The following is a 57671-nucleotide window of genomic DNA, read 5'->3' as shown; positions in this document are numbered from 1 at the left end:
CCGTCCTGGCGGAGCGGGCCGGGCTGCTGGGGCAGGTCCTCGGGTAGCCACCGGGGCTGGCAGGCCGCCTGCCGAGGTGGGTGGGGGCGGGTGAGCGGTCTCCCGGCCCGGCTGCCGGGAGCCGTCCGCGCCTCAGCCCTGTGAGGCCACCGTCCAGCGGATGCTGCGGTGGGCGTCGGACTCGGCCTCGTCCACCAGTGCCACGGCCATGTCCTCTGCGGAGACCCGGGGGCCGGCGGGGCTGTCTGTGGCCTGGGTGTAGGTCCCGGTGCGCCGCCCCGGCTCGATCGTCGGGGCCGGGGCCACGACGGACCAGGCAAAGGCGGTACCCGCGCCCCGGTAGAGCTCCAGGACCTGGGCGTAGGCGTTGGCCTCAGGGTAGATCTCCGCCGGGAAGCCGGGCGTGTCCTTGATGAGCCGGCCCGAGCCGGGCTCAGTCTCCAGCGCCCCCGCGCCGCCCACCACGACCAGCCGTCCCACCGGCTCGGCGGTCAGGGACTCCACCAGGGCCCGGTGCTCGTCGATCGTGGGCTGGACCGGCCCGCCAGTGCGGTCGGGTGAGGTCGTGATGATGACGACGTCGTTGTCAGCCAGCAGGCGGCGCACGACCTCAACGTCGGACAGCCGGGTGACGACGTTGGCCGCTGCGCCCTCGGCGGGCCTGCCCGAGCGGGTGGCGCTGGTGACCTCGTGGCCGCGAGAGGCCGCCTCGGCGACAGTGCGTGACCCGATCATGCCGGTTCCGCCGATGACTGCGATCTTCATGGTTCCCTCCTGAGGCCGTGGTGGCTGTCCTGCTCCCGCTCCTGCTGTGGGGCAGGTGCCGTGATGGTATGTTCCAGATACTAGATACCTCAAGGAAACTAAGGGAAGGTCCGAGGTTGTTGTGACTGATGTCGCGTATCCCACTGTCGCGGGTCGTCCAGATGACCTGCACGGCCCGCGCAGCCCGCTTGTTGACTATGACGTCATGTCGCCCCAGTGCCCCTCGCGGACGGTTCTGCGCCACGTCGTGGACCGCTGGTCGCCCCTGGTGGTCGTGGCCCTGCACGACGGCCCCCTGCGCTTCACTGACCTGCGCCGTCGTGTCGGTGGGGTGACCCCCAAGGTCCTCACCCAGACGCTGCGCTCCATGGAGCGCGACGGCCTGCTGGAACGCACCGCGACCGGTGGTGTGCCGCCACGCGTGGACTACGAGCTGACCCTTCTGGGGGCCACACTGTGCGGGCCGATGACGACACTGCGGACCTGGGCGCAGGACCACGCCGGCCAGGTCCTGGCCGCCCGGGAGGCCTACGACGCGGCGGGTGCGTCATGAGCGGGGCCACCGGGCAGCACGTCGGGGACTACGGGACGCTCCTGGCCCAGGCGCTGGCCTGGGCCGTTGACGACGCCAGGCGCTACCTCGCCCGCTCCGGGCTCAGACGGCTCACCCCCACCGGGCAGGTCGAGGCTGACCGTCGGCTGCTGGACGCACTGCTGACCCTGCGCGAGCCCGGTCCTGTGCCGCCGCAGGCCGCTGACGCCATCGATGCCCTCCTGGCGGCCGAGACCCGGGACAGGGGCGTGGTTGACGTCGCCACCCTGCCGCGCGTGGCCAGCAGCGGGCCACTGTCCGCAGTGGCCCTGTGGCAGGGTGACATCACGCGTCTGCGTGCGGGCGCCGTCGTCAACGCCGCCAACAGCGCCCTGCTGGGCTGCCGGGTCCCCGGTCACGCCTGCATCGACAACGCCATCCACGCCGCCGCCGGGCCGTGGCTGCGCAATGCCTGCGCCGAGCACGTAGGCGCCCAGGGGGCGCCTGAGCCCACCGGTACCGCCGTCCTCACCCCCGGCTTCAGCCTGCCCGCCCAGGCTGTTGTCCACACGGTTGGCCCGGTCGTCTCCGGCGGTGAGCCCACGGAGGAGGACGCCCGCCTGCTGGCCTCCTGCTACCGCTCCTGCCTGGAGGCAACCTGGAGTGCCGGGCTGGGCAGCATCGCCCTGTGCTCGGTGTCCACCGGGGCCTTCGGGTATCCGGTCGAGCTGGCCGCCAGGGTGGCGCTGCGTGAGATCCTCGACTGGCTGGGCGAGCACGAGGACGGCGGAGAAGCGGCGGAGGCCGGTGGTCACGCGGTGGGGGGCGGTCAAGGCATGCTCGTCGTCATCGACACCTTCTCCCAGCACGACACCCAGGTGTACCAGGTGCTCCTGGAGGAGCACCAGGGCCGGTAGCGGGGTGGTCCTGCAGGTTCTGACATCCGTCACCCCCTGATGCACATCTTCAGCCCGAAGTCGCTCCGTGCGTCCGTCGGGATGGGACCGGGCTACCCCGGACTCATGCGCCACAAGCGGGTGAGGCAAGATGGGTGCCGACAGGTGTTGAGTCCAAGATGTGCAACGTGGTTGTCGTTGCACATCTTGGACTTCAGCACAGGGTTGTGCCCTTGCGGACGCCGACCACGTCTTCTCGGGAGTCTAGCGGAACAGAGCGGGTGAAGGCGTGTCCGAGATGCCCCGGGCGGACAGGAGCACTGGGCCTACCAGGTGAAGATGTGCAGCAAAGGGGAGATGAGGTTCTGCCAGCCCGTCCCAACGGGGGCACGCCATTCAGGCCCCTCGGGCTGCGACCCTTGCCACCACCTTGCGCAGCTCGTCGGCCCACAGCACCAGGGAGGCCATGGCCACCACGACCGCCCAGTGGGTCAGGTCCAGGGGCCGGGTGGAGAAGGCTGCCTGGAGCAGGGGCACCTCCACCACGGCTACCTGGAGCGCCACGGCCAGGAGGACAGAGCCCCACAGCCACTTGTTGACGAACAGGTGGCTGAAGGCGCTCACCCGCTCCGAGCGGGAGTTCACGGTGTTGAACAGCTGGGCCAGCACGAGCGTGGTGAAGGCTGCCGTGCGGGCCGTGTCCAGGTCGTCGGTGGACAGGCTGGTCTCGATGAGGCCCCCGGGCAGGAAAAGGTCCAGGGTTGCCAGGGCGGCTACAGCCATGACCGCTCCCACCAGCAGCACCCCGCCCCACATGGCGCCGTCTACCACGCGGTCGTCAGGCCTGCGCGGCGGGCGCCCCATAACGTCCTCGACGCTGGGGTCCACTCCCATGGCCAGGGCCGGCCCCGAGTCGGTGACCAGGTTGATCCACAGGATCTGGGTGGCCAGCAGAGGCAGCACCACGTCAGTCCCCGCGCCCTCGGACAGTCCGATGGCCCCCGCCAGCACCACGCCACCGAAGACGGTGAGCACCTCCCCCATGTTGGAGGACAGCAGGAAGCGCAGAAACTTCTTGATGTTGTCGAAGATGCGCCGCCCCTCGCGCACTGCGTCCACGATGGTGGCGAAGTTGTCGTCGGCCAGCACCATGGCGGCGGCCTCCTTGGTTACCTGGGTGCCGGTGATCCCCATGGCCACACCGATGTCGGCGGCTCGCAGGGCGGGGGCGTCGTTGACGCCGTCACCGGTCATAGACACCGTGTGGCCCTGGGACCGCAGTGCGTGGACGATCCGCATCTTGTGCTCGGGTGCCACCCGGGCGTAGACATTGGCCTTGGCGACGGCGACGTCCAGCGCGCCCTCGTCCATCGTGCTCAGCTCGCGGCCGGTCACCACCCGTGCCCCACGCTCGGCGATGCCCAGGTCAGCGGCGATGCGCCCTGCGGTGGCCGGGTGGTCCCCGGTGATCATGAGGACGCGCACCCCGGCGCGGTGGGCCTCGGCGACGGCGGTGGCCGCCTCGGGACGGGGCGGGTCGATGATGCCAACGACGCCGGCCATGACCAGGTTGTGCTCCAGGTCGGAGAGGTCAGACGGTTCTGCCGGGACATCTGCCGGGACAGTGGCCTGTACGGAGAGGCCGTCCGTGGAGCCTGGGGTCTGTGGGGAGCCCGGGGTACCAGCCACAGCGGTGCCGCCTGCTCCCGCCCCGCCGGTGACATTGGCGACACGCGTCGCCTCCTCCTCGGTGAGCACCCGGTAGGCCACGCCCAGAGTGCGCAGGGCCCGGCCGGACATGTCCGTGACGTGCCCGGTGAGGCGACTGGCCTGCTTCTCGTCCAGGACGATGGCCTTCCCGTCCACGCGGACCTGTGCGCAGCGTTCCAGGAGTACGTCGGGCGCCCCCTTGGACACGATGATGGTGCCGTGCCTGGCGTCGGTGTACAGCACGGACATCATCTTGCGCTCGGAGGTGAAGGGGATCTCGCCCACGCGGGTAAAACGCTCCTGGCGGCTCCCGTCGGTGCCGAGCTTCCTCTCCGCCACGAGGAAGGCCCCCTCCGTGGGGTCGCCCACCACGGACCACACGTCCTCGGTCACGCTCAGCTGGGCGTCGGAGGCCATCGCCCCGCCGGAGAGCACCACCGTGACCTCGTCGGCCAGTGCCCCTGCCAGGGGCTCAGGGTCGGGGCGGCCGTCACGGTCGACGTCGGGGGCTACCTGGCCGGTGGGGGCGTAGCCGGTTCCGGTGACCACAGCGGTTCCCGAGGCGGTGACCACCTCCTGGACGGTCATCTGCGAGCGGGTGAGTGTGCCGGTCTTGTCCGAGCAGATGACGGAGGCTGACCCGAGGGTCTCCACGCTGGTGAGCTTCTTGACCACGGCGCGGTGCAGGGCCAGGCGCTGGACCCCCAGCGCCAGGACCACCGACAGGATCGCGGGCAGGCCCTCAGGCACTGCGGCCACCGCCAGGGACACGCCCAGCAGCAGGGCCTGGATGACGGTCTCGGCGCTGCGGTCACTGGCCAGAGCCAGGAGGGTGCCCACCACGACGACGGCGATGATGACGACGATGACCCCCAGCATCCTGGAGATCTGCTGGATCTCCTTCTGCAGCGGGGTTGGCTTCTCCTCCACGGACTCCAGCATCTGGGCGATGGCACCCATCTGTGTGTCTGCCCCGGTGGCCACGACGACGGCCCGGCCGGTGCCCTGGGCGACGGCGGTGCCTCGGTAGACCATGCAGGTGCGGTCGGCCAGACCCGTGTCGGGGCCGACGGGGTCTGGTGACTTGGTGACAGCCTCGGCCTCGCCGGTCAGGGAGGACTCCACCACGCGCAAGGTGGCTGTCTCCACCAGGCGGGCGTCGGCCCCTACCTGGTCCCCCTCGGCCAGGAGCAGGACGTCCCCGACAACGAGCTCGGAGGAGGGCACGACGAGGCGTGCCCCGTCGCGCAGGACGGTCGAGGTGGCCCGAGTCATCTCTGACAGGGCGGCGACGGCGTCAGCGGCCTTGCTCTCTTGGACGAGGCCGATCACGGCGTTGAGGGTGACCACGGCCAGGATGACCACTGAGTCGACGGGGACTCCGTGGGACCCCTCCAGCACCCAGGCGGCGGCGGAGATGACCACGGCTGCCAGCAGCAGGTGGATGAGCGGGTCGTTGAGCTGGGACAGGAGGCGTCTCCATGCGGGTACGGCAGGCTCGGACGGTAGGTCGTTGAGGCCGTTGGCGGCCAGGCGCCGGGATGCCTCGGCGGCGGTCAGCCCCGTGCTGGTCTCCGTGCCCAGGTCTGAGGCCACCGAGGAGGCGGGGCGGGTGAAGGGCGCGGGGTGCCCGGTGTCCTGGGAGGTCGTGGAGGTCATGGGTCAGCATCCCAGCAGGAGCAGTTTCTCCTGGCAAGCCTGACACCTGGAGAGGAGGTAAGAGAGGAGTCACAGGGGCTGCCGATGGTGGTGCAGAGTGCCTGGGAGCGTACCTGAGAGCGGGGTACGGCCAGAAGAGCGCCAGTGCGTTTGGGTTGTCGGTTCCCGTGGGCGACCATCGCACATGCCGTCCACGGGAACCGACGTCTCGGGCGCCCGCACAGAAGACTATCGTGGAGCAGATAGGTCTTTTGTCATGAGTCTTCTGGTCTGGGCAGGCCTTTTGTCATCAGTCGAGTCCTGGTCCTGTCGTCAGTCGCGGCCGACCTGTCGGTGTGTCCGAGTGCGTCCGTGCCCCGCACCGCTGCACCGGTGAGACCGGCAGGACCGCTCAGACTGCCGGTGTGTACTTGGTCGCGTAGAGACCGGGGCTGACGGGGGTGCTGGGTCCAGGCCCGCGCGGCCGGGTGCGGCCTCGGGCTGGCCTGGACGTGTGCGGCCGGTAGGGCTGGAGTGGCAGGCCCTGGCACGGCGGGACGGTCTGGTGCCGCCCCGGAGCCTGCCCCCTGGGCGCGTCTCCTCACCTTCTGGGAGCAGCCAGGCCCGTGTCGGACCGAGGCGGTGGGGCGGGGCAAACCTCACAGCGCGAGTAAGGGGCAAGGCTACTATCCTCGTGTGAACGGACTCCGTGCAGGAGGTCCGTCGCGCAGGCGTCGCCTGCCGTCTGCTGGTACCGGCAGGTGCTGAGGCGGTGCCAGTCGAGACCGACCGCAACGGTTGGTGTCAACCGATGTCATGGCCGTCAACCGAAGCGAGGAGCGCGTGGCAGACAACATGAACCCGGGTGGCTCTCGTCCTAGCGGCAAGAAACTTGCTCAGGTGGCGAGCGCTGAGCGCGAGGGGAGTGACTCCTCTGGGGCATCCACTCGCACGTTTCCCCGTCTTCCCTGGGCCCGCAGGTCCGCAGACCGGGCGCACCGGGGGTCAGACACGGCTGTGTCGGCTGCGGCGGACAGCGCCGGGGCTGCAGGGAGCGCAGGAGCCAAGGCACGACGTCGTTTCCTCAACTACCCGCGCGCCGGAAGGGGACCGGTACGGCGCTGGCTTCCGAGCTGGCGCTTTGTCCTGGGGAGCTTCCTCTTCATGGTCCTGGCCGTGGTCGGTACTTTTGCCTACGCCTATGCCACCATCAGGGTCCCTGAGCCCAACGAGTTCGCCCTGGCGCAGGCCACGACCGTCTACTACTCCGACGGGACCACCGCGATGGGCAAGTTTGCCGAGCACAACCGGAAGGTGGTGGACGCCGACTCCCTGCCGGACTACATGGGCAACGCCGTGGTGGCCTCTGAGGACCGCTCCTTCTACTCCAACAGCGGTGTGGACCCCCGAGGCATCGCCCGGGCACTGTGGAACAACCTCCGCGGGGGTGAGACCCAGGGTGCGTCCACGTTGACGCAGCAGTACGTCAAGAACTACTACGTCGACACCACCAGCTCCTACTTCGGCAAGTTCCAGCAAGCCATTATGGCCATCAAGATCGACCAGCAGCAGTCGAAGGAGGAGATCCTGGGCGCCTACCTCAACACCGTCTACTACGGGCGAGGCGCCTACGGCATTGAGACTGCGGCCCAGGCCTTCTTCGACAAGTCTGCGGTGGACCTGACCGTCTCGGAGTCGGCCCTGCTGGCCGGCGTCCTGCCCTCTCCCACCTCCTGGGACCCTGCGGTGAACCCGGACCAGGCTGAGGCGCGGTGGGAACGGGTCATGGACTACATGCTTGAGGACGGCTACATCACCCAGGAGGAGTATGACTCCGCAGCCTTCCCGGAGACGATCACGCCGAGCACGGAGCAGGTCTACGCCGGTACCAACGGCTACCTGCTGCAGATGGTACGTACCGAGCTCCAGGAGAAGGCTGGCCTGAGCGAGGAGGAGATCGACACCGGTGGCTTCCAGATTGTCACCACGATCGACAAGACCGACCAGGACGCGGCTGTCGCCTCTGCCCAGGGTCTGCCGGAGGGGCACTCGGAGAACCTGCACGTGGCCCTGGTCTCCGTCGACGCCTCGACCGGGGGGATCCTCTCCCTCTACGGAGGGGACGACTACCTGACCAACCAGGTCAATACCGCGACTGACGCCATGGCCCAGGCTGGGTCCACCTACAAGCCCTTTGCGCTGGTGGCGGCGCTGGAAAACGGGGCGACGCTGGCGAACGGGTACATGGGCGACTCGCCCATGACCATTGCGGGCCACCAGTTCCAGAACTACCAGAACGCCTCCTATGGCTGGTCAGACCTGGTGAAGTCCACTGCGCACTCGATCAACACCCCCTACCTCCAGCTCAACCAGGACGTGGGACCCGAGCTGACCAACGAGGCAGCCGTCCGTGCCGGCTACCCGGAGGACACCCAGGGGATGAACGACTACATCCAGAACGTGCTGGGCTCGGCCTCCCCGCACACGATCGACATCGCCGGGGCCTACTCCACCTTTGCCGCTCAGGGGGTCAAGCGCGACACCCACATCGTGGGCACTGTGAAGAACTCGGAGGGCGCAGTCGCCTACGCGGCCCCCACAGAGGGGTCCCAGGAGTTTGAGGAAGGGGTCATGGCGGACGCGGACTACGCCCTCCAGCAGGTGGTCAACGAGGGGAGCGCGACCAAGGCACTCGCTCTGGGGCGTCCTATCGCCGCCAAGACCGGCTCCTCCTCGGACAACAAGTCCGCCCAGTTCGTCGGCTTCACCCCACAAGTGGTGACGGCGGTGACTCTCTACCAGTCGGGTGAGGGCGGGACGGAGGAGTCGATCACTCCCTGGGGCGAGTACACCGAGATCACCGGCTCCACCTACCCGGCGGACATCTTTGTCGACTACATGTCGGTGGCGCTGGAGGACGTCCCTGTCGAGGCCTTCCCCGAGCGCACGGCTGGCTCTTACACCCGCGGCGCAATCCATGGAGAGGCGGGCGAGGTTGCCGAGGACTACCAGCCCTCCACCGACTCCGGGCCCCAGGAGCAGGCGCCTGCCACCGAGGCACCTGTTGAGGAGGCTCCTGTGCAGGAGCCGACGACCGAGGAGGCCCCTGCCACCGAGGAGGCCCCTGCCACCGAGGCACCTGCTCAGCCGACGGCTGAGCAGGAGGAGCCGGGCAACCCTGGTGGGGATGCTGACCAGGATGACCTTGGTGGTGACTCCCAGGGCCAGCAGAACAACCAGGGCCAGCAGAACAACCAGGGCCAGCAGAACAACCAGGGCCAGCAGAACAACCAGAACCAGCAGAACAACCAGAACCAGCAGAACAACCAGGGCCAGCAGAACAACCAGAACCAGAACCAGCAGAACAACCAGGGCCAGAACCAGCAGGGCGACCAGGGCGCGGAAGGCGGCTGAGCCCTGCCCCCTCCCTGAGGGAGATGCTCTCTCCCCTACCTGCACATCCTCACGGCCTGCACCGGCCTGCTCCTGCCGGGGCGTGTGTCCTGGTTGCGGGTCGCCGGGCCGGGCCGTGGCGACGTGTGACACGGCACGTCAGACCAGCCTGCCGGGTCTTCTTGGCCCCGCCTGGTCTCCGGTAGTCTGGACCACTGGCTGCGCCGGTCTGCGTCAGAGTTCCTGTACGGTCCTGTACCAGGTCTCCTGTCGCGCGGTGCGCCGTACGCATCACCCTCCTGTCACGGAAGGACCGTGACCGCTGAAGACCAGAGGAGGTGGGTACCAAGCATGCGTCACTACGAGATCATGATCATCCTCGACCCTGCCACGGATGAGCGCACTGTCGGCTCCGCGCTGGAGAAGATGCTGCAGGTTGTCCCCAGCAGCGGGGGCACCGTGGACAAGGTCGACATCTGGGGCAAGCGCCGCCTGGCCTATGAGATCAACAAGAAGTCCGAGGGCATCTACGCCGTTGTGGACATGACGGTGACCCCTGAGACCGCTCGGGAGCTCGACCGCCAGCTCGGCCTCAACGAGACTGTCCTGCGTACCAAGCTGCTGCGCCCCGAGGCCTGAGCCTCTACCGGGAACGGAGAAACCTATGGCTGGAGACACTGTCATCACCGTCGTGGGAAACCTGACGGCGGACCCCGAGATGCGCTTCACCCCGTCCGGGGCTGCGGTCGCGTCGTTCACCGTGGCCTCCACGCCGCGCACCTTTGACCGCCAGGCCCAGGAGTGGCGTGACGGGGAGACCCTGTTCATGCGCTGCTCCATCTGGAGGGACGCTGCGGAGAACGTGGCGGAGTCCTTGACCAAGGGCACCCGTGTCATCGTCCAGGGGCGCTTGGTCCAGCGGTCCTTCACCACCCGTGAGGGGGAGAACCGCACCGTGGTAGAGATGCAGGTCGATGAGATCGGCCCCTCGCTGCGGTACGCCAAGGCCCAGGTCACCCGCAACCCGCGTGGCGGCCAGGGGGGAGGCCAGGGTGGCTTCGGCGGCCAGGGAGGTCCCCAGGGCGGTTTTGGTGGTCAACCGCAGGGTGGTTTTGGCGGCCAGGGAGGGCAGCAGGGCGGCTTTGGCGGCCAACCCAGCTACAACGCCCCGGCTGGCGGCGCCCCCGACGACCCCTGGGCCACGGGTGGCTCCACCTCATTCGGGGACGAGCCCCCGTTCTGACCGGCGTGCGCGCCCAGCGCGGTGCTGTCCCCCGGGACGGCACCGCTGGCACCGTTGACACCACTGAGGCCCTGCCGTTCCCCCACTCACCTGAATCATCTCGTGGAGCGCCCAGGCGCTCAGACCAAGGAGTACCACTATGGCGAAGCCCCAACTTCGCAAGCCCAAGAAGAAGGTCAGTCCGGTCAAGACCGTCAAGGTCGGCAGGATCGACTACAAGGACACGGCGACCCTGCGCAAGTTCATCTCCGACCGGGGCAAGATCCGTGCCCGCCGTGTCACGGGTGTCTCTGTCCAGGACCAGCGCAAGATCGCCAAGGCTGTGAAGAACGCCCGGGAGATGGCGCTGCTTCCCTACTCGAGCTCGGCTCGCTGACAGGAGGGTGCTGAGATGACAACCAAGCTGATTCTCACCCATGACGTCGCCAACCTGGGCGCCGCAGGTGAGGTCGTGGAGGTCAAGGACGGGTACGCCCGTAACTATCTGGTGCCCCGCAAGCTGGCCACGCCCTGGACCAAGGGTGCCCAGCGCCAGATCGACCAGATGAACGAGGCGCGTCGGCGTCGGGCCATCCACTCCCTCGACCAGGCCCACGCAGCTCGCGACTGGCTCAACGGGAACGTCGTGACCGTGACGGCCAGGGCCGGTGCCGGTGGACGCCTCTTTGGCGCGGTGACCACGGCTACGCTGGCCGAGGCGGTCAAGGAGGCGGGCGGTCCCGCTCTTGACCGTCGCAAGATCGACATGACTCCTCCGATCAAGTCCACCGGTCGCCACAGCGGCTCGGTTCGGCTGCACGCCGACGTCGTCGCCCGTCTTGAGGTCAATGTCGTCGCAGCCCGCTGACCGGCAGGTGACTGCCTAGCCAGGACCTCTTGCGTCTGCCGGACCCGCTTCCCGCCTGTGTGCAACGGGTGAGAAGCGGGTCCGGTGCCTGTGCTACCTGCGCCAGGCGGTCCCGCGTGCGCGCAGGCCGGTGGTGACTGCCCTGGCACCCATGAACACCCAGGCGAAGGCCAGCCATAGCCACAGCAGGCCAGGTGCTGGCACACCACCGCCGAGGTCGCCAGCGGGCCAGGTACGACTGACCAGGACCGCCAGGGGCACGTAGGGCACCAGGGTCATCAGGCCAGCGCGGGCGAGGTAGCCGCCGTCCCCTGCACCCATGAGGACGCCGTCGAACAGGTAGACGGCCCCGGCCAGAGGCATAGCGGAGGCGGCGACCAGGAGACTTGGTGTTGCCGTGAGGACCACGGCAGGCTCCGAGGTGAACAGGCGGGGAAGCCAGGGGCTGGACACGGCGACAGCCGTGCCGATACCACTTCCGGTCACCACCCCCCATGCCAGTGTCCGGCGCAGGACGTCATCCACCTGCCAGCTTGGCTCCTTCCGGCTGGTCTCTCCCCGCTGCCCGTGCTGCGGGTCGGTCGGGGACCGAGTACCGGGTTCTGGGCCGGGGTCTCTGGCCGGAGCAGGCTGGGAGGCTCGTGAGGCCTCTGCCCGCCCCAGGGAGGTGCCCACCAGCGCCTGGGCGGCGATCGCCAGGGCGTCCAGTGCGAAGGCGGCGAGGTTCCACACGGCGGTCACCACCTGGTGGGCGGCCAGTGCAGTGGGTCCCTGTGCCGTCGCGGCCCACACGGTGACCAGGATGGCGGTGCGCAGGCTGAGGGTGCGGACCAGGAGCGGCAGCCCGTTGCCCAGCGAGGCGCGGAGTCCTGCGCGCCGAGGTACTGCGGGCACACCCCGGGCATGGGCCTCCCCGATCAGGGGCCGCACCAGCGCCAGGGCCATCAGGGTCTGGGCCAGCGCTGTTCCTGCGCCGGAGCCGACGATGCCCAGGTCCAGGCCGTAGACCAGGGCGGCGTTGAGGACGACGTTGAGCAGGGCTCCCGCTGTTGCCACGACAAAGGGCGTGCGGGTGTCCAGCAGTCCTCGCAGCGTGCCGGTAGCCGCCAGGACCACCAGCATGCCTGGCAGACCGGGGGCGGAGGCCCACAGGTAGGAACGGGCCGCCTGAGCCACCTGCGCCCGGGCTCCCATCGCCTCGACGAGCCATGGGGCGACGGCAGCCAGGGCTACCGCGCCCGCCACGCCCAGGACCAGGCCGAGCCAGATGCCGTCAAGCCCGGCCCGCAGGCCGTCGGCCTGGCGCCCCGCTCCCAGGAGCCTGGCTGTGGTGGCTGTCGTGGCGTAGGCGAGAAACACGAACAGGCCCACGGTGGTCGTGAGCACTGTCGAGGCCAGGGACAGCCCTGCCAGGCTGGTGGTCCCCAGGTGGCCCACCATGGCCGAGTCGATGAGGACGAAGAGTGGCTCGGCGACGAGCGCCCCCAGCGCGGGTACTGCCAGGGACAGGATGCGACGGTTCAGGCCGGGGGCGGTGGGAGCGGCGTGCACCGCGTCATTGTGTCCTACTGCGTGTCCCACTGCGGTGGTGGTGGACAGCAGCGCTCATAAGTGGAGGTGAGCTTGGGGAAAACTGTTGACAATCTGGTGGTCAGAGGCTCCCCGGGGCTGCGGACCTCAACCTCGACGTGACCTTTGTCCACAGGGATTCCCACCTTTCCACAGACTCACATTGTGATCCGGTGGGAAGTTCCTATGGGTGTCCTGTACTGACTTTTGCCTGCTATGTCAAGGGTTTAGTGGTCGTGTTCCGGGGATCACCACGTCTGGTCCACATGACTGTCCCCATGATGTCAGCGTGGTGTCCCCAAGCCTGTGGGTGGAGTCCACAACCTAGTGGGTGTTCTCCCCAGGATGTTCAACCTGAGGGTTTGCGAGCGCGGTCCGTTGGCGCTAAGGTCTCGCGCGCGCGAGGCTCGGCGGTGCTGGCAGCATCCCGTGCCGGGTGGCGCCGGGTCGTGTCTGGGAGCGGGTTCACGCAGGGGGCGTAGGAAGGCGGGTTCGGATGGACGGAACGGACGGGATGGAGGCTGTCCCCTCCCGGGGGGCGCGGGGGGACCGGGGGGACTCTGCCTTCGACCGGCTCCCTCCTCAGGACCTTGACGCGGAGATGGCCACGCTGGGTGGGATGCTGCTGAGTAAGGAGGCCATCACCGACGTCATTGAGGTGCTGCGCGGCCCCGAGTTCTACCGCTCGGCCCACGAGCTGGTCTTCGACGCGATCGTCGAGATCTACAACCGGTCCGAGCCTGCCGACCCGCTCATCGTTGCCGACGAGCTGGCCAAGCGGGGCGAGCTGGAGCGTGTCGGCGGCGCCTCCTACCTGGCCTCGCTCATGGCCACAGTCCCTACCGCCGCCAACGCCGCCTACTACGCGCGCATTGTCAAGGAGAAGTTCCTCATGCGCGGCCTGGTCCAGGCAGGGACCCGCATCACCCAGCTCGGCTACTCCACCGACGCCGGCGACATCGACGAGCTGGTGACCCTGGCCGAGGCGGAGGTCTACGCCGTCGCGCACAACGAGGGGGAGCGGGAGGACTACGTCCCGGTGGCGGACCTCCTGGGGGAGGCCAACCTGGAGATCGAGGCCGCCCAGAACCGTGACAACGGGGTGCTCACCGGGGTGCCGACCGGGTTCCTGGAACTTGACGAGCTGACCGGGGGCCTCCATCCGGGCCAGATGGTCATCGTCGCCGCGCGCCCAGCCATGGGCAAGTCCACCCTGGCCGTTGACTTCTGCCGCTCCGCCTCCATCCACCACGGCATCACCAGCTGCTACTTCTCCCTGGAGATGGGGCGCATGGAGCTCATGATGCGCATCCTGGCCGCCGAGTCCGGGGTGGACATGAACAAGCTGCGTGGCTCGCGCCAGATGGAGGACCGCGACTGGACTGACGTCGCCGTGGCCTACAACCCGGTCTCCAACGCGCCGCTGTTCATCGATGACTCCCCCAACCTCACCATGCCCCAGATACGCTCCAAGGCCCTGCGGATGCGTCAGCAGCACAACCTGGGCGTCATGGTGGTCGACTACCTCCAGCTCATGAGCTCGGGCAAGCGGGTGGAGTCGCGCCAGCAGGAGGTCTCAGAGTTCTCCCGCTCACTGAAGCTCCTGGCCAAGGAGTTGGAGATCCCCGTGATCGCCGTGGCCCAGCTCAACCGTGGTCCCGAGCAGCGCACCGGCAACAAACCGCAGATGTCTGACCTGCGGGAGTCGGGGTCCCTGGAGCAGGACGCCGACATCATCATGCTGCTGCACCGGCCCGAGTACTACAACCAGGAGGAGCGGCCCGGAGAGGCGGACATTATCGTTGCCAAGCACCGCAACGGGCAGACTCGTTCCATCCCGGTGGCCTTCCAGGGGCACCTGTCGAGGTTCGCCAACATGGCCCGCGACATCACCCCCGAGCCCGCCTACGTGTGAGGGCGGCAGGCCTGTAGGCCCTGCGCGGGACAGACTCCAGCCCGAGCCCGCCTACGTGTGAGGGCGGCTGAGTGAGGCCTGTCGTGGGTCCAGGTGGGTCACCTGGCGGTTCCACGCCCTGACTCCGCTATGCCGTGCCCGTCGCGGGCCTCGGCCCAGCCCCAGACCGGCTTGAGGTGCGTGTTGACCCCACTGGCGGGGTCCGAGCTAACGACTGGGATGGTGACGATGACCGTGGCAGCGAGCAGGTTGTGGCTGGCCTCAGGACTCCTGGCTGTGCTGCTGATGACTGCCGGTGCGCGCTGATGCTGGGCTCGGGCGTGTGTCTGTTGTGGCTGTTCCAGGTGGGGTGAAGCGGTGCGGGCCTGCCTGGCACGGATCTGGTGTAGGTGGAGAGTGTCCCTCACGGATGGAACGGCGTGATCCTGGCTCATGACCCTGTGACGGGCAACCTGCGGGGCTCCGCCCAGCTGGAGGTTGAGGTGTGAGCCTGGCTCATGACCCTGTGACGAGCAACGTACGACCAGCCCGTCGGCGGCCTCCGGGGGTGAACCCGGTTCACGACCCTGTGGCAGGCAGCCGGGTGATTAAAGCCTTGTCGTTAAGTGGGCGGGGCGTGTGTTCAGAGCCAGTCAGGGTCGTTGGTGTGCGTTCTAGGGCTTATTTGGGTGGGCTGGCGTGGCTCCACCCCCGGCTGACGTTTTCCACCCTGGTGTGATCTGTGCCAGCCCACCTGGCATGACTCCAGCCAAGGTGGAACTGCTCGGACAGCAGCACTGACCGGTCCAGGAGGATGTGGCCCCCTAAAAAAGACAGCAATGAGGACCGCCACGGCCCGTCACATAAACCCCTGCGGTGGCCTGTCTGTCCGTGCGCCTGCGCGCCTTCCCACGCTAGCCCGGGCAGCACACCTGGGAGGGTGACGGCAGCCCGAACCGGATACGCCCAGGTGTCGGCCTCCCCTGCCTCGGTGCAGCCAGCCGCCTACCTCGGCTCCGCGGGCAGCGGCGGCGTCACCACACGCAGCATCAGGCTCCCCAGCACTGCGCTGAGCACCAGGAGGACAACGGTGACGGCCGTTGCATGGCCCACGCCCCTGACCAGGTAGTCGCCTGCCTGTGCCCCCAAGGGCTCCACGGTGTAGCTGGCCAGCTCGCGGGTGGACCACAGGGGCAGGACCCGGGTCCACACCTCCTCCGGGTCGACCAGCAGCTGGACAGCCATGACCGCGAGCAGGAGCATCACCCCCTCCAGGTCCCGGGGGACCAGCGCCGCCACCAGTGAGCCCAGCGGTACGGCTGCGGTCGCGGTCAGCAGCAGCATGACGACCACAGCGCCCGGGCGCTCCAGGTCGTCGCCCGCAGTACCCAGCACCAGGGCGGCGTAGACCACGGCCACCACCCACCCCAGCAGGAGGACGGCCAGGTGGCGCCCGGCCCACAGCGACGGTGGGCGCGCCCCGGCCACCACCAGCCGCCGGTCGATGAGGCGTGAGGAGACCTGGGTGAACAGGGCCAGGGTCGCCACAGCCCATCCCAGGCCCATAGCCAGCAGGCGCAGTGCCGTCCAGTGGGTGTCCAGGCGGACCAGGTAGAAGGTCAGCGGCAGCAGCAGGGTCAGTGCGAGCGCTCCCCGGCGGCGAAACAGCTCGTGCACAGTGACCTGCGCGACCAGCCCGGCCATGGAGGGAGTCGTCGCTGGCGTTCTCATTGTTGCGCCTCCTGTGTCCTCTCGTCAAGGGCGGCCAGCTCGATGACCTGGTCCACCCGGTCGACGTCGCGCAGCAGGTGGGTGACCAGGAGGATGGCGGTGCCCGCCCGGCTCCAGGTCCTGATCAGCCCCCACAGGTCCTCGTAGGCTGTGGAGTCCAGGCCCTGGTAGGGCTCGTCAAGAAGAAGGAGGTGAGGGGCGTCGAGCTGGGCGAGGCTGAGGCTGACCTTCTGCTGGGTCCCGCCGGACAGCGTGCCCACAGTCTGGGCGCCCCGGGCGTTCCACCCCAGGGTGGAGAGGAGCCGGTATCCGGTGGCACGGGCTCGGGAGCCTGTGGCCCCGCGCGCGCACCCGAACAGGCTGAGGTGCTCGTCGACGGTAAGCAGCGGGGACAGAGCGTCGAGCTGGGGGGCGTAGCCGAAGCTCTGGCAGCGCTCCACCTGGCCGCTGGTCGGCCTGAGGACCCCGGCGCAGACCTGGAGCAGGGAGGACTTGCCGGCACCGTTGGTCCCGACTACCGCCAGGACCTCCCCCCGGCGCAGCTCCAGGCTCACCTGGTCCAGGACAGCCCGCCGTCCCCGACGCAGGCAGACGTCGGTCAGGCGAAGCGCTACCTCGCGGGGCGGCGTGGGGGGAAGCGGCTGCCGGGCAGGCTCGCTGCTGCGTAGGGCGGCAGCAAGCTCGCGGGCGTAGAGGGCGGCTGGTCCGTACATCTCTGCCGGTGGCAGGCCTGCCGCCTCGGCCTCCAGCCGGGTGGCTGTCTCCAGCTGCTCGCGCTGTTGGGCGCCTACGCCCAGGGAGGTCAGCTCAGCGGTGAAGGAGCGCAGCCAGTCGGAGGGCAGCGGACCGTGCTCGGGCCGAGGGCTGGTGCCGTGAGTCACTGGTGTCTCTCTTCTACGTCAGCCGTGGCGGCTTCCGTGGAGCCAGGACCGTGCAGCGGGAGCTTTCGGTCGGTCTGCCCACTCCCCTCGATGACGGTGCTCAAGGCTGACGACAGCCGCCGCCACTCCCGGCGGCGCGCTGCGAGCTCGGTGATACCCAGCGGAGTCAGCTCGAAGTACTTGCGTGCAGGTCCGGAGGAGGACGGCTTCCAGAAGGTGGTGACCAGGCCGCGCCGGTCCAGTCGCAGAAGCGCCGGATAGAGGGTGCCGCCGGGCACCGGGCCGATGCCACTGGCCTCCAGGCGCTGTCTGAGGGACAGGCCGTAGTCAGGCCCCTGCTCCAGGAGGGACAGGAGGCAGGGCTCAAGAAGGCCACGGATGAGATTGGCTGAGGCGGTTGCTGGTGCCATGTAGGTAGGTTACCTAGTAACTAGATAGGCTGTCTACTCGGGTGGGTGGCCGCCTGGAGCCAGTGACCTGCTCACTGGTCTGGAGCTCCTGGCCCGCCGCTCGCGCGGTCACGTGAGAGCTCCAGCCGCCTACGACCCCTTGGAGGTGCCGAGACACGCCGAGTCCTCACGGAGGCGACTGACGGGTCAGTCCGTGAGGACTCGGCAGTGGTCTGGGCTGGGGCGCCTGCGACGGGTGACGTGGCCTCAGGGCCGGTAGGCGCCCTGGTAGACGCAGTCGAAGGGCGCGTTGCCGTGCATCTTGTTCTCAATGGCACTGACGACGACGTCCTTGGCGGTACGGGCAGCCTCCAACGGCGTAGCGCCCTTGGCGAGCTCGGCGGTGATTGCCGCAGCCAGGGTGCAGCCCGCCCCCGAGACGCGTTCCTGCCCCACGGCCGGGACCTCCAGGACCTCCAGGTCGCTCCCGTTGTAGTAGACGTCCAGCGCCGTGCCCGTACCCAGCAGAGTGCCAGCCTTGGCGATGACGTGGGGGGCGCCGGCGTCGTGAATGCGCCTGGCGGCGTCCTTGAGCTGGTCAACCGTGGTGATCTCCTCGACGCCGGCCAGGACCTGGCTCTCAAAGAGGTTAGGGGTGACGACGTCGGCCAGGGGGAGGACCTTTTGGCGCAGCGCGTTGTCCACGTCGAGGGCGGCCCCGGGCTCCTGACCCTTGCAGATGAGGACCGGGTCCACGACCACCTGGGGGAAGCGGTACCGCTGCAGGGCCTCAGCCACGACGTCAATCGTGTCGGGCGTTCCCAGCATCCCGATCTTGACGGCGTCGACGCGGCCGTGCACTGCCGTGGCGGCCTCGATCTGGTCGTGGATGACCTGCGGGTCCACGGGGACAAAACGGTGTGCCCAGTCGTTGGCGGGGTCGAAGGAGACGATGCAGGTCAGCGAGGTGCAGCCAAAGACTCCCAGCTGGTGGAAGGTCTTGAGGTCAGTCTGCGCCCCGGCGCCGCCAGAGGCCTCCGAGCCGGCGATGGCCAGGGCGATGGGGGGCGTGGCGGTGCGGTCCGTCAGGGCTGTCGGGGCCGTCGTGGGTGTCTGGGTCATGGCACTAGCCTGCACCCGGACAGGCGCCCAGGCCAACAGAAGACGGCTGCTGCAGTGCTGAAGATGTGCAACAACGATGGATGCTGTGCCGACACAGCCGCTCGGCGCGTGACCCCGGCACCTGGGCGCCCGGCGTGTCAGAATGACGCGCGAGCCGGAGGTAGAGTCCGTGCCTGCGCTGGAGGTTCCTGGGGATGCCGGTGGCACTGGAGGCGGTCCAGGCACGGCCCGGAGACGACGCAGGAGTGCCTCATGCCCATGACGCGCCCGGACCCCGGTCGCCCGTACTGTCCCCGTGCTGCCACGACGCAGACTCCGGACGGCCCCTTTACGATGATCGTGGGCCGGGGGGTTCTGGCATCGGGGTGGACTGCTGACCTAGCCGACCTGCTGGCGCTCATCCACCCTAGCCTGCGACCGGGTGCCAAGGACCTGCAGCTGGTCTGTGCCGACCTGGTCGCGACCGGCACGGGCGCGCGTCCAGGTGCTGGGAGCCTGCCCCTGGTGTCGGAGGGTTCTCCCGCGACTGCTAGCAGGCCGTGTCTACCCGGCCCACAGGTCGGTGACCCCGACCCACTCAGCCAGGCGCTGGCTGCCGTGGACTCCTACTACTCCGGTGAGTTGGAGGCGCCCGGCCGGGTGCCGGTGGTCCAGCGCTCAGGTCCTTTTCGCGAGGCGGCCTGGGACACCCTGCGCGGGGTCCCGCCGGGTACTGTGCTGAGCTATGCCGACTATGCTGCCCGCTGCGGCCGTCCTCGCGCCGTGCGAGCGGCGGCCGGGGCGTGTGCCTTCAATGCTGCTGCGCTCTTTGTCCCCTGCCACAGAGTGGTGCGCACCGACGGCTCCCTCGGCGGCTTCCGCTACGGACTGGGCGTCAAGACGAGCCTGATTGCGCGTGAGGCCAGGACCTCTGGGTAAGGGACCTGCCGGGGTGGCCAGAGGGTGTGCACATCTTCAGTTGTCGCGCAGGCCTGGAACTTGCGGAGCCCTGCGGCTGCGTCCCACTCTGCGCTACTTCTACAGGCCGAAGATGTGCAGCAGAGGCTGCGGTGCACATCCTCAGTCGTCCACGGACCGGTCTCAGGGGCGAGACCTGCGAGATACTGCGGAGCGTTCGGAGAGCCGCTCCTGCCTGACCGGCCGAAGATGTGCAGCACAGGATCTGAGGGGGCGGCTCCTGGCGGGACTGGAGCACGACATCCCTGTACCTGGCCCTGTGCTTTCCTTCGGGCCGTCCGCAGTGGAAGATAGGCTCATGAGCAGCGCCGCCCCCGTCCCTGAGACTCTTTACGACCTTGTCTTTCATGCCCTTGACCCGCTTGAGGCCGCCGAGAGAGACGTCTTTCTCACGCGTGTCGAGCGCTGGTACCCCGACCTGCTTGACGGGCTGACCACTCTCTATGGTGATGCCGGTGCCGACACGGCGCTCACCCTGGTGGAGCAGGCGGCCCACGCCTATGCTGACCGGGACCTCGAGCTGCGCCGCCTGGACCTGGCTCGCACCCTGGACCCCGCCTGGGTCCAGGACCCCAGCCGCATTGGCTACGCAGCCTATACCGAGCGTTTTGCCGGGACGCTTCGGGGCGTGGAGGAGCGTATCGACTACCTGCGTGAGCTGGGCGTCACCTACCTCCACCTCATGCCGCTGCTCACTCCGCGGCCGGGGGACTCCGACGGCGGCTACGCCGTGGCCGACTACCGGTCCGTCCGCGAGGACCTGGGCACCATGGAGGACCTGGAGGACCTCACGGCGCAGCTGCGCGAGGCCGGGATCTCGCTGGTCGTGGACCTGGTGCTCAACCATGTGGCTGCCGAGCACGAGTGGGCTGTGCGGGCACGGGCCGGGGAGCAGCGCTACCGGGACTACTTCCTCATCTACCCCGACCGCACTGAGCCTGACGCCTATGAGGAGACCCTCCCGGAGATCTTCCCGGACTTCGCGCCCGGCAGCTTCACCTGGGACGAGGAGGTGGCGGGGTGGGTGTGGACCACCTTCAACTCCTTCCAGTGGGACCTCAACTGGCGCAACCCCAGGGTCATGGAGGAGTTCGCCGGCATCGTGCTGGACCTGGCCAACCGGGGGGTGGAGGTGCTGCGCCTGGACGCCATCGCCTTCACCATCAAGCGCAAGGGCACCGACTGCCAGGGGCAGCCTGAGGTCCACGCCGTCACCGCGGCCTTGCGGGCGCTGACCCGCATCGCCTGCCCGGCCCTCGACCTCAAGGCCGAGGCGATCGTGGCCCCCACCGAGCTGCTCCAGTACCTGGGACAGGGCAGGTACACCGGCAAGGTCTCCGACCTGGCCTACCACAACTCCCTCATGGTCCAGGTCTGGTCCATGCTCGCCACCCGGGACACGACCCTGGCGGTCGAGGCGCTCCAGAACCTGCCCGTGGAGCCCTCAACCGCCACCTGGATCACCTACCTGCGCTGCCACGACGACATCGGCTGGGCCATCGACGACGGCGACGCTGCCGCCGTCGGCCTGTCCGGGTTCGGTCACCGGGCCTTCCTGGCGGACTGGTACTGCGGGGCCTACCCCACCAGCGATGCCCGGGGGCTGGTCTTCCAGCACAACCCGGCCACTGGGGACCGGCGTGTCGCGGGTACTGCCGCCTCCCTCATCGGGCTGGAGGCTGCTGCGGAGGCCTGGGAGGGCGTCACCGACGACACTCCTGCGCACCAGGCCGAGGACCTGTGGACGTGGCGCGAGGAGAGGATCCACGCCCTGCGCATGGCGCACGCCCTCCTCTACGGGTGGGGAGGTGTGCCCGTGCTGTGGAGCGGGGACGAGCTGGCTCAGCCCAACGACCCCAACTGGGACGCCGAGCCCGGCCACGAGGCGGACTGCCGCTGGGCCGGGCGTCCCCGGCTCGATGACGCCCGGGTGGCCAACCGTTGGGACCGCTCCACCGTGGAGGGCCGGGTCTTCACCGACCTGGCACGCATGGCCTGCGTGCGCGCCAGCCTGCCCCAGCTAGAGGCGAGCGTGCGCACCCAGGTCGACGACGTGGACGACCCCGGCGTGCTCCTCACCCACCGCGACCACCCCAGAGGCAGTTTTGTGGGCGTGTACAACGTGACACCTGACTGGCGCTCGGTCTCGGCCGCTCGGTTGGCTGAGCTGGGGGTCATGGGGGCCTCCGACGTCCTCACCGACACGGTGCCCTTTGGCTCGACCTCCCTGGAGGGGGCTGGGGACGGGCGGGTGCCGGTGCCCCCCTACGCCGCCTGGTGGTTGGTGCGGGCCACGGACTGAGGGGCGGCTGCGCCGGGGCGGTAGACCGAGGGGCCGCCGGTGCCATACGCAGGCCGGGTACGGCCGACGGCGGCTGCGGCTGAGGGGTGGCCGGTGCCGGTCCGGGCTGGGGCGCGGTCGCCGTGAGGTGTGGCCGACGCGGGCTGCGGACCGGGCCGCAGGCGACGGGACAACGCTGAAACCTGGTGGACAACTCCATCAGCCACTAGTGGAGTTCTCCACCAGTGGCTGATGGAGAACTCCACTGTGGAGCAGGGGCGTATCTGTATGCTGAGGGCATGTCGTCGTACCTGCCTCGGGTGGTGGCCCGCTGATCCGCGATGCTCTGGCCTCCAGCGGCGCCGTGGTACTGCGTGGTGCCCGGGCCACAGGCAAGACGGAGTCCGCCCTGCAGGTGGCAGCGTCTACCTTGCGGCTTGACTCGGCCTCGCCCCGGGCCCGGCTGGCACGTGCCTCTCCGGAGACCGCGCTGGCTGGTGACACACCTCGACTGCTGGACGAGTGGCAGCTGGCCCCGGGGCTGTGGAACGAGGTGCGCCATGCTGTGGACCAGCGTCGTGCACCCGGTCAGTTCGTGCTCACTGGCTCGGCCAGTCCTGACGACGACCCGTTGCGCCACTCGGGGGCGGGGCGCATGCACACGCTCCTGCTGCGTACCATGACCCTCGCGGAGACGCGGCACTCTACGGGAGAGGTCTCGCTGTCCTCGCTCCTGGACGGCGAGGAGCTCCCGCTGGCAGACAGCGCCCTGGGCCTGCCCGAACTGGTCAGCCGCGTCGTCACCGGTGGGTGGCCGGGTTGGTTCGACCTGTCAGAGCGGTCCGCCCGCTTGCGTGCTGACTCCTATGTCCAGGATATCGTGGAGCACGAGTTCGCCACAGTGGCTGGCACGCGCCGTGACCCACGCAGGTTCCACGCCTACCTGAGTGCCCTGGCGGGTCTGGTGGCGCAGCCGGCCAGCCAGGCGGCGGTCGTGCGCCGCATGAGGGAGGAGTACGTGGGCTCTCTGGGACCAACGGCGCCGACGGCGCTGCACGACCTGGCCCAGCGTCTCTTCCTGGTTGAGGACCAGCCTGCCTGGTCGCCGAGCCTGCGCTCAGCGAGCGCGGCCTCGCAGGCCCCCGTCCGGCACCTGGTGGACCCTTCACTGGCGGCCGTCCTGCTGGGGGCGGGCAGCGACAGGCTGATGACGGATCCGCAGACGCTTGGCTTCCTGTTCGAGTCCCAGGTGGTGCACGACCTGCGCGTCTATGCCCAGGCTGCGGGTGCGCGCGGGGTGTTCCACTACCGTGACACCAAGGGACGTGACGAGATCGACGCCGTGGTGGAAGGGGCGGATGGCCAGTGGCTGGCCGTCGAGGTCAAGCTGGGTGAGGGCCGTGTTGAGGAGGGTGCGGCGAACCTGCTGCGGGTCACCGCCAAGATGACTAGCCCGCCACTGATGTGTCTGGTGGTGGTGCCCACCGGCGTGGCCCACGTACGGCCCGACGGCGTGGGTGTGCTGCCCCTGACTGTGCTGGGGGCCTGAGGAGGTCTTGAGGCGAACGGGTGGTGAGTGCCAGTGTCCTGGCGAGGCAGTGCCCGCCCCTGACGCTTCTACGTGATACCGAACGGGCGCTCGCTGGCCGACACGAGCCTCCGGGGCGCGCTGGGTTCTGGAAGGATCGGGGAGACCCGGTGAGGCGGCCGCTCAGCACCACTTGCGTGGAGGGAGGTGCCCTGTGAGGGAGAAAGTCTACGCCGTCCTGCTCCACGGAGAGCACGTCGGCTCGATCCAGCGGCGGGACTCCTTCACCAAGCTCGTGCTCGACCGCGACTACTGGGGGCGTGCGGACCGTCCCGTGCTGGGTCAGTGGTTTGAGGACCACCCCCGCAGGCAGCCGCGCGCGGTGAACCATCTCCCCGCATGGTTCTCCAACCTGCTTCCCGAGGGGCGGCTGCGCGAGCTGGTCGCACGCCAGCAGGGTGTGAGTACCCACCAGGAGGTCGACCTGCTGGTGCGGACCGGCTGCGACCTGCCCGGGGCTGTCAAGGTGGTCCCCGACCAGGACGACCCAGGCGGTCGGGGGGACCCGGCCCAGCCCGACCTGCGGTTCTCACTGGCCGGCCTGGCCCTCAAGCTCTCCATGAGGTGGGAGGAGGAGCGCCTGGCGCTGCCCGCGCACGGCCAGACGGGAGACTGGATCCTCAAGACGCCGGACACCCGCTACCCCCAGCTGCCTGCCAACGAGCTCGCTGTCATGGGCATGGCCCGGGCCGTGGGCATTGAGGTTCCCGAGACCCGGATGGTGCACCGCGACCAGGTTCCTCACCTGGGCGAGGGGCTCTGGCCCTCCCAGGAGGAGCTGGCCTACGCTGTGCGGCGCTTCGACCGCAGCCCTGAGGGCCGCGTCCACATGGAAGACCTTGCCCAGGTCCTGGGGAAGTCTGGGGCGGGAGAGGGGAAGTACGGCTCCACCACCGAGACTGTGGCGGGCCTGGCCTATCGTGGGTGGGACCACGAGTCGCTGCGGGAGATGGTGCGGCGTACCACCTTCAACCTGCTGGTGGGCAACGGGGACGCCCACCTGAAGAACTGGTCACTCATCTACCCCGACCGCAGGAGCGCCCGGCTCTCCCCCGCCTACGACCTCGTGTGCACGGCGGTGTACCCGCCCCAGCCGGAGGACCCCGAGCTGGGGCTGCCGCTCCTGGACGCCCAGCGCCTGTCCCAGGTGACCCGGGACAGCTTTGCCAGGCTCCAGCGCAGGCTCGGCGTGGGAGACGAGGACGTGCTCGACGTCGTCGACGACACGGTGCAGCGCTTCTGCGCCCTCTGGCACACTGCCCCGGAGTGTATCCCCCAACCCGTGGCTCAGTGGATCGACGACCACCTCCGGGGCACCCGCGCCCGGCTGGGGTGCTAGGGGTGTCGCGCCGCTCCGTGTGTGACAACTGGGCTCAGCGTGGTGCGCGCAGCAAGTGTCAGCAGGTGCCGGAGAGCGCCCGTGCCGCCCTCAGTACGTGGCCACGCTCAGCAGGAAGGCCAGGCACATGACGACCTCGATCAGCCCCAGTTGGCGGGGCCGCAGGGGCTGGCGGCGCCCGCGCACCAGCCGCCACTGCCGTAGCGGCACGACCAGGGAGCGCACGGCCAGCACCACCCACAGCACCGCGTGCGCCCAGGGAAGGTAGCCGCCGCTGGCCAGCCACAGCGTCACCGTTGCGACCGCCGTGTGCGCCGCGACCGTCCCGGCCAGGAGCGCGGTGTTGAAGCGCTCGCGGATCATGGACTTGATGTAGGGCACGGTCCCGCAGAAGTAGGCGGCTGTCAGCCCAGTCACCAGCCACATCCACGACCAGCCTGTCAGCTCCCCGTTGGGTGAGCTCCCCGGTAGGTCGTCGGCCCCCGCCCCCAGCCCCAGGAACCCGCCCACACCCCCCACGGCTAGGCAGTAGGTGATGGCGGCCATGAGGGAGGCTGCTGCCGTGGTGGACAGCCCGGAAAGGAGAGAGCGCTCGTGCCCGCGCCACACCTGGTGGGCGGCGACGGCGAACAGTGGCAGCAGCGGCACCACCCACTGCAGCAGGTAGGGGGCCACCAGTATTGTGACCAGGCCCAGCATCCCCGTCCAGCCGGTGTAGACCAGCAGCGGTATGAGCAGCAGGGCGCGGCGCTGGGCTGAGCGGGTGCGCAGCCACTGGGACCACGCCCAGTAGGTCAGGTACGCCCCCCACCAGGCCGGGATGAGCAGGAGGTTCACCCAGCTGAAGCCGCCTACCACCCAACCGACGGCGGGAGGCAGCACCAGCATGGACCAGGCCCCGTGCTGGTTGGGCACCCAGGCCTTGCGGCCCGGCTGCCGACTCCCCGGCGCGGGCCGCTTCCGGGCGGGACTCGCCGGGGCAGGTCTCTTGGCAGTACTGGTCTGCCCCGGGCTCTTCCGGGATGGTCCGGCATGCCCAGGCCGCCTCTGGGCCAGCCGCTGCGCGGACGGTGTAGCCGGTGCAGACCTTGGCCTGCCGGTGGCCAGCATGACGTCGTCATCCGGGCCGGGGCGGGACTGGTGGGAGGGCGCAGTGCGGGGCGGCGCGCTGGCAGACCCGTCTGAGGGCTCAGGCAGGCTGCCGCGCGAGGGCTCAGAGCGCTCAGGGGGCTCGGAGGGTGAGGACGGTCGTGTCTGGCTCACAGGGCAAGCCTAGGCGGTTCCTCGGGGTGGCTGGTGGCCCGACGGGAGGCAGCCTGACAGCCTGCTGGGCAGGTCGCGTGCGGGTGGTGGGGCACGAGCGGGCTGGAGGTCCGGTGCCAGCCGGAACTGGGTACCACCAGGCCTAGGACCTGTGGCGAAGGCTGGGAGGAGGTCCCCCCGAGAACGACCGAATCCTCGTAGGAGGACTGGCATGTCAGTCACCTATGAGGATTCGGTACATCTCGACGGAATCGGTACGTCTTGGCGCACCTCACGCTGCGGCCGAGCCGCTGCCTGCCAGCAGCCAGCCTGCCTGCGGCCACCGCCTCAGCCCGGCCGCAGCCGCCTCAGCCGCCCAGGGCGGCGGACACCACCTTCTTGGCCTCCTCCTGGACCAGGGCCAGGTGCTCAGCCCCTTTGAAGGACTCGGCGTAGATCTTGTAGACGTCCTCCGTGCCCGAGGGCCGCGCGGCGAACCAGGCGTTGTCCGTGGTGACCTTCAGCCCGCCGATCGGCTCCCCGTTGCCGGGGGCATCCACCAGGCGGGCGGTGATCTCCTCCCCGGCCAGCTCGGTGGCGGTGACGTCGGAGGGGGACAGGGCCGCCAGCTTGGCCTTCTCCTCCTTGGTGGCGGCGGCGTCGATGCGGGCGTAGGCGCTGGCGCCGAAGCGCTCTACCTGCTCCTGGTGCAGGGCGGAGGGTGACTTACCGGTCACCGCGATGATCTCGCTGGCCAGCAGCGCCAGGATGATGCCGTCCTTGTCCGTGGTCCACACGGTGCCGTCCTTGCGCAGGAAGGACGCCCCGGCGCTCTCCTCGCCGCCGAAGCCCACCGAGCCGTCCAGCAGCCCGGGCACGAAGTGCTTGAAGCCCACCGGCACCTCCACCAGGCGGCGCCCGACAGCCTCCACCACCCGGTCGATGAGGGAGGAGGAGACCAGGGTCTTGCCCACCGCGCAGTCCTTGCCCCAGCCAGGACGGTGGGTGAGCAGGTACTCGATAGCCACGGCCAGGTAGTGGTTGGGGTTCATCAGCCCGCCGTCGGGGGTGACGATGCCGTGGCGGTCGGAGTCGGCGTCGTTGCCGGTGGCGACGTCGTAGGGGGTCGTGCCCTGGGCGTCGGGCGTCATGGCGTCGCGCAGGGAGGCCATGGCGCTGGGGGAGGAGCAGTCCATACGGATCTTGCCGTCCCAGTCCAGGGTCATGAAGGACCAGGCCGGGTCCACCCTCGGGTTGACCACCGTGAGGTCCAGGCCGTAGCGCTCGCCGATGGCCCCCCAGTAGTCCACGGCCGCCCCGCCCAGCGGGTCGGCGCCGATGCGCACCCCCGCCTCACGGATGGCGTCCATGTCGATGACGTTGGCCAGGTCGGCGACGTAGGTCTCCAGGTAGTCGTGCCTGACCACGTAGGGGCCGTCCAGGGCCTCGGCGATAGGTACGCGGGGGACCTCGCGCCACCCGGAGGCCAGCAGCTCGTTGGCCCGCGAGGCGATCCAGCCGGTGGCGTCGGAGCCTGCGGGACCTCCCGTGGGTGGGTTGTACTTGAAGCCGCCGTCACGCGGGGGGTTGTGGGAGGGGGTGACCACGATGCCGTCGGCCAGGCCCGGCCCGGTGGTGCGCACGCCCTGCTCGGTGCCGGCCCCGTTGGCCAGGAGGATGGAGTGGGACACGGCAGGAGTGGGGGTGTAGGAGCCGCGGACGTCGATCGCGGTCATGACGCCGGCGCCGGAGAGCACCTCAATGGCGGTGCGCCACGCAGGCTCGGACAGGGCGTGGGTGTCGCGCCCCAGGTAGAGGGTGCCGTCGGTGCCCTGGGAGCGGCGGTACTCCACGATGGCGGCGGTGGTGGCCACGATGTGCGCCTCGTTGAAGGCCGTGTCCAGGGAGGAGCCCCGGTGCCCGGAGGTGCCGAAGACCACCTTCTGTGCGGGGACGGCAGGGTCGGGGACGAGGTCGTAGTAGGCAGAGACGACCTCGTCGACGTTGATGAGGTCCTCAGGGTGGGCTGGTTGTCCTGCGCGTGGGTGCATGGCGCATAGTGTGTCACCGCCCACTGACGTGGGTGCGTGTTTTCGCTCACCGGGCACAACCAGGTCGGCAGCGTCCGGCTGGGCCGGGGTCAGCCGGAGGCGCGGGAGGCCGGCCGGACGGTGCTGCGCGGACGGGGGCGTGGATAGGCTGGTAGACAGGCTGAGGGAGCCGACGTACCCGTTTGAGGAAGCCAGGAGGAGTCATGACCGCCACCCACGTCACCGCCGTCGCCACTGCCGCCGCCCCCGCCGCCGTCGGTCCCTACTCCCAGGGGGTGAGCACGGGGGAGACCAGCGGCAGCCTGGTCTTTGTCTCCGGCCAGATCCCGCTGGACCCTGCGGTCGGCGCCCTCGTCGAGGGGGACGTCGCGGCCCAGGCCGAGCAGGTGCTGAGGAACCTCGGCGCCATCCTGGCCGAGGCCGGCCTGGGTTACGGCGACGTCGTCAAGACCACCGTGCTGCTGGCCGACATCGCCGACTTCGCTGTGGTCAACGAGGTCTACGCCCGGTTCTTTGAGGGGGAGGTCCTGCCCGCCCGCGCCGCTTTCGGCGTGGCCGCCCTTCCGCTGGGGGCAAGGGTGGAGATCGAGGCCGTGGCCGTGCGCCCCTGAGCCGCCCCGGCATCCGTGCTGCACATCTTGGGCCTCGTTGGTCCTAGGCGGGCGACGTGATGACGGGGGAAGGTCCGGATCGTGACGCTGGGGGCGCGTCAGCAGGGTGCCCAAGATGTGCAGCGCCCAGGGTGGACGCCTGCTGAGGGGCTGTGCGCAGGAGCAGGGCGCAGCGGTCCACCTCTGGGCACGCAGGTTGGGGGACGTTCTGAGCGGCCTCGGCAGCGCCCGTGACGGCCACCCCCTGGCACACGGCGTGGGTTGTGCGTGAGGGCAGGAGGCGTGCAGAATCGGTGGTGCCGGGGGGTGCTCCTCCATGCGACCAGGGAGCCCGAGAGGGTGACTGTGTGCGTGGCCATGTGTCCCGCACCTGGGTGCCGCCACCTGGCACGACGCTGCTCCTACAGCCCCACCCGACGCCCCCTGGTCCCCCTAGCCACTACTAGCCACACCCCCTTGGACCCGCTCGTTCAGGACCGTGAGCCAGACGTTGGGAGCTCCTGCCATGAAACCGTCCCTTGTTGTCCGCCTAGGAGGACTGCGCGCTGTCACCATCTTCGTGGCTGTGATCAGCGTCGGTCTGACGCTCGTCGTCTCTGCGCCACTTGTGGCGCTGTGGCCCTTCGGACGCACTCACCACCCCACGGTGGAGATCCATGATGAGGCAGACCTCTTTCACGCGGACTCCCTGGCGGACAGCCTCCAGGGGCTGACCTTCCGGCAGGACGTCCACGTGGCTGTGGTCTCCGTGCCCGGTGACGACATTGACAACCTCAACGCCAAGGTGCTCAGCTACGCCCGCACCCAGGACACGGACGTCCCCTGGATCTCCCAGGAGGACTCGAACTACTGGGCCGACGGCCTCATCATCCTGGCTGTCGCCCCTCAGTCGCGGTGGGTCGGCTGCTACTTCGGGGAGGACCTCAAGCCGACGCTGGAACAGCAGGAGGCGGCTCAGGACGCTGCCAGGCCCCAGCTGCGCAAGGCCGACTGGGCCGGCGGCATGGTGGCCATGGGCGAGGACCTCGCCGACCTCATCGGCAGGCCGGGTGGGAACAGGGAGACAGGCATTGTGCTGTCGGTCCTGCTTGGGCTGGGAGGTGTCAGCCTCATCGGCTCCTACCTGTACTGCGGCGGGGCTGCGCGTCGCCGCACTGCCGCCGCGCGCCGGTTCTACGCGCAGGTGACCCACGACTACGAGACCACTGAGCTCGCGGCCGGGACGATCCCAGGCTCAGAGCCGTACGGGGCGCAGGTCCTTGCCCGGTACCGCTGGTTCCGTCAGGAGTACGAGGCGGTGACGCGGCTCTTCCGTGACCACGGTGAGCCGGTGGGCGCCCAGTGGTTCAGCTGGAGGGTGCTGCGACGAGCAACCAGCCTGCAGAAGCGCTCCGCCTACCTGGACACGCTGGACGACGTCGTTGTCAATGCCACAGCACTGCTCACCATGGGACACGGCTGGGAGGCGTCCTGGCTCAACGAGCAGGGGCCGGTGCTGGAGGATCTGCAGTCCCTGACGAGCCTGTGCGACCGGGTCGACCGCCAGGGGCTTAAGGTCCCCACGACAGTGGAGCGTGAGTGGGGGCGGGCACAGAAGCAGCGGCTGGACACGATGACCAGCGAGCTTGCTGACTCGAGGTTGACTCCCTCGGAGGCTCTCACCGAGCTGGACCGTATGGCCGACGAGCTGCGCGTGCGGGCCAACGCACTGGTCGGGACCGCCCTGGACGCGGACAGTTCCCGGTACGCTGCGGACCGGCGGCGGCGCTACCAGCAGTCCCAGGCCCGCAGCAGCCCCGTGGCCTACACCGGCCGCTGGATGCTTGACAGCGGCCACGGCACCTACAGCCCGCACTCTACGATCCGTCTCAACCCGAGCTCCCCGGCCCGCTTGGTGCTGGGTCTGTCAGGCGGTGCGCAGGGTGGCTCGGCCGGGTCGGCCAGCTCCTTCGTCCCGGTCTCGGAACTGGTGGTGGGCTACTCCTCCGCGGCCTCGTACACGCCGTTCTCCAGCAGCGGGGACGGCTCAGGCTCCAGCAGCTTCAGTGGTGGCTTTGGAGGCGGGGGTGGTGGCTTCTCCGGGGCAGGCTCCTCCTCCCGGTTCTGACGCTGTCCTGCTCGGTCCTGGGCTGGGACCCGGCTCCGGCCCGGTTGGCCCACCGGTACCGAGCGGTGGCATACCTGGCCTGGGTGGTGCGGTTGCTCAGCCCTGCGGCGACCGCAACGGCCGGGTGCTGCCCGCGCCACCGCGACACGCCGGAGGTGTGTGTGACGCAAGTGGGAGGGGTGACTTGAGGGGTGGTGTCCCCACCCTGGGGGCGACGGCGCCTGCCGTGCCGGGGCTGCCTGTGGTCACGGTGCCCAGGTTCGTGTCACACCTGTGCGGGACCATGGTTCCGCGGAACACTCGAGCGGGGTTCCGGCGGGGCCTGGGTTGTGACCGGTGGGCGCTGGCGGGGCGTCCACCGGCCCTCCACAAGCTCGGGGATGCTGTCCACAGAACGGAGCGGTGCTATGCACAAGGACACGCCAGACACATCATCTAGGGGTGGTGGCGTGGATCGACCCCTAGGGGTAGTGTCTTGCCCAGCGGCGGCGCTCATGCCAGCCGCGAGTGACAGCAGCGTGGTCACCGCTGGGTCGCCCCTCTCACGGGCGGACCCACAGGGGCTGCGGGAACCTGAGGAAGAGGACGACATGGCGATCACCGTCTACAGCAAGCCCAACTGCGTCCAGTGCTCGGCCACCTACCGCGCCCTGGACAAGGCCGGCCTGGCCTACCGGACGGTGGACGTCACCCAGGACGCTGAGGCCCTGGAGCAGGTCCGTGCCCTGGGGTACGCCCAGGCGCCGGTGGTCACCGCTGGCAGCGACCACTGGTCCGGCTTCCGGCCGGACAGGATCAAGGCCCTGGCGGCTGCGGCTGAGGCCGTCGCCGTCTGACCCGCTGCGCTGGACGCTGCCGCTGTATGAGCAGCCAGCCTCCCGGGGCGCCCCTCCTGGTCTACTTCTCCTCCACCTCGGAGAACACCCACAGGTTTGTCGGCAGGCTGGGCCTGCCCAGCGTCCGTATCCCCCTGCGCCCCGGGGACGGGGCGCTTCGGGTGGAGGAGGACTACGTCCTGGTGGTGCCCACCTATGGCGGTGGTTCTGTCAAGGGCGCAGTGCCTAAGCAGGTCATCAGGTTCCTCAACGACCCGCGCAACCGGGCCCTGTGCCGAGGGGTCATCACCTCGGGCAACACCAACTTCGGCCAGGCCTACGGCCTGGCCGGCGACATCATTGCCAGCAAGCTGGGCGTGCCCCTGCTGTACCGCTACGAGCTGCTCGGCACCCCGACCGACGTGGAACGCGTCACGCAAGGATTGGACAACTTTTGGCAGACACGCTGACGGACACCGGCACGGAGACCGCACCGTCCCCGGACCTGGACTACCACGCCCTCAACGCCAGGCTGAACCTGTATGACGCCAACGGGCTCATCCAGTTCGACGCCGACCGTCAGGCGGCCCGCCAGTACTTTCTCCAGCACGTCAACCAGAACACGGTCTTCTTCCACGACCTGGAGGAGAAGCTCGACTACCTGGTGAGCGAGGGCTACTACGAGGGCCACGTCCTGGAGCAGTACTCCCCAGCCTTCGTCAAGACGGCCTTCAAGGCAGCCTACGCCCACAAGTTCCGTTTTGAGACCTTCCTGGGTGCCTTCAAGTACTACACCTCCTACACGCTCAAGACCTTCGACGGCAAGCGCTACCTGGAGCGCTTCGAGGACCGGGTCACCATGGTGGCCCTGACCCTGGCCGACGGTGACGAGGCGCTGGCCCTGGACCTCGTTGAGGAGATGATGACCGGGCGCTTCCAGCCGGCCACCCCGACCTTCCTCAACGAGGGCAAGGCGCAGCGAGGCGAGCCGGTCTCCTGCTTCCTGGTGCGTGTCGAGGACAACATGGAGTCCATCGCCCGTGGCATCAACTCCGCCCTCCAGCTGTCCAAGCGCGGCGGCGGCGTGGCGCTGCTGCTGAGCAACCTGCGGGAGATGGGTGCGCCCATCAAGCGGATCGAGAACCAGTCCAGCGGCGTCATCCCCGTCATGAAGCTGCTGGAGGACTCCTTCTCCTACGCCAACCAGCTCGGCGCCCGCCAGGGCGCGGGGGCGGTGTACCTGCACGCCCACCACCCCGACATCATGCGCTTCCTGGACACCAAGCGCGAGAACGCCGACGAGAAGATCCGCATCAAGACGCTGTCGCTGGGCGTGGTCATCCCCGACATCACCTTCGAGCTGGCGCGGGGCAACGAGGACATGTACCTCTTCAGCCCCTACGACGTCGAGCGTGTCTACGGGATGCCCTTCGCTGACGTCAACGTCACCGAGAGGTACCGGGAGATGGTGGACGACGGACGGATCCGGAAGACCAAGATCAACGCCCGCACCTTCTTCCAGACCCTGGCGGAGATCCAGTTCGAGTCCGGCTACCCCTATGTCATGTTCGAGGACACGGTCAACCGGGCCAACCCGGTCAAGGGCAAGGTCGTCATGTCCAACCTGTGCTCGGAGATCCTCCAGGTCAGCGAGCCCAGCGTCCTGGGCGAGGACCTCTCCTTCACCCACGTGGGCAAGGACATCTCCTGCAACCTGGGCTCCCTCAACATCGCCAGGACGATGGACTCCCCGGACTTCGCGCGCACCATCCGCACGGCGGTGCGCGGCCTGACTGCGGTCAGCGACCAGACCCGCCTGCCCAGCGTGCCCTCCATCGACCGGGGCAACCGCGAGTCCCACGCCATCGGCCTGGGGCAGATGAACCTCCACGGCTACCTGGCCCGGGAGCGCATCTACTACGGGTCCCCGGAGGGACTGGACTTCACCAACGTGTACTTTGCCAGCGTCCTGTTCGCGGCCCTGACCGCCTCCAACGAGCTGGCGGTGGAGCGTGGTCAAAGCTTTGTGGGCTTCGAGGACTCCGCCTACGCCGACGGGTCCTTCTTCGAGAAGTACGTGACCCAGGACTTCGTCCCGGTGACGGACCGTGTGCGTGAGCTCTTCGAGGCCTCCAGCGTGCACGTGCCCACTCGCGCGGACTGGGCGGAGCTGGCCCGCAAGGTCAGGGAGGGGGCCTGTACAACCGCAACCTCCAGGCGGTGCCCCCCACCGGGTCGATCTCCTACATCAACAACTCCACCTCCTCCATCCACCCGATCGTCGCCAAGATCGAGATCCGCAAGGAGGGCAAGATCGGCCGCGTCTACTACCCGGCGCCCTACATGACCAACGACAACCTGGAGTACTACCAGGACGCCTACGAGATCGGCCCCGAGAAGATCATCGACACCTACGCGGCCGCCACCCAGCACGTGGACCAGGGGCTGAGCCTCACCCTCTTCTTCCCGGACACCGCCACCACCCGGGACGTCAACCGGGCGCAGATCTACGCCTGGCGCAAGGGCATCAAGACCCTCTACTACATCCGTCTGCGCCAGGCGGCGCTGACGGGCACCGAGGTCGAGGGCTGCGTGAGCTGCATGCTGTGAGGACAGCAGTGGTGCAGGGCGACTCTGAGGACTCCAAGGAGCGCTACGTGGAGGTAGGAGGTTGGGGGATTCCCCGTCCTTTCCATGTGCTTGTCGACGAGTCTGAGGTTGACGGTTACTCGATGACGGCCGTGGCTGGGGAGGACAGCGCACCGACGACGGTCTGGGCTGCTCCCAGGTACGCGAAACCCGGCTCGCCCACCGTCCGGAAGGCTGCCGGGCACACTTTGCGCCGCTAGTGCAACGCACACCCCTGCTGTACGGTGCTGCCGGGGCTTCTGGCAAGGGAGAGGTCTGCTTCAGAAAGTATGTTCTGCGTCTCAGGTAGGAGTAGGGGTTAGCGGTCGGCCCGCAGCTGGCTGAGCCAAGGGTGTGGCAGCGGGGCGGCGTTCCGCCGGGCGTGGGGTGCACCGGGGCGCGCCGCCCCGTCCGCCTACAGGCTCAGGCCCTCGCCAGGGCCATGTCTCCCGGACAGATCCAGCCTCGGGCGCGCATGAGCTCGCTGATGGCCAGGGTGAGTAGCGCTGGCGCGAGCACCTGAAGGATGAGGATGGTCAGCGCCAGCCTTCCTGGGGGCACGGAGCTGTTCATGGTCTGCCAGGTCATTATCTGCCCCACCAGTCCGGCGGAGCCCGTGCCTGAGCCCACCGAGTTGGACTCCACGTGTGCCACCACGGTGGACACGGGCCCGAGCACGGCCGAGGCCAGTGTGGGCGGTACCCAGATCAGCGGGCGTCGTAGGATGTTAGGCATCTGCAGCATTGAGGTGCCCTGCCCCAGGGACAAGAGCCCCGACCAGCGATTCTCCCGGAACGAGGCGACGGCGAACCCCACCACCTGCGTGGTGCAGCCGACTGTCGCGGCGCCCGCAGCCGCACCGGACAGTCCCAGGACGACGCCTAGCGCCGCCGAGGATACCGGCAGGGTGAGGGTCATTCCCATGACCAACTGCCACCACCACGCCCATAAGAAGGGGCTGACGCTCGGTGCCCCAGCCGACGAGCTGGCCCAGCGTGGTCAGGACCGAGGAGACGGGTGGCCCGGCGAGCAGGCCTACGCCGCTACCCGCCAGCACGGTGGTCAGCGGGGTGAGAAGGATGTCCACCGGCGTGCGTCCTGAGACCAGGTGTCCCACCGTGACGGCGGCACAGGCGGCGATGAAGGCCCCAAGAGGCTCTCCCGGGCCGCGCAGGAGGATAGCGGTCCCGGCGTCGTCGGTCAGGACGGCGCTGCCGGACAGGAGCCTGGAAGCCTGGGCACCGACCTGCCCCGTGACGGCGGCGGAGACTACGACGAAGGTGTCGGCCCGGAGGCAGCGGGCAGTCCCCAGGCCGATGCCTGCGCCGGTGACCGAGGACGCCACCCGCCCCGCCAGCATGACAAGCCCACCGGGCGTGCCAGCCGTTGGTCAGCTCGGACAGGGTGGTGGAGGTGGTCATGCGCTCCAGGAAGCGGTCGAGGTCGGTGCGGTCATGATGAGCAGGTCCACGGTGATCTGGCCGTAGAGGCGGTGCTCCACCGTGGTGTCCAGGGCCGTGGCGCCGACGTCGACGATCACGCCAAACTCGGTGCCCACCTGCTCGCGCCCGTGCTGGACGTGGATGACGCGGCGCGGGCGTGAGCTGGGCCGTGCCAGTACGTAGCCGCGGTTGGTGGTCTGGATGGCATGACCGGTGGCGCGCAGCAAAGCGACGTCGCCAACGATGATCTGCCTGGACGCGCCGAGCTGCCTGCCCAGGCTGCTGGCTGCCTGTGGGGTGGCCTCCTCCAGACAGGTCAGGATGGCCTGGCGGCGCGCTGCTGCGTCCATGATGGGTGGTGTCCTCTCAGTCCTGCGCCTTTCCTGGCCTGCCCAGGGTGCGGACGGCGTCGCGAGCCACCCTGCCCGCCGGAACCTAGCACGGCTGAGGGTGGGCAGGCTGTGAGTGGCACGCTCGCCTCGCTCCGTTTCTATACAGATTCGCGGAATCACACCGTTTCACCGTGCAGGCGGAGAGGCCTGAAGGGCTCCCGTGTGCGTTGAGCACCTCAACGCACACGGGAGCGTAGACCCTAGGTCACGTGCTGAAGCAGGATCTGCGGAATTGTGCGGCTTTCGCTCATCGCCCCAAAGGTGGGCGTGCAACCAGGCCCGAGGGTGGTGTCATCGACCGCGCGGCCGCACCGCTGGGTAAGCGTGTAAAACGGAGCCCACCGGCCCGCCTACAGGCTCAGCCCGAACACCGGGACCACCAGGCCCATGACGGCCAGCGTCACCAGCGCCATGCCGATCACGTTGAGCCAGATCCCGGCCCGAACCATGTCGCCGAGCTGGACGTAGCCCGACCCGTAGGCCACGGCGTTGGGTGGTGTAGCCACCGGCAGCATGAAGGCGAAGGTCGCTGACAGGGCGACCGGCGCCGTCAGCAGCAGGACGTTGGCGGGCTCCTGCTGGGTCAGCCCGATACCGACGGCCACGCCGCCCATGATGGGCAGGAAGGCGGCTGCCGTGGCGGTGTTGGAGGTCAGCTCGGTGAGCACGATGACCAGCAGTGCCACCGCGGCCACGAACAGGACAGTGGGCAGTACCTCCAGCCCCCTGGCCTGCTCCCCGATCCAGATCGACAGCCCGAGCTCGGAGAACATCGACGACAGGGACAGCCCGCCACCGAACAGCAGCAGCACGTCCCACGGCAGCTCCTTGGCGGTGGCCCAGTCCAGCAGGCGGGTCCTCTGGGCGCGGTCCCCGGGCAGGAGGAACAGGAGGGCGGCGGTCGCCATGGCGATGAGGGCGTCAGAGATGTTCAGCGCTGCCCCGGTCCTCTCCAGCAGGGTGGGGACGAGCACCCAGGAGGCGGCCGCAGCCAGGAACACGATGCTGACGCGTACCTCCCCGCCGCTCATGGCTCCCAGGCTGCGCAGCTCCTCCTCAATGACCTCGCGGCCTCCGGGAACCGTGTCGATCTCGGGAGGCAGAAGCACGTAGACCAGCAGCCACCAGGCCACCACCATGAGGACGGCGGCCAGTGGCACCCCTACCAGCATCCACTGCCCGAAGCCGATATTGACCCCGTGGGTCTCCGACAGATAGGCCACCAGCAGGGCGTTGGGCGGGGTCCCGATGATCGTGCCGACTGAGCCGATGGAGGCGGCGTAGGCGATGCCGAGCATCAGCGCGGTGGCGAACCGCCGTATCCGCTGCCTGCTGCCGGTCAGGGAGGAGACCAGCCCCAGCACGGAGGCGCCGATAGGCAGCATGAGCACGGCCGTGGCCGTGTTGGACACCCACATGGACAGGAAGCCGGTGGCGATCATGAAGCCCAGGATGAGGGACCGGGGCCGGGTCCCCACCAGCAGCACCACCGTCAGGGCGACGCGACGGTGGAGGTTCCACCTCTGCATGGTCAGGGCCAGCATGAACCCGCCCATAAACAGGAAGATCGTGTCTGAGGCGTAGGGGGTCGCTACCTCCTCGAACTCAGCCACCTGGAGGGCTGGGAAGATGACCAGGGGCAGCAGGGCGGTGGCAGCCAGCGGGATCGCCTCGGTCATCCACCACACGCCCAGCAGCACGGCGGTTGCGGCGACCGTGCGTAGGCCTGTGTCGGTGAAGGCGGCCTCCTGGCCGGAGGCTGCGGCCGCGGCATTGACCTGGTCGACGGCGGAGGAGGGGAAGGCGATGTAAGCCAGCACTGCTAGGGCAAGCCCCAGCGTGACTCCGATACTGCGACGGCGCCGCACCAGCTGCGGTGCCGGGTGCTCGGAGGAGGCTGGGACGGGCGGGGACGGGGCGGTGGTCGGACTCATGCGGATGCACCTCCTTGTGCTCGGCAGATAAGTTGCGCGAGTATACATGAATGCCTGGGCCCTAGAGCAGGGCGCGGTCCTCACCCATGCACCGAAAACGTCATAGGACAACACGGCACCTTGTTGTCCTATGACGTTCCTGGTGCTCTGCGCGCCTGGTGCTCTGCGCGCCTGGTGCTCTGCGCGCCTGGTGCTCTGCCTGCGGTGGCGGGGCCGCGTAGCCAGCAGCCCCAGCTACCAGGCGACGGAGAAGTACTGCGTCTCCTGGAACTCACGGATACCCTCGCGGGCGCCCTCACGCCCCAGCCCGGACTGCTTGAGCCCTCCGAAGGGAGCAGCAGGGTCGGACACCAGGCCCCGGTTGACTCCGACCATGCCCACCTCCATGCGCTCGGCCAGGTGCAGCGCCCAGCCCAGGTCCTGGGAGAACACGTACCCGGCCAGCCCGTGCTCGCTGTCGTTGACCCACCTCAGGAGGTCCTCCTCCTCCCGCCAGGTGACCACGGGCGCGACCGGGCCGAAGATCTCGGTGCGTACCACCTGTGCGTCAGGAGCGACGTCGGCCAGCACCCGCGCCGGCAGGAAGAACCCGCCGCCCCCTTGCGGGCACGCCGAGCTCGCTGCCACACGTGCCCCGGCCTGCACGGCGTCCTCCACCAGGGCGTTGACCTGGTCGCGGGCGTGGGCGCTGACCATGGGGCCGAGCTGGTTGGTGCTGTCCGCCAGCGGCGGCCCGACCCTGAGGTCGCGCACCACGGCACCTAGCGCCTCGGTGAAGTCCTTGGCGACGTCGACGTGCACGTAGAAGCGGTTGGCCGCCGTGCAGGCCTGCCCGCCCCCACGCAGCTTGGCCTGGACGGCCCCGGCGACAGCCGCCTCGACGTCGGCGTCGGCGGCAACGACGAAGGGGGCGTTGCCACCCAGCTCCATGGAGGCGACGAGCACCCGCCGCGCCGCCTGCTCCAGGAGCGTGCGCCCCACCTCGGTGGACCCGGTGAAGGACACCGCCCGCACCCGGGAGTCGGCCAGCCAGGCCTGCGACACCTCGGCGGAGCGTGTCGAGGGCACGATACTGACGACCCCGGCGGGCACCCCGGCGCGCTGGAGGAGCCGCCCCAGCGCGACGGCGGTCAGCGGCGTCAGGGAGGCGGGCCGCAGCACCACGGTGCACCCGGCAGCCAGTGCCGGGGCGATCTTGCGGGTGCCCATAGCGGCAGGAAAGTTCCAGGGCGTGATCATGGCGACGACCCCGACGGGGCGGTGGGTGACGATGGTGCGGGTCCCCCCGGCGGGGGAGACGCCGAACCCGCCCTCGGTGCGCACCGCCTCCTCCGAGAACCAGCGGAAGAACTCGGCGGCGTAGAGGACCTCGGCGCGCGCGTCAGCCAGCGACTTGCCGTTCTCGGCGCTGATGAGCCGGGCCAGGTCGTCGGCCTCCTCCACCATGAGGGTGAAGGCGCGGCGCAGGACCTCCGCGCGCTCGCGGGGAGCGGTGGCCCCCCACGGCCCCAGGGCGGCGGCTGCGGCGTCGACGGCCCGGCTCGCCTCCTGGGTGCTGGCGTCGGCGCAGCGGGCGAGCACCTCCCCGCTGGCCGGGTCCACGACGTCGAAGAGGGCGCCGTCGCAGGCGCCTGTCATGCTCCCGTCCAGGAGGAGGCCCTCCTCGGGGCGGAGGTCCTCCAGGTAGGAGACCAGCTCGGGGCTGGCCTGGGCCAGGTTGTAGGTCATGGGGGGCTCCTTGTCGGTACGTCGGCGGGTGTCCTGCCGGTGGGCTGCTGGTGCGGTGGGCCGTGCTCGTGGGGGTGCCTGCGGGCTGCTGGTGCCAGTGGCTCACAGACCAGGTGGGCGCTGCTTGACGTGCCCTCTGCCGTGCCGGGTAGGGCTCACGGGTACAGGCCGCGGGAGTCGTGTGCCTCGGCGACACGCTTGACGGCCATGGTGGTCGCTGCGGTGCGCAGTGACAGGTCGTGGTCGCGGGCGAAGGTGGTCACCTCGGCCCAGGCCTTGTTCATGCGGGTCCGCAGCCGGTCGTTGACCTCCTCCTTGGTCCACCAGTAGGCCTGGTTCCCCTGGACCCACTCGAAGTAGGACACGACGACTCCCCCGCCGTTGGCCAGGATGTCGGGGACCACGAGCACGTCCCTGTCGGCCAGGACGGCGTCGGCGGCTGGTGTCGTGGGGCCGTTGGCGGCCTCGACGACGAGCCTGGCCTGGACACGGGGCGCCGTCTCCGCAGTGATCACGCCCTCCACGGCGGCGGGTACGGCGACGTCGCAGGGGACGGAGAAGATCTCGGTGGCGTCGTTCATCGGGTCGGCGCCGGGGAAGCCCGCGACTGTCCCCTCGGTATCGACGTGCCTCTCCAGGGCGGGCACGTCGATGCCGGCGTCGTTGCGCACGGCGCCGTGGACGTCGGAGACGGCCAGGACTGTGACCCCGGCGTCGTGGAGGAAGCGGACGGTGCCGCGTCCTACCTTCCCGAAGCCCTGGACGACGGCGCTGGACCTGCCGGGCTCCAGGCCGAGGGCCTCCATGGCGTTGAGGACCGAGTAGACGACACCGCGCGAGGTGGCGGCTGCGCGCCCCTGGGAGCCTCCCAGGTCCACGGGCTTGCCGGTGACCACACCGGGCACCGTGTATCCGATGGACACGGAGTAGGTGTCCATGATCCAGGCCATGGTCTGCTCGTTGGTGCCCATGTCGGGGGCGGGGACGTCCTTGCCCGGCCCCAGGATGGGGATGAGCTCGGAGGTGTAGCGGCGGGTGAGGCGCTCGAGCTCGCGCTCGGAGTAGGCCTCGGGGGCGATAGCCACGCCCCCTTTGGCGCCGCCGTAGGGCAGGTCGAGCAGGGCGCACTTCCAGGTCATCCACATCGCCAGGGCGCGGACCTCGTCCAGGTCGACGCTGCGGGAGTAGCGGATGCCTCCCTTGGCCGGGCCACGGGAGATGTTGTGCTGGACCCGGTGGCCCAGGCACAGCTCCATGGAGCCGTCGTCGCGACGCAGCGGGACGGAGACTGTCACCTCCTTCCTGGAGGTGGCGAGCATGCGGTGCGTCCCGGCGTCCAGGCCGAGGAACTCCACGGCGTCAGCGAGCTGGGCCTTGGCGTCGTCCAAGGGGCTGCTGGCTGGGCCGTCTACGGGGGTGCTGGGCTGGGTCACGTCTCCTCCTGGTGCGGTGAGGGTGGTACTGGCTGGTACGGCTGATGCTGGTGGGCCAGGCGCGAAGGCTCCTCAGCGTGAGCCCGCCAGGGCGTCTGCGAGGATGTCCAGCCCCTGGGCGAGGAGCTCGTCGGGGATGGTCAGCGGCGGCAGGAGCCGGATGACGTTGGAGTCGGTGCCGCAGGTGAGCAGGACCAGCCCGTTGCGGCGGGCCGTGGCCGCCGTGCGGGCTGTCAGCGCCGCGTCGGGTCGGCCGGTGGCGGGGTCGACCAGCTCCAGGGCCAGCATGCCGCCGCGCCCACGGACCTCGCCGATACGGGGGTCCTGGGCCTGCCAGCGCCGCAGGGTCGCCAGTGTGGTCTGCCCGAGGGCACGTGCCCGTGAGCACAGGTCCTCCTCCTCGATGGTGTCGAGGGTGGCCAGGGCGGCAGCGCAGGCCACCGGGTTGCCGCAGTAGGTGCCGCCCAGCGAGCCTGGGCCGACGGCGTCCATGATATCGGCGCGGCCGGTGACGGCAGACAGGGGCATGCCCCCGGCCAGGCCCTTCGCGGTGGTGACCAGGTCAGGCACGACTCCCTCGTCCTCACAGGCGAACCAGGCGCCTGTGCGGGCGATACCGGTCTGGATCTCGTCGACGACGAGGACGGCCCCGTGGTCGTGGCACCACTGCTGGAGGGCGGGGAGGAACCCGGGGGCCGGGACGATGAAGCCCCCCTCTCCCTGGATCGGCTCGATGACGACGGCGGCGACGTTGTCGGCACCGACCTGGCTGTCCACCTGGGCCAGCGAGCGCTCGGCCGCCGTGGCACCGTCCAGGCCGTCACGGAAGGGGTAGGACCCGGGCACGCGGTAGGTCTCGGGGGCAAACGGGCCGAATCCGTCCTTGTAGGGGGACACCTTGGCGGTCAGGCTCATGGTGAGCAGGGTCCGCCCGTGGAAGGCGTGGTCGAGGCAGATGACGGCCGGGCGGCCGGTGTGGCGACGGGCCAGCTTCACGGCGTTCTCCACCGCCTCCGCGCCCGAGTTGAACAGGGCCGTCTTCCGGGGGAGCTCCCCGGGGGCCAGGGCGTTGAGTCTCTCGGCGACCTGCACGTAGCCCTCGTAGCGGGTCACCGTGAAGGAGGTGTGGGTCAGCTCGCGGGCCTGGGCGGCGACGGCCTGGGCGACCCGAGGGGCCGCGCCGCCCACAGTGGTCACGGCGATGCCTGAGGCGAGGTCGATGAGGCGGTTGCCGTCCACGTCCTCCAGGACGCCGCGGTCGGTGGCGTGGGCAAAGGTCGGTGTCACTGCGCTCAGCGCCCGGGGGAGCGAGGCGGCTGCGCGCTCGTCGAGCGCCTGGGCGCGGGGACCGGGCAGCGGGGTGGCCAGGTGGAGTGACTGTGGAAGCGGCGGGTGTGACATGGGGCCCCTCCTGGAGCGTGGGCGGGCGGACGGCTGGTTGCTGGGCGGGGCGGCAGCGGTGCAGGAGGCGGCCGTGGGCGGCGGCTCGACGCTGAGCCCGAGGTGGCGTGGGCAACACCCTCAGGCTATCGGGGCGGTTCGGCGTCAGGCCCGTGCATCGTGCACAGATTCTCGTCAAAATCGTGCGGAACGCCCGGAAGTCGTGGTGCAATGGTCGTGTGCCTGTGCTCCGAGAGCTCCTGGACCGCGAGAACCTGGGGCTGGTCGCGGTCTACCTGCCCGACGCCGAGCGGCGGGTCTCCTGGATCGCGGCCACCGAGCTGGTCGAGCCGGGTGCCTACCTCGACGGCGACGAGCTGGTTCTCACCACCGCCCTGGCCCTGGCAGACGCTGACGCGGCCTCCTGGCGACGCTACGTAGCCGGGCTCGCCCGTGCCGACGCGGCCGCGCTCGGACTGGGGACGGGCATCGCCCTGGAGGCTGTGCCTGACGCGCTGCACCAGGCCTGCCAGGAGGCGGGTCTCAACCTCCTGGAGGTGCCCGTCGAGGTGTCCTTCGTGTCGATCAGCCGGGCTGTGGGTGAGATGCTGCGTGACGACGCCGACCGGCGGTCCTCCTCCGCGGCGGAGGAGGACGAGGAGGGCACCGTCTTCCTCCAGCAGATGACCCGTGCCGCGGCCAGGGACAACCAGGACTCCCTCCTGCGGGCACTGGCTGCGGTGCTGCGCGGCAGTGTGGCCGTGCACGACCCGTGGGGCCGGGCGGTCGTGGGACCCTACGGCCCCGCCCACGCCGTCCCCGACCCCGAGGAGGTGGCCGCCTGCATCCGCCGGATCCGCCCCAGCGGAATGCGAGGGGCCGGCTCGGTCCAGGCCGGTGCCGCGCACCTGGTGGTGCGACCGGTGGGCGTGTCCGGTGACCCGGAGTACTACCTGGTCACGGCTCACTGCGGCGAGCTCACCCGCGCCCAGGTCGTGGCGGCGGACCTCGCCTGGTCCTTCCTCAACCTCGGGGTCGAGTCCGAGCGGACCCGGGCGGCCTGGCTGCGCAGGCTGGTCGAGGCGGCGGCAGGTCACCTCCTGGCCGGGCGGGAGGTTGCGGCGCAGGCGCTGCGTACTGAGATCGACGTCCTGGCAGTGGCCCACCGTCCCGCCCAGGTGCGTCACGCTGCCGCCGGGCGGGCGGCACGGTGGCGTGTAGCCCGGGTGGAGGCCTCGCAGGCGGAGGCTGAGGGGTTGTCGGCAGCCCTGGTGCGCACCCTCCTGGAGCGTCCTGCGGCGAGGGTGGGGAGCCCGCTGCTGTGGTGTGCCGACCCGGCGGGGCAGGGGCTGCTGGTCCTGGGTGAGGCGGAGCAGGTCATGACGGTCCTGTGCGAGGGGCCGGGCGCGGCCTGGGTGCGTCGCCTCCGGGTGGGGGTGAGCGCCCCTGTGCGCCGCGAGGACCTGCGGGCGGGGGCGGCCCAGGCCCGCTCCGTGTGCGCCCACGCCTGCCACCCCGGGGAGGTGGTGCCGTGGGAGGACGTCGGGGCGCCCAGCGTCGTCGAGCTGGTGGAGGGGCCTGCGGCCCAGGACTTCGCCCGCCTGCGCCTGAGGGGGGTCCTGGAGCGTCCCGAGCTGCTGGAGCTGCTCGGCGCCTACCTGCGTGAGGGAGGCGTGGTCGGCCGTGTCGCCTCGCGCCTGGGGGTCCACCGCAACTCCGTGCCCGCCCGCGTCGCCCGCCTGGGGCGGGTGCTCGGCGTCGATCTCGACGACCCTGACGAGCGGGCGAGCCTGTGGGTCGCCCTGAGGGTCCTCGACCGGGCCGACGACCCGAGGTCTAGGACTTAAGTCCTAGCCTAGGCAGTAGGTCCCACCTGCGGTGGGGGAGGCCCGTCAGCGCCTGTGTAGCATGGGGGTCACCACATAGGACCTTGGGACTGGTTGCTGCTGCCAGCAGCCTGCTCCCCGCGGCGCGGTGCCACCGATGTCATCGCGGTCGTGGTCCCGGCGGGCATCCCGCACGCTCGTGGGCGCACAAGGGATGCCCGCAAGGCCGGTGGTGAGAACCAACGGAATGAGCGCATCATGACTACTGCGACCCTGAAGGCTCCTGACAACCCCATAACCCTTGAGAACTACATCAACGGACGGCTTGTCCCCGTCGAGGCCCAGACCACCCTGGAGGTGGTGGACCCCCGTACCGAGGAGGTCGTCGCCCTGTGCCCGGTCTCGGGGGTGAGCGACGTCGACGCCGCCTACGAGGCGGCCCGGGCCGCCTTCTCCACCTGGCGGCTCACCACGCCCGCGCAGCGCCAGGAGCTGCTGCTGCACCTGGCCGACGCCGTCGAGGCCGAGGCTGACCAGATCGTCACCGCCCAGTGCCGCAACACCGGCCAGCTGCCCGCCATGGTCCGCGCCGAGGAGGTCCTCACCGGCGCCGACCAGCTGCGCTTCTTCGCCGGCGCCGCCCGCCTGAGCGACGGCGTGGCTGCCGGGGAGTACATGGCTGGCCTCAGCTCCTGGCTGCGCCGCGAGCCCATCGGCGTGGTGGGGCAGGTGGTGCCATGGAACTACCCCTTCATGATGATGGTATGGAAGGTCGGCCCCGCCCTGGCTGCCGGCAACACTGTCGTGCTCAAGCCCAGCAGGCACACGCCCGAGTCCGCCCTCGTCCTGGCCCGGCTCGCCGGGGAGGTCCTGCCCCCCGGGGTGCTCAACGTGGTCCTGGGGGACGGCAGCACCGGGCGCCTCATGACCTCCCACCCCGTGCCCGGGCTCCTGGCGCTGACCGGCTCCGTGCGCGCCGGGTCCGACCTGGCCGCCCAGGCGGCGCAGCAGGTGACCCGCGTGCACCTGGAGCTGGGTGGCAAGGCGCCCGCCGTCGTCTTCGCTGACGCCGACCTGGAGGCTGCCGCCCAGGGCATCGCTGCGGCCGGCATGTTCAACGCGGGCCAGGACTGCACGGCCGCGACCCGTGTCCTGGTGGAGTCCACGGTCGCCGAGGAGCTGACCCAGGCCCTGGTGCGTCACGCCGAGGCCCTGCGCACCGGGCCGGAGGTGCCTCAGGAAGAGGCCTTCTACGGCCCCCTCAACAACGCCCGGCACTTCGCTGAGGTCAGTCGGCGTGTGGACGAGCGGCCTGCCCACACCACCCTGCTTACCGGTGGACACCGGGTGGGACAGGTCGGCTACTACTACGCCCCCACGGTCATCACCAGCCTCTGCCAGGACGACGCCCTTGTCCAGGAGGAGACCTTCGGCCCTGTGCTCACGGTCCAGGAGTTCTCCACCGACGAGGAGGCCCTTGCCCTGGCCAACGGTGTCTCCTACGCCCTGGCCTCCTCCGTGTGGACCAGCAACCACCAGCGCGCGCTGCGGATGAGCCGTGACCTTGACTTCGGGTGCGTGTGGGTCAACACCCACATCCCCCTGGTCGCCGAGATGCCCCACGGGGGCTTCAAGCGCTCGGGGTACGGCAAGGACCTGTCCGTCTACGGCGTGGAGGACTACACCCGCCTCAAGCACGTCATGAGCGCCCTGTGAGCCCGGGATGCTGTCATGAGCGCCGTCGTCCGCCGCACGCCTGTTCCTCCTGGCGCCGCTGGTACTGCCGGTGCTAGCCGTGCCAGTGGTGGTGCTGGCGTCGTGGCTGGCACCGGGTTCCTCTCACGCAAGGGCCTGGCCGAGGGGTCGGTGGGCCTCCTGGGTGGCATCGTCATCGGAGTGTCCTGCATCGCCCCGCCCTACACCCTCACCGGGGCGCTGGGTCCCACCGTCTCTGCTGTGGGGGCGCAGGTGCCCGCGATCTTCCTGGTCGGCTTCATCCCGATGCTCCTGGTCGCACTGGGCTACCGCGAGCTCAACGCGGCGATGCCGGACTCGGGGACCTCCTTCACCTGGAGCACCCGGGCCTTCGGCCCCTGGGTGGGGTGGATGAACGGCTGGGGGCTTGTCGTGGCCACCGTCGTGGTGCTGTCGAACCTGGCGGCGGTCGCTGTCGACTTCTTCTACCTCCTGCTCTCCCAGGTCCTGGGGCGTCCTGAGGTCGCCGGGCTGACGGACAACGTGGGCGTCAACATCGTCACCTGCCTCGTCTTCATCGCCCTGGCCACCTGGATCTCCTACCGGGACGTCCAGACCACCCAGAGGCTGCAGTACTGGCTGGTCGGCTTCCAGCTCCTCGTGTTCCTCGGCTTCGGTGCGGTGACGGTCGTGCGCTACCTCAACGGGACCGCCGTCAACCCCACGGTGCCCCGGCTCAGCTGGTTCAACCCGCTGGAGACGGAGTCGCTGACCACGTTCGTGGCGGGGGTCTCCCTGTCCCTGTTCATCTACTGGGGCTGGGACGTGTCCCTGACCATCAACGAGGAGACCAAGGACTCTGGCGCCACCCCCGGGCGGGCGGCCGTCCTCACCGTCGTGACCATCGTCATGGTCTACCTGTTCGTCACCGTCGGCTCCATGATGTTCGCGGGCCTGGGCGAGGAGGGGATCGGCCTGGGCAACCCGCAGATCCAGGACAACGTCTTCTTCGCCCTGGCCAGGCCGGTCCTGGGACCCTTTGCGATCCTCATATCAATGGCGGTGCTCACCTCCTCGGCGGCGTCCTTGCAGTCCACCTTTGTCTCCCCGGCGCGGACCATGCTGTCCATGGGCCACTACCGGGCGCTGCCGACGAGATTCGCGCGGGTCTCGCCACGCTTCCTGACTCCGGGGCACGCCACCATCGTCTCCGCAGTCTGCGCCTCGGTGTTCTACGTGGGCCTGCGCCTGGTGTCAACCACGGTGCTGTGGGACACGGTGCAGACCCTGGGAGCCATGATCGCCTTCTACTACGGCCTGACCGCCTGGGCGGCCGTGTGGTACTTCCGACGGCGGTGGCTGCGTTCGGTGCGCGACTTCCTCCTCACCCTGGTGGCCCCCGGGGCGGGCGGGTCGGTCCTGTTCGCCCTGCTGGCCCTCACGCTGCGCGACTCCCTCGACCCGAGCTACGGTTCAGGGTCAGAGGTCTTCGGCGTCGGGCTGGTCTTCGTCCTCACCGTGCTGCTCATCGTCTCCGGCGTCGTCGTCATGCTCCTCCAGTACCGGCGGGCGCCGGACTTCTTCCGCAGGGAGGTGATCTCCCCCTCCTGTGCCGAGGCGGACCCTCAGGCCGGGTAGTCCGGCCGTGCAGATCGGCGGCGTCCGTCACCAGGCTGGACCGTGAAGGACCACGGTCGCACACAACTATGAGGGTCTCAGCCGTGAAGAACCGGGAAGGAGTCCCGACAAGCCCTGAAGGACCGTGAAGGATCCTGAAGGAGCTCGCCGAACCACGCCGAACCACGACGAATCACGACGAATCACGAAGGAGTGGCACATGACCACCAGCTCCAGCACCCCACACACCTCAAGCACCTCCACCGGGTCTGGCACCTCCACCGGGTCCGGCGGCCCGGACCGTATCAGCGCGCAGCGGGTCGCCGAGCTGACCGAGACGGAGTCCAGGCACCTCAACGAGCAGACCCGGGCCTCCGCAGCGATGTACGAGCGCGCCCGCCACAGCCTGGTCGGCGGCGTCGCCTCCTCCTACCAGCTGCGCGACCCCTGGCCGATCTACCTTGACCACGGTGAGGGACCCCGGGTCTGGGACGTCGACGGCAACGAGATGTGGGACTTCCACAACGGCTTCGGCGCCATGATCCAGGGCCACGCCCACCCGGCTATCGGCCGCGCCATCCAGGAGCGCTACTCCAGGGGCACCCACTTCGCCGCACCCACCGAGGACGCCCTCGTGGTTGCCGAGAACCTCTCCGCACGGTGGGGGCTGCCCCGGTGGCGGTACACCAACTCCGGCTCAGAGTCGACCATGGACGCTATCCGCATCGCGCGGGCCTACACCGGCCGCGACACGGTGATGAAGATCTTCGGCTCCTACCACGGCCACCACGACACGGTCATGGTGTCCATCGGCGTGGAGTACGACCAGATCGGTGACCGGGAGGACCTCGCCTCCCTGGCCTACGGCGGAGGGATCCCCCAGGCCACGGTGGACATGACCGTCCCGGTGCCCTTCAACGACGCTGGCGCCATGGAGCGGCGCATCATCAGGCTCGCTGAGGAGGGGCGCAAGCCTGCCTGCGTCATCATGGAGCCGGTCATGATGAACCTGGGTGTCGTCCTGCCCGAGCCCGGGTACCTGGAGGAGGTCCGCGAGGTCACCAGGCGCCACGGCGTCGTCCTCATCTTCGACGAGGTCAAGACCGGCCTGGCCATCGGCCCCGGTGGTGCGACGGCACGCTTCGGCGTCACCCCGGACCTGGTCACCCTGGCCAAGGGCCTGGGCGGGGGCACCCCCTCGGGGGCTATCGGTGGCACCGAGGAGGTCATGAGCGTCGTCGAGGACCACACGGTCTACCAGGTGGGCACCTACAACGGCAACCCCCTGGTCATGGCGGCGGTGAGGGCCAACCTGGAGCAGGTGCTCACGCCGGAGGCCTACGACCACCTCGACTATCTCAACGACCGCATCCTCACCGGCTGCAACCAGGTCATCAGCCGCTACGACCTTCCCGGCTACGTCGTGGGGGTCGGTGCCAAGGGCTGTGTCACTTTCTCCCCGCAGAAGGTGGTGGACTACGAGTCCTTCAAGGCGAACCAGGACGCGGCGCTGTCCGAGCTGGCCTGGCTGTTCAACATGAACCGGGGCATCTTCATGACGCCTGGGCGCGAGGAGGAGTGGACCCTGTCGGTGACCCACACCGACGAGGCGGTGGACGCCTACGTGGCCTGCTTCGAGGAGCTTGCCGCCGCGATCACGCGGTGAGGAGGGCGCTGGAGGGGTGGGGCCGGTGGTGGTTCCGGCCACCGTCTGACCGGGGTGGCGCCGGTGGTGGTTCCGGCCACCGTCTGACCGGGGCGGCGCCGGTGGTGGTTCCGGCCACCGTCTGACCGGGGCGGCGCCGGTGGCGGTCGCGGTCCTTGCAGGGGGCGGATGGGAGTGGCTGGGGCGCCCCGCTGAGAGGCTGCTTCCTGTGCGTGCTGTCACATTTTCTGGTCGAGGTGGGTGTTGTTGTTCTGAGTAGTTCCACTCTGGCGGGATATGTGCCAGGTGGGCTGGTCCGGATCCCGCCAGGCTGGAAGGTGTCCGCAAGGGCGGGCACGGCGCCAGCAGAGACGGCGTCACCCTCAGACTTCCTGGCTGGAAGGCGTCCGCAGGAGCGGGATCCGTGCCAGCCTGCCTGGACACCGGGAGTGTCATGCGCAGTGAGCCTGGCTCGCACCGCTCCAGCCCGTGTGGACGGTCTCCACCCACGCGCAAACTGCACCAGGCAGCCGCGCTCCGCTCCAGAGCACCTGGAACAGCCGCAACAGATACATGCTCCGCGCCCAGCCCCTCCCAGCCCCGCCCCGCCCCGCCCCGCCCCTCCCAGCCCAGCCCCGCCCAGGTCGGCTCGGACATCCCCGGGAGCCTCGGGCCGCTCCGGCTTGGTGGCTTCTGTCACCCCGCACTGTCCCGGGCGGTGCGGAGGCTCGGTGGCCTCGACGGCGGCGCCGCTGGGGAGGGCGGTGGACTCCAGCAGGGTGGACAGCCGCTGGTTGCGGCTGGTACTGATCCCGCCGTCCCCAGGGTCTCTACCGTGACGGCTCCGTAGAGACCTCCCGGGCTGAGGATCTCAAGCCGGTTGACGAGCATGCTGACCTGGGCAACACGTGCCACCGGTGAGTAGTCCCGGTGCATGAGGCGTTGACCACAGCCTCGCGCACGGCGACGAGCGGGTAATCGGGCGATCCGTGCGGAAGGCGCCACCGACCAGGCCTGCGGTGCGCGTGCTGCGCCGCACGGCGTCAACGGCGGACTCGGCGTCAGGGGCTGGGCCGGTCAGGGGCGCGCCACTACCAGTGGCCCGGGTGGTCCCGGTGCGAACTTCCAACTCTGGGGGCCGAGAGTTGGATCTTCGCCTCCAGGGTGCAAGTGGAGTTGGATCCTCAGTCCGAGCTTCCAGCTCTGAGGCTCCAGACTTGGAAGCTCGGCTCCTGGGCGAGGTTGGTGCTGGAGCGTGGGGCTCCCAGTACCGGCCCTTGTGGCGTGGGGCACGGCCAGGCGGTTGGTGCTGGAGCGCGGGGCTCCCAGACTTCCTGGGCGCCCTGCGGCCCTGAGGGAGCTGGCTCCCGTATGCTCACCCGCGTGAGCCAGCCACGCATCGCTGCCATCCTGGACGAACTGTACTTTGAGGCCCAGACGCAGCGGGGCAAGGGGACGAGCTTCGAGCGCCTGGTGCGGCAGTTCCTCCTCACCGACCCCCGCTACGCCGAGCGCTTCGACGAGGTCTGGATGTGGAAGGACTGGCCGGGGCGCGGTACCCGCCCGGATCGCGGCGTCGACCTGGTGGCGCGTGAGCGCGAGACCGGCGGGCTGTGCGCGGTGCAGTGCAAGTTCTACGACCCGCAGTCCCAGGTCACCAAGGGTGACGTCGACTCCTTCCTGGCCGAGTCGGGCACGGGCGAGTTCAGCTCGCGCCTGTTCGTCTCCACCACTGACAAGTGGAACTCCGCGGCTGCGGACACAGTGGAGAACCAGGCGATACCGGTCTCCCGCATCGGCCTGGACGACCTGTTCAGCTCGACCATTGACTGGGACAGTTTTGACCTGGAGACACCGGAGGTCATGGTCCGAACGGGCCGCAAGACGCTGCGTGAGCACCAGCGGCGCGCGCTGGAGGCGGTGAGGCAGGGGCTTTCTACGGCTGATCGTGGCACGCTCATCATGGCCTGTGGTACCGGTAAGACCTTGACATCTCTACGCATTGCTGAGGAGATAGCCGGGAGCAACGGGGGGGGGGAGTTCTTTTCCTGGTTCCTTCCATCGCCCTGCTGTCCCAGACGCTGCTTGAGTGGAGTGCGCAGGCCCAGGCGCCGCTGCGGTCCTTCGCTGTGTGCTCGGACGCGAAGGTCGGCAAGGGGCGCGCCAAGGCGGGGACGTCCTCGCTGAGCGAGGACATCTCGGTGGTCGATCTGGCGATCCCCGCTACCACCGACGCTGAGGCCCTCGCCCGCCGACTCACCCAGCCCGCCGCTCCCGTCGACGGCGTGACCCCCATGACGGTGGTCTTCTCCACCTACCAGTCCATCGACGTTATTGCTCGGGCGCAGGGGCTTGGGGCACCCGCCTTCGACCTCATTATCTGCGACGAGGCCCACCGCACCACCGGCGCCACCCTCGCCGGTATGGACGAGTCCGCCTTCGTCCGCGTCCACGACAACGCCTACCTGCGTGGCCGCAAGCGCCTGTACATGACGGCGACTCCCCGCATCTACGATGACTCCACCAAGGCACGCGCCGGCCAGAAGAACGCGGTGCTGGCCTCCATGGACGATGCCGGCACCTACGGCGAGGAGCTCTTCCGTCTGGGATTTGGCGAGGCGGTCTCCCGCAACCTCCTGACCGACTACAAGGTGCTGGTCCTGACCGTCTCTGAGGACGCCGTGGCTAGGAGGCTCCAGTCCTCCCTCGCTGAGGACGGCCAGCTCCGGCTGGACGACGCCGCCCGCATCGTCGGCTGCTGGAACGCCCTGGCCAAGCGCTCGGTGAACCTGTCCGAGTACGGCACGGACACCCAGCCCATGCGCACCGCCGTCGCCTTCGCCCGGGACATCACGGGCTCCAAGCGCTTTGCCTCCTCCTTCAACGACGTCGCGCAGGACTACCGCCGTGGCCTGCCGGAGGAAGTGCTGGGGGAGAGTGGCCTGCCGGGGGAGGACGACGGCTCAGCGCCCACGCCGTCGGGAAGGCGTTCGTCCCAGCGACTACTGGACTCGGTCGAGGTCAGGCACGTGGACGGGTCCATGAACATCATGGAGCGCAACCGGCTGCTGGGTTGGCTCTCCGGCGAGGGCGTGGCCGAGCCGGGAGCGTCGTCGGGCACCGGGCGTAGCCAGGACAACGGCGGCGGTGAGGGCGACGCCGACGGAGCGGTGTCCTGCCGGGTGCTGTCCAATGCCCGCTGCCTGAGCGAGGGCGTGGACGTGCCCGCCCTGGACGCGGTCATGTTCCTATCGCCGCGCAAGTCCCAGGTGGACATTGTGCAGTCCGTGGGGCGGGTCATGCGGCTGGCCCCGGGCAAGCGCTACGGCTACATCATCCTGCCGGTGGCCATTCCTACGGGCATGGCCCCGGAGGACGTGCTGGCCGACAATGACACCTTCCGCGTGGTGTGGGAGGTGCTGCAGGCGCTGCGCGCGCACGACGAGCGCTTCGATGCCATGGTCAACAAGATCGACCTCAACCGGTCCAAGCCGGACAAGGTCGCCATCATCGATCCCTTCGGCACGCCCGCCTACGACCCCGACGAGGACGCCGCCGACCTGGGTGAGCAGGCGGCCTTCGACCTGGCGTCGCTGGGTAAGTGGAAGGAGGCGATCTACGCGCGCCTGGTCCAGAAGGTCGGCAGCCGCCGCTACTGGGAGCAGTGGGCCAAGGATGTCGCCCAGATCGCCGCCCGCCACCGCGCCCGCCTGGAGCAGCGGGTGGCGGACCCGGCGGTCGCCCCGGAGTTCGCGCACTTCCTTGATGCCCTGCGAGCGAACCTTAACGACTCGATCACCCCGGCGTCCGCGATCGACATGCTCTCCCAGCACCTGGTCACCAAGCCGGTGTTCGACGCCGTGTTCGACGGCTACGACTTCTCCGCCACCAACCCGGTGGCCCAGGTGATGGGGCGGATGCTGCGCGTGCTCGACGGCGCCAACCTGGAGGCGGAGACCGAGGAGCTGGAGGGCTTCTACGAGTCTGTCCGTGAGCGCTGCGTCGGCATCGACAACGCCGAGGGCAAGCAGCGCATCATCACCGAGCTGTATGAGAAGTTCTTCTCCCAGGCCTTCACCAAGACGGCAAAGTCCCTGGGGATCGTGTACACGCCGGTGGAGATCGTCGACTTCATTCTGCGCAGCGTCGACCACCTGTCCCGTGAGCACTTTGGGAGGGGCGTCACCGATGAGGGCGTGCACGTGCTGGACCCTTTCACCGGGACCGGCACCTTCATGGTGCGCCTGCTGCAGTCCGGGCTGATCGCCCCGGCCGACCTGGCCCGCAAGTACGCCAGTGAGCTGCACGCCAACGAGATCCTGCTGCTGGCCTACTACATTGCCACCGCGAATATTGAGGTCGCCTACCGCGACCTGCTCGGGCAGAGGCAGCAGGCCGGGAACGACGCCGGTGCTGGGGCGCAGGGCGCGGACGACGGCGGCTATGTACCCTTCGACGGGATCGTGCTGGCCGACACCTTCTGGATGAGTGAGGGCGAAGGGACCCTGGACGCGAGCTTCTTCGTGGCCAACAACGACCGCGCCGCCACCCAGCGCAGGCTGGACATCCGGCTGATCGCCGCCAACCCGCCCTACTCGGTGGGGCAGGAGTCCGCCAATGACAACAACGCCAACCAGCGCTATCCGGACCTGGACCGGCGGATCGCCGAAACCTACGCGGCCCGCTCCACAGGCACCAACAAGAACTCCCTGTACGACTCCTACCTGCGGGCGATCCGCTGGGCCACCGACCGGCTCGGCGACGCCGGGGTGATCGGCTTCGTCACCAATGGTGGCTTTATTGACGCCAACACCGCCGACGGCGTGCGGCTCAGCCTGGTCGAGGAGTTCGCGCATATCTACGTGTTCAACCTGCGGGGTAATGCGCGTACCGCGGGTGAGTTGAGGCGCAGGGAGAGAGGCAACGTGTTCGGTCAAGGCGGCCGTACGACTATTGCCATTACCTTCCTGGTCAAGGACCCCGCCCACAGCGGGCCGGCGGTACTGCACTACCGGGACATCGGCGACTACCTGAGCCGTGGGGACAAGCTGCGCATCGTTAGCGACTCGCGCATCGAGACCATGGACTGGGAGGTGATCACCCCCAACGCCGCCGGCGACTGGATCAACCAGCGCGACCCGCGCTACGGAAGCTGGCAGTCCCTCGGTGAGGGGCAGGAACCGGTCTTCGGGTCGTACACCGCCGGAGTTCAGACGAATCGCGACGCCTGGGTCTACAACTTCTCCGCGGCGGCTCTGCGGGAATCCTGCCAGCGGCTCATCGGTACTTATAACGCCGAGCGGCAGCGCGTCCACCGTGACCATGCCGCCGACTTGGCCGCGGGCGTTGCGGCTAAGGACCTGGTCACCACGGACGAGACCCAGATCAAGTGGACTCGCGACCTTTACCGATCTGCGGAAAAGGACCGTGTTATTCGCTACAACGCGCACGCCACCTACATGGGCCTCTACCGCCCCTTCTGCAAACAGTGGCTGAACGCCTCCGACGGGATCATCTACCTCCCGGCGGTCCTGCACCGCTACTTCCCCACGCCGGCGCACGACAATCTGGGGTTCTACTTAACCGGCGTCAGCTCGCATCATGACTTCAGCGCCTTGCTAGTCGATGCGGTGCCAAACCTGCACCTGCTGGATACGGGCCAGTTCTTCCCTCGCTGGACCTGGGAACCGATAGACCAGCCCGCCCGGGACGCGGGCATGCTCGACCTGACTGCGGGCGCCGTCGTCGGCAATGAGGGCGGGAGCCCGGACGGTGAAGGTGCGGGTGAGGTGATCGGCGGCTACCGGCGCGTCGACAACATCACCGACGCCACGTTGCACGCCTACCGGGAGGCCTACGGGCCGACGGTCGGCAAGGATGACGTCTTCTACTACGTATACGGGCTGCTGCACTCGCCCGACTACCGCAGCCGCTACGGCGCGGACCTGAAGAAGTCCCTGCCGCGCATCCCGCTGGTGGCCTCGCGCGCGGACTTCGTCGCCATCGCCACCGCCGGGCGCGGACTGGCCGACCTCCACCTGGACTACGAGACCGTGGAGCCCTGGCCGCTGACCCTGACCGTTGACGGGAAGGATATGCCGTGGGCGCAGCGCGACCGGATTGCCCCGGCGCTGCTGCACGTCACCAAGATGCGCTACGCCAAGACCCGGGTGGATGGCAAGCAGGCCGATGACAAGACCACCATCGTCTACAACGAGCAGGTGAGTGTGTCGGGCATCCCGGAGGCGGCGCAGGACTACCTCCTGGGCTCGCGCAGCGGCCTGGACTGGCTCATCGACCGCTACCAGGTGAAGAGTGACAAGGCCTCCGGCATCGTCAACGACCCCAACGACTGGATGGCCGAGGGCGCGGGTGGCGGGCCCACCGAGCCTGCCCGGCCCCTCTACCTGCTGGAGCTCATCGCCCGTGTGGCAGCCGTCTCCATGCGCACGCAACAGATCGTGAGCGCCCTGCCGCCGTTGGATGTGCGCGGCTGATCGCGCGCGGTGTGCTAACCGCACGTTGCTAGGCGAGGACATTCAGGGGTGCGCGCTCCTGCGTCGCGAAGCCCTCCATCAGTCGGACAGGAGGAAGGTGACAGTGTGAAACTCGAAGAAGAGGGTGGCCTCATCGTCGTCGTAGTCCCAGTCCTTCTCGCGCTCCAGGGCGCGCTCAAGGCTGCCGAAACGCTGCTCAAGCCTGTCGATCACCGCAGACTTGCGATCCTCGAGCTCCTCCTGCGTGAACACACGGACCAGGCTCTGCGTGGGTGCTGACATGACAGACCTCTTCCTTCCTCCTCTACTGTAGCCCTGCCCTGTGACATGAGCCAGCGCTCGCGACGCTCTTCTGACGTGCTATGGCGACGAAGCGGAGGCCTGCGAGCGCGCTCCCGGAGGACGGAATGGATGCGGGTGGCGGGCTGTGCTGGGTTAGGTTGCACATCTTCGCTGGCGCTTGTGACTGTGCTTGGGTGGTAGGGCGTTGGGACTGCGCGGATTCGGCCTGGGCCTTGGTTGCAGCACGGGCCGAAGATGTGCAACGAGGGTCGCGTTGCACATCTTCGGGCTGGCGGACTGGGGGGTAGCGGGTGGTGCCCCTGCTGGAACCGCGAGATTGCGCGGAACTGCTCCTGTGCGACGCGTCGGCTGCTGGCTGAAGATGTGCAACGGCGTGCCACAGGTGCGGCCAGGAGTCAGCCTCTTCCCGTGAGAGGAGACAGCGGACGCGGCGTTTGGATATACTCAACCGCAGGATCCCGGGTACAAGGAGGAATTTTGTCCTATATCACGGCTCAGGACGGAACCAGGCTCTACTACGAGGACCGCCCCGCCAGGAATGCACAGCGTGCCTCGGGGGAGACGCTGCTGGTCATCCATGGGCTGGGCTCGTCGCACTACGACCTGGCCGACTTCATTGACGACCTCAACCAAGAGCACCGCGTGGTCCTCTACGACCAGCGCGGGCACGGCGACTCCGACCGTGCCCGCCTCCACCTCAACGTGCGCACCCTCGGCCAGGACCTCAACGACGTCGTCACGCACCTGGGTCTGGAAGACGTCACTGCCGTCGGCCACTCGATGGGCGCCGCCGCGATCTTCAGCTACGTCAACCAGTACGGGACCGGCCGTCTGCGCCGTGTCGTCGCGGTGGACATGTCCCCCTACCTGCGCAACGACGGCTGGAAGGGCGGTATCGGCAAGGGGGAGTGGAGCGACGAGGACTTCCACTCCGACCTCGACCGCCTCTTCGACGACGCTGCCTACGGCTCCTGGTTCATCGCGAAGACCCTCATGAACCCCAGGCTGCAGGAGCTGTCCGCCCAGGAGGAGGCCGCCGCCATCGAGGCGATGCGCGAGTCCGTGGACCCGCTCGTGTTCGCCGCGCTGTGGTACTCGCTGTTCCGCACCGACCAGCGCCCGGCCATGGACAAGATCGACGTGCCCTTCCTGTACCTGATGCCGGAGACGCCCCTGTACTCCACGGTCAACATCGACTACATACGTGACCACGTCAGGGGCGGCTTCACGCTGGCTGACGACTTCCCGGGCACGTCGCACCTGTTGCTGTCCGAGGCGCCCCACGAGGCCGCAAGGTGCGTCAAGGACTTCATCGGCAACAGCGAGGGTGGCACGCTCTCCTCGTAGCGTCGGGCTCAGCGGCTGGGGCAAGTCTGTGCAAGCGGGTGAGACGGTTTGCACCTGCCGACGACCGTCAGCGTGCTCCTTGATGACCCACCCCACGTCCCGTCGTTATCCCTTATGGTGGTGACACGCGCCATGGTGGAGCCTGCAGCAAAGAAGGTGCGCGATGTCAGCCCGGACCCGTGCCCAGGATCGGGAGCCCCGAG

General features: G+C 69.2%; 41 protein-coding genes and 2 pseudogenes (1 of these 43 running past the window's edge). 26 read left to right on the top strand and 17 right to left on the bottom strand.

Annotation, left to right across the window (positions count from 1 at the left end; translation table 11 throughout):
* Positions 1–47, top strand: partial view of a response regulator transcription factor gene (locus CWS50_RS12630; protein ID WP_127843067.1) — the 3' portion only. The gene continues 799 nt to the left of window position 1, outside the view; only the last 47 of its 846 coding nucleotides appear in the window; the start codon falls outside the window, past its left edge; its stop codon occupies positions 45–47.
* An 85-nt stretch (positions 48–132) separates the two neighbouring features.
* Here CWS50_RS12630 and CWS50_RS12625 read toward each other — a convergent pair whose 3' ends face one another.
* Positions 133–765 (bottom strand): NAD(P)-dependent oxidoreductase, encoded by a 633-nt coding sequence (locus CWS50_RS12625; RefSeq protein ID WP_127843066.1) that lies wholly within the window; start codon positions 763–765, stop codon positions 133–135.
* A gap of 205 nt (positions 766–970) precedes the next feature.
* Here CWS50_RS12625 and CWS50_RS12620 point away from each other — a divergent pair, with 205 nt between their 5' ends.
* Positions 971–1318, top strand: a complete 348-nt coding sequence (locus CWS50_RS12620; RefSeq protein WP_127843481.1) for a winged helix-turn-helix transcriptional regulator — start codon at positions 971–973, stop codon at positions 1316–1318.
* Positions 1315–2214 carry a macro domain-containing protein gene (locus CWS50_RS12615; protein WP_127843065.1) on the top strand — a complete coding sequence of 300 codons (900 nt, stop codon included), beginning with the start codon at positions 1315–1317 and terminating at the stop codon, positions 2212–2214. The genes CWS50_RS12620 and CWS50_RS12615 overlap by 4 nt, the downstream gene beginning before the upstream one ends.
* Positions 2215–2589: 375 nt before the next feature.
* On the opposite strand, the gene CWS50_RS12610 is transcribed toward CWS50_RS12615, so the two are convergent.
* On the bottom strand, positions 2590–5562 hold the full coding sequence (locus CWS50_RS12610; RefSeq protein ID WP_127843064.1) for a cation-translocating P-type ATPase: 2973 nt from the start codon (positions 5560–5562) through the stop codon (positions 2590–2592).
* Positions 5563–6357: 795 nt separating this feature from the next.
* Between CWS50_RS12610 and CWS50_RS12605 the strand changes: the two genes are divergently transcribed.
* From CWS50_RS12605 to rplI, 5 genes are all read left to right on the top strand, one after another.
* Complete coding sequence (locus tag CWS50_RS12605; RefSeq protein WP_127843063.1) at positions 6358–8955, top strand: transglycosylase domain-containing protein; 2598 nt, start codon at positions 6358–6360, stop codon at positions 8953–8955.
* 330 nt (positions 8956–9285) lie between these two features.
* Positions 9286–9573 (top strand): 30S ribosomal protein S6, encoded by a 288-nt coding sequence (rpsF, locus tag CWS50_RS12600; protein WP_127843062.1) that lies wholly within the window; start codon positions 9286–9288, stop codon positions 9571–9573.
* Positions 9574–9598: 25 nt separating this feature from the next.
* Positions 9599–10177 (top strand): single-stranded DNA-binding protein, encoded by a 579-nt coding sequence (locus tag CWS50_RS12595; protein ID WP_127843061.1) that lies wholly within the window; start codon positions 9599–9601, stop codon positions 10175–10177.
* Positions 10178–10316: 139 nt separating this feature from the next.
* A complete protein-coding gene (rpsR, locus tag CWS50_RS12590; protein WP_119835410.1) occupies positions 10317–10553 on the top strand; it encodes a 30S ribosomal protein S18 in 237 nt (78 codons plus the stop codon).
* A 15-nt stretch (positions 10554–10568) separates the two neighbouring features.
* Positions 10569–11024, top strand: a complete 456-nt coding sequence (gene rplI, locus CWS50_RS12585) for a 50S ribosomal protein L9 (RefSeq protein WP_127843060.1) — start codon at positions 10569–10571, stop codon at positions 11022–11024.
* Between the two features lie 93 nt (positions 11025–11117).
* On the opposite strand, the gene CWS50_RS12580 is transcribed toward rplI, so the two are convergent.
* Positions 11118–12575 (bottom strand): MATE family efflux transporter, encoded by a 1458-nt coding sequence (locus CWS50_RS12580; protein ID WP_243118358.1) that lies wholly within the window; start codon positions 12573–12575, stop codon positions 11118–11120.
* A gap of 532 nt (positions 12576–13107) precedes the next feature.
* Between CWS50_RS12580 and dnaB the strand changes: the two genes are divergently transcribed.
* Positions 13108–14508: a replicative DNA helicase gene (dnaB, locus tag CWS50_RS12575; RefSeq protein WP_127843480.1), complete on the top strand. Its 1401-nt coding sequence runs from the start codon at positions 13108–13110 to the stop codon at positions 14506–14508.
* Between the two features lie 984 nt (positions 14509–15492).
* Here dnaB and CWS50_RS12570 read toward each other — a convergent pair.
* From CWS50_RS12570 to CWS50_RS12555, 4 genes are all read right to left on the bottom strand, one after another.
* Complete coding sequence (locus CWS50_RS12570) at positions 15493–16218, bottom strand: ABC transporter permease (RefSeq protein WP_243118357.1); 726 nt, start codon at positions 16216–16218, stop codon at positions 15493–15495.
* Entirely contained in the window at positions 16215–17099 is an 885-nt protein-coding gene (locus tag CWS50_RS12565; RefSeq protein ID WP_206610419.1) for an ATP-binding cassette domain-containing protein, read from the bottom strand. The genes CWS50_RS12570 and CWS50_RS12565 overlap by 4 nt, the downstream gene beginning before the upstream one ends.
* Entirely contained in the window at positions 17096–17509 is a 414-nt protein-coding gene (locus CWS50_RS12560) for a PadR family transcriptional regulator (RefSeq protein ID WP_127843058.1), read from the bottom strand. The genes CWS50_RS12565 and CWS50_RS12560 overlap by 4 nt, the downstream gene beginning before the upstream one ends.
* Positions 17510–17755: 246 nt before the next feature.
* The gene (locus CWS50_RS12555) at positions 17756–18610 is read right to left on the bottom strand and encodes a hydroxymethylpyrimidine/phosphomethylpyrimidine kinase (protein ID WP_127843057.1); all 855 of its coding nucleotides are present in this window, start codon (positions 18608–18610) and stop codon (positions 17756–17758) included.
* A 252-nt stretch (positions 18611–18862) separates the two neighbouring features.
* Here CWS50_RS12555 and CWS50_RS12550 point away from each other — a divergent pair, with 252 nt between their 5' ends.
* The 4 genes from CWS50_RS12550 (at position 18863) to CWS50_RS12535 (ending at position 24775) form a co-directional block, all read left to right on the top strand.
* Positions 18863–19528 carry a methylated-DNA--[protein]-cysteine S-methyltransferase gene (locus CWS50_RS12550; protein ID WP_243118356.1) on the top strand — a complete coding sequence of 222 codons (666 nt, stop codon included), beginning with the start codon at positions 18863–18865 and terminating at the stop codon, positions 19526–19528.
* A gap of 337 nt (positions 19529–19865) precedes the next feature.
* Positions 19866–21869, top strand: a complete 2004-nt coding sequence (locus tag CWS50_RS12545; protein ID WP_127843056.1) for an alpha-amylase family protein — start codon at positions 19866–19868, stop codon at positions 21867–21869.
* A gap of 343 nt (positions 21870–22212) precedes the next feature.
* Positions 22213–23397 (top strand): ATP-binding protein, encoded by a 1185-nt coding sequence (locus CWS50_RS12540; protein WP_206610418.1) that lies wholly within the window; start codon positions 22213–22215, stop codon positions 23395–23397.
* 193 nt (positions 23398–23590) lie between these two features.
* On the top strand, positions 23591–24775 hold the full coding sequence (locus tag CWS50_RS12535; RefSeq protein WP_127843055.1) for a type II toxin-antitoxin system HipA family toxin: 1185 nt from the start codon (positions 23591–23593) through the stop codon (positions 24773–24775).
* 90 nt (positions 24776–24865) lie between these two features.
* On the opposite strand, the gene CWS50_RS12530 is transcribed toward CWS50_RS12535, so the two are convergent.
* Both CWS50_RS12530 and pgm read right to left on the bottom strand, forming a co-directional pair.
* Complete coding sequence (locus tag CWS50_RS12530) at positions 24866–26038, bottom strand: YwiC-like family protein (RefSeq protein ID WP_243118355.1); 1173 nt, start codon at positions 26036–26038, stop codon at positions 24866–24868.
* A 347-nt stretch (positions 26039–26385) separates the two neighbouring features.
* Positions 26386–28068, bottom strand: a complete 1683-nt coding sequence (pgm, locus tag CWS50_RS12525) for a phosphoglucomutase (alpha-D-glucose-1,6-bisphosphate-dependent) (RefSeq protein ID WP_127843054.1) — start codon at positions 28066–28068, stop codon at positions 26386–26388.
* Between the two features lie 203 nt (positions 28069–28271).
* On the opposite strand from pgm, the gene CWS50_RS12520 reads away from it, so the two are divergent.
* From CWS50_RS12520 to CWS50_RS12495, 6 genes and pseudogenes are all read left to right on the top strand, one after another.
* Entirely contained in the window at positions 28272–28679 is a 408-nt protein-coding gene (locus tag CWS50_RS12520; protein ID WP_127843053.1) for a Rid family detoxifying hydrolase, read from the top strand.
* A 505-nt stretch (positions 28680–29184) separates the two neighbouring features.
* Positions 29185–30786 carry a DUF5129 domain-containing protein gene (locus CWS50_RS12515; protein WP_127843052.1) on the top strand — a complete coding sequence of 534 codons (1602 nt, stop codon included), beginning with the start codon at positions 29185–29187 and terminating at the stop codon, positions 30784–30786.
* Between the two features lie 590 nt (positions 30787–31376).
* Complete coding sequence (nrdH, locus tag CWS50_RS12510) at positions 31377–31622, top strand: glutaredoxin-like protein NrdH (RefSeq protein ID WP_127843475.1); 246 nt, start codon at positions 31377–31379, stop codon at positions 31620–31622.
* A 26-nt stretch (positions 31623–31648) separates the two neighbouring features.
* Positions 31649–32071 carry a class Ib ribonucleoside-diphosphate reductase assembly flavoprotein NrdI gene (gene nrdI / locus CWS50_RS12505; protein ID WP_127843051.1) on the top strand — a complete coding sequence of 141 codons (423 nt, stop codon included), beginning with the start codon at positions 31649–31651 and terminating at the stop codon, positions 32069–32071.
* Positions 32056–34211, top strand: a pseudogene (nrdE, locus tag CWS50_RS12500) (class 1b ribonucleoside-diphosphate reductase subunit alpha). The gene nrdI and the pseudogene nrdE overlap by 16 nt, the downstream one beginning before the upstream one ends.
* Entirely contained in the window at positions 34208–34450 is a 243-nt protein-coding gene (locus tag CWS50_RS12495; RefSeq protein WP_127843050.1) for a hypothetical protein, read from the top strand. The pseudogene nrdE and the gene CWS50_RS12495 overlap by 4 nt, the downstream one beginning before the upstream one ends.
* A 202-nt stretch (positions 34451–34652) precedes the next feature.
* Here the strand turns inward: CWS50_RS12495 and CWS50_RS13895 are convergent, their stop codons facing one another.
* From CWS50_RS13895 to gabT, 7 genes and pseudogenes are all read right to left on the bottom strand, one after another.
* Positions 34653–35147: a PTS sugar transporter subunit IIC gene (locus tag CWS50_RS13895; RefSeq protein ID WP_279221956.1), complete on the bottom strand. Its 495-nt coding sequence runs from the start codon at positions 35145–35147 to the stop codon at positions 34653–34655.
* Positions 35148–35250: 103 nt separating this feature from the next.
* Positions 35251–35589: pseudogene (locus tag CWS50_RS13890) on the bottom strand (PTS sugar transporter subunit IIC); the annotation flags it as partial.
* A 57-nt stretch (positions 35590–35646) separates the two neighbouring features.
* Positions 35647–36021, bottom strand: coding sequence for an HTH domain-containing protein (locus CWS50_RS12485; protein WP_243118354.1), 375 nt, complete (start codon positions 36019–36021; stop codon positions 35647–35649).
* 392 nt (positions 36022–36413) lie between these two features.
* Positions 36414–37997 carry an SLC13 family permease gene (locus tag CWS50_RS12480; RefSeq protein ID WP_206610417.1) on the bottom strand — a complete coding sequence of 528 codons (1584 nt, stop codon included), beginning with the start codon at positions 37995–37997 and terminating at the stop codon, positions 36414–36416.
* A 234-nt stretch (positions 37998–38231) separates the two neighbouring features.
* Positions 38232–39725, bottom strand: coding sequence for an NAD-dependent succinate-semialdehyde dehydrogenase (locus tag CWS50_RS12475; RefSeq protein WP_127843048.1), 1494 nt, complete (start codon positions 39723–39725; stop codon positions 38232–38234).
* A gap of 155 nt (positions 39726–39880) precedes the next feature.
* Entirely contained in the window at positions 39881–41158 is a 1278-nt protein-coding gene (locus tag CWS50_RS12470) for a Glu/Leu/Phe/Val family dehydrogenase (protein WP_243118353.1), read from the bottom strand.
* A gap of 72 nt (positions 41159–41230) precedes the next feature.
* Positions 41231–42559, bottom strand: coding sequence for a 4-aminobutyrate--2-oxoglutarate transaminase (gabT, locus tag CWS50_RS12465; RefSeq protein WP_127843047.1), 1329 nt, complete (start codon positions 42557–42559; stop codon positions 41231–41233).
* Positions 42560–42777: 218 nt separating this feature from the next.
* Here gabT and CWS50_RS12460 point away from each other — a divergent pair, with 218 nt between their 5' ends.
* From CWS50_RS12460 to CWS50_RS13880, 6 genes are all read left to right on the top strand, one after another.
* On the top strand, positions 42778–44385 hold the full coding sequence (locus CWS50_RS12460) for a PucR family transcriptional regulator (RefSeq protein ID WP_127843046.1): 1608 nt from the start codon (positions 42778–42780) through the stop codon (positions 44383–44385).
* Between the two features lie 237 nt (positions 44386–44622).
* Positions 44623–46080, top strand: a complete 1458-nt coding sequence (locus CWS50_RS12455) for an aminobutyraldehyde dehydrogenase (RefSeq protein ID WP_127843045.1) — start codon at positions 44623–44625, stop codon at positions 46078–46080.
* 15 nt (positions 46081–46095) lie between these two features.
* Positions 46096–47697: an APC family permease gene (locus CWS50_RS12450; RefSeq protein WP_127843044.1), complete on the top strand. Its 1602-nt coding sequence runs from the start codon at positions 46096–46098 to the stop codon at positions 47695–47697.
* A 199-nt stretch (positions 47698–47896) separates the two neighbouring features.
* Positions 47897–49342, top strand: coding sequence for an aspartate aminotransferase family protein (locus CWS50_RS12445; RefSeq protein WP_127843043.1), 1446 nt, complete (start codon positions 47897–47899; stop codon positions 49340–49342).
* A gap of 1362 nt (positions 49343–50704) precedes the next feature.
* Entirely contained in the window at positions 50705–51508 is an 804-nt protein-coding gene (locus tag CWS50_RS13885; RefSeq protein ID WP_279221955.1) for a restriction endonuclease, read from the top strand.
* On the top strand, positions 51391–55818 hold the full coding sequence (locus CWS50_RS13880; protein WP_341472749.1) for a type ISP restriction/modification enzyme: 4428 nt from the start codon (positions 51391–51393) through the stop codon (positions 55816–55818). Before CWS50_RS13885 ends, CWS50_RS13880 begins: the two co-directional genes overlap by 118 nt.
* Before the next feature lie 78 nt (positions 55819–55896).
* On the opposite strand, the gene CWS50_RS12430 is transcribed toward CWS50_RS13880, so the two are convergent.
* Entirely contained in the window at positions 55897–56100 is a 204-nt protein-coding gene (locus CWS50_RS12430; protein WP_127843041.1) for a hypothetical protein, read from the bottom strand.
* A 498-nt stretch (positions 56101–56598) separates the two neighbouring features.
* Between CWS50_RS12430 and CWS50_RS12425 the strand changes: the two genes are divergently transcribed.
* Positions 56599–57468 (top strand): alpha/beta fold hydrolase, encoded by an 870-nt coding sequence (locus CWS50_RS12425; protein WP_164860151.1) that lies wholly within the window; start codon positions 56599–56601, stop codon positions 57466–57468.
* Positions 57469–57671 lie beyond the last annotated feature (203 nt).

This window comes from Actinomyces wuliandei (assembly GCF_004010955.1).
In the GTDB taxonomy this organism is placed as follows: domain Bacteria; phylum Actinomycetota; class Actinomycetes; order Actinomycetales; family Actinomycetaceae; genus Actinomyces; species Actinomyces wuliandei.
The sequence above is the reverse complement of the archived record's forward strand: the minus strand, read 5'-3'. Positions and strand labels throughout refer to the sequence as shown.

Coding starts and splice junctions, on each gene's coding strand:
- CWS50_RS12610 (WP_127843064.1), bottom strand. CDS start 5,562: ATGACCTCCACGACCTCCCAGGACACCGGGCACCCCGCGCCCTTCACC.
- CWS50_RS12520 (WP_127843053.1), top strand. CDS start 28,272: ATGACCGCCACCCACGTCACCGCCGTCGCCACTGCCGCCGCCCCCGCC.
- CWS50_RS12625 (WP_127843066.1), bottom strand. CDS start 765: ATGAAGATCGCAGTCATCGGCGGAACCGGCATGATCGGGTCACGCACT.
- CWS50_RS12605 (WP_127843063.1), top strand. CDS start 6,358: ATGGCCGTCAACCGAAGCGAGGAGCGCGTGGCAGACAACATGAACCCG.
- CWS50_RS12485 (WP_243118354.1), bottom strand. CDS start 36,021: ATGGACGCAGCAGCGCGCCGCCAGGCCATCCTGACCTGTCTGGAGGAG.
- rpsR (WP_119835410.1), top strand. CDS start 10,317: ATGGCGAAGCCCCAACTTCGCAAGCCCAAGAAGAAGGTCAGTCCGGTC.
- pgm (WP_127843054.1), bottom strand. CDS start 28,068: ATGCACCCACGCGCAGGACAACCAGCCCACCCTGAGGACCTCATCAAC.
- nrdI (WP_127843051.1), top strand. CDS start 31,649: ATGAGCAGCCAGCCTCCCGGGGCGCCCCTCCTGGTCTACTTCTCCTCC.
- CWS50_RS12550 (WP_243118356.1), top strand. CDS start 18,863: ATGCCCATGACGCGCCCGGACCCCGGTCGCCCGTACTGTCCCCGTGCT.
- CWS50_RS12430 (WP_127843041.1), bottom strand. CDS start 56,100: ATGTCAGCACCCACGCAGAGCCTGGTCCGTGTGTTCACGCAGGAGGAG.
- CWS50_RS12515 (WP_127843052.1), top strand. CDS start 29,185: ATGAAACCGTCCCTTGTTGTCCGCCTAGGAGGACTGCGCGCTGTCACC.
- CWS50_RS12480 (WP_206610417.1), bottom strand. CDS start 37,997: ATGAGTCCGACCACCGCCCCGTCCCCGCCCGTCCCAGCCTCCTCCGAG.
- CWS50_RS12595 (WP_127843061.1), top strand. CDS start 9,599: ATGGCTGGAGACACTGTCATCACCGTCGTGGGAAACCTGACGGCGGAC.
- nrdH (WP_127843475.1), top strand. CDS start 31,377: ATGGCGATCACCGTCTACAGCAAGCCCAACTGCGTCCAGTGCTCGGCC.
- rplI (WP_127843060.1), top strand. CDS start 10,569: ATGACAACCAAGCTGATTCTCACCCATGACGTCGCCAACCTGGGCGCC.
- CWS50_RS12615 (WP_127843065.1), top strand. CDS start 1,315: ATGAGCGGGGCCACCGGGCAGCACGTCGGGGACTACGGGACGCTCCTG.
- CWS50_RS12445 (WP_127843043.1), top strand. CDS start 47,897: ATGACCACCAGCTCCAGCACCCCACACACCTCAAGCACCTCCACCGGG.
- CWS50_RS12475 (WP_127843048.1), bottom strand. CDS start 39,725: ATGACCTACAACCTGGCCCAGGCCAGCCCCGAGCTGGTCTCCTACCTG.
- CWS50_RS12545 (WP_127843056.1), top strand. CDS start 19,866: ATGAGCAGCGCCGCCCCCGTCCCTGAGACTCTTTACGACCTTGTCTTT.
- rpsF (WP_127843062.1), top strand. CDS start 9,286: ATGCGTCACTACGAGATCATGATCATCCTCGACCCTGCCACGGATGAG.
- CWS50_RS12450 (WP_127843044.1), top strand. CDS start 46,096: ATGAGCGCCGTCGTCCGCCGCACGCCTGTTCCTCCTGGCGCCGCTGGT.
- CWS50_RS12560 (WP_127843058.1), bottom strand. CDS start 17,509: ATGGCACCAGCAACCGCCTCAGCCAATCTCATCCGTGGCCTTCTTGAG.
- CWS50_RS12570 (WP_243118357.1), bottom strand. CDS start 16,218: ATGAGAACGCCAGCGACGACTCCCTCCATGGCCGGGCTGGTCGCGCAG.
- CWS50_RS12455 (WP_127843045.1), top strand. CDS start 44,623: ATGACTACTGCGACCCTGAAGGCTCCTGACAACCCCATAACCCTTGAG.
- CWS50_RS12620 (WP_127843481.1), top strand. CDS start 971: ATGTCGCCCCAGTGCCCCTCGCGGACGGTTCTGCGCCACGTCGTGGAC.
- CWS50_RS13895 (WP_279221956.1), bottom strand. CDS start 35,147: ATGACCCTCACCCTGCCGGTATCCTCGGCGGCGCTAGGCGTCGTCCTG.
- dnaB (WP_127843480.1), top strand. CDS start 13,108: ATGGAGGCTGTCCCCTCCCGGGGGGCGCGGGGGGACCGGGGGGACTCT.
- gabT (WP_127843047.1), bottom strand. CDS start 42,559: ATGTCACACCCGCCGCTTCCACAGTCACTCCACCTGGCCACCCCGCTG.
- CWS50_RS12555 (WP_127843057.1), bottom strand. CDS start 18,610: ATGACCCAGACACCCACGACGGCCCCGACAGCCCTGACGGACCGCACC.